The 56,744-nt window shown below is 63.1% G+C and carries 54 protein-coding genes (2 of these 54 running past the window's edge); 17 read left to right on the forward strand and 37 right to left on the reverse strand.

The genetic code is table 11. The annotated features are described in order from the left end of the window. Positions 1–491, reverse strand: the 5' end (the start) of a protein-coding gene (gene dapA / locus RSO41_RS05050; protein WP_315617976.1) for a 4-hydroxy-tetrahydrodipicolinate synthase. It extends 562 nt beyond the left edge of the window; 491 of the gene's 1,053 nt are visible here — the first part of the coding sequence; the start codon lies at positions 489–491; the stop codon falls past the left edge of the window. A 140-nt stretch (positions 492–631) separates the two neighbouring features. On the opposite strand from dapA, the gene RSO41_RS05055 reads away from it, so the two are divergent. From RSO41_RS05055 to RSO41_RS05085, 7 genes are all read left to right on the forward strand, one after another. Then, positions 632–1,315, forward strand: coding sequence for a hypothetical protein (locus RSO41_RS05055; protein ID WP_315617977.1), 684 nt, complete (start codon positions 632–634; stop codon positions 1,313–1,315). A 264-nt stretch (positions 1,316–1,579) separates the two neighbouring features. Next, positions 1,580–2,461: an NAD(P)-dependent oxidoreductase gene (locus RSO41_RS05060; protein ID WP_315617978.1), complete on the forward strand. Its 882-nt coding sequence runs from the start codon at positions 1,580–1,582 to the stop codon at positions 2,459–2,461. Positions 2,462–2,753: 292 nt separating this feature from the next. Beyond that, the gene (locus RSO41_RS05065; protein ID WP_315617979.1) at positions 2,754–3,599 is read left to right on the forward strand and encodes a MoxR family ATPase; all 846 of its coding nucleotides are present in this window, start codon (positions 2,754–2,756) and stop codon (positions 3,597–3,599) included. A 6-nt stretch (positions 3,600–3,605) separates the two neighbouring features. Beyond that, positions 3,606–4,796 carry a vWA domain-containing protein gene (locus RSO41_RS05070; RefSeq protein WP_315617980.1) on the forward strand — a complete coding sequence of 397 codons (1,191 nt, stop codon included), beginning with the start codon at positions 3,606–3,608 and terminating at the stop codon, positions 4,794–4,796. A gap of 178 nt (positions 4,797–4,974) precedes the next feature. Beyond that, positions 4,975–5,616 (forward strand): hypothetical protein, encoded by a 642-nt coding sequence (locus RSO41_RS05075; RefSeq protein ID WP_315617981.1) that lies wholly within the window; start codon positions 4,975–4,977, stop codon positions 5,614–5,616. Then, positions 5,613–6,356 (forward strand): DUF3307 domain-containing protein, encoded by a 744-nt coding sequence (locus RSO41_RS05080; protein ID WP_315617982.1) that lies wholly within the window; start codon positions 5,613–5,615, stop codon positions 6,354–6,356. Before RSO41_RS05075 ends, RSO41_RS05080 begins: the two co-directional genes overlap by 4 nt. Before the next feature lie 3 nt (positions 6,357–6,359). After that, entirely contained in the window at positions 6,360–7,298 is a 939-nt protein-coding gene (locus RSO41_RS05085) for an N-acetylmuramoyl-L-alanine amidase (RefSeq protein WP_315617983.1), read from the forward strand. On the opposite strand, the gene RSO41_RS05090 is transcribed toward RSO41_RS05085, so the two are convergent. Next, a complete protein-coding gene (locus RSO41_RS05090; RefSeq protein WP_315617984.1) occupies positions 7,288–7,863 on the reverse strand; it encodes a helix-turn-helix domain-containing protein in 576 nt (191 codons plus the stop codon). The genes RSO41_RS05085 and RSO41_RS05090 overlap by 11 nt on opposite strands. Positions 7,864–7,996: 133 nt before the next feature. Here RSO41_RS05090 and RSO41_RS05095 point away from each other — a divergent pair, with 133 nt between their 5' ends. The 4 genes from RSO41_RS05095 (at position 7,997) to RSO41_RS05110 (ending at position 12,673) form a co-directional block, all read left to right on the forward strand. Then, positions 7,997–9,187 carry a benzoate/H(+) symporter BenE family transporter gene (locus RSO41_RS05095; RefSeq protein ID WP_275288620.1) on the forward strand — a complete coding sequence of 397 codons (1,191 nt, stop codon included), beginning with the start codon at positions 7,997–7,999 and terminating at the stop codon, positions 9,185–9,187. 133 nt (positions 9,188–9,320) lie between these two features. Further along, positions 9,321–9,917: a GNAT family N-acetyltransferase gene (locus tag RSO41_RS05100; protein ID WP_315617985.1), complete on the forward strand. Its 597-nt coding sequence runs from the start codon at positions 9,321–9,323 to the stop codon at positions 9,915–9,917. Beyond that, positions 9,914–10,801, forward strand: a complete 888-nt coding sequence (locus tag RSO41_RS05105) for a carbon-nitrogen hydrolase family protein (RefSeq protein WP_315617986.1) — start codon at positions 9,914–9,916, stop codon at positions 10,799–10,801. Before RSO41_RS05100 ends, RSO41_RS05105 begins: the two co-directional genes overlap by 4 nt. Positions 10,802–10,951: 150 nt before the next feature. Beyond that, the gene (locus RSO41_RS05110) at positions 10,952–12,673 is read left to right on the forward strand and encodes a proline--tRNA ligase (protein WP_315617987.1); all 1,722 of its coding nucleotides are present in this window, start codon (positions 10,952–10,954) and stop codon (positions 12,671–12,673) included. A gap of 97 nt (positions 12,674–12,770) precedes the next feature. On the opposite strand, the gene RSO41_RS05115 is transcribed toward RSO41_RS05110, so the two are convergent. From RSO41_RS05115 to rfaH, 16 genes are all read right to left on the reverse strand, one after another. Then, a complete protein-coding gene (locus RSO41_RS05115; protein WP_315617988.1) occupies positions 12,771–13,106 on the reverse strand; it encodes a zinc ribbon domain-containing protein YjdM in 336 nt (111 codons plus the stop codon). A 349-nt stretch (positions 13,107–13,455) separates the two neighbouring features. Further along, positions 13,456–13,947 (reverse strand): GNAT family N-acetyltransferase, encoded by a 492-nt coding sequence (locus RSO41_RS05120; protein ID WP_315617989.1) that lies wholly within the window; start codon positions 13,945–13,947, stop codon positions 13,456–13,458. A gap of 46 nt (positions 13,948–13,993) precedes the next feature. After that, entirely contained in the window at positions 13,994–14,560 is a 567-nt protein-coding gene (locus RSO41_RS05125) for a DUF1993 domain-containing protein (protein ID WP_315617990.1), read from the reverse strand. A gap of 92 nt (positions 14,561–14,652) precedes the next feature. Continuing rightward, a complete protein-coding gene (locus RSO41_RS05130; RefSeq protein WP_315617991.1) occupies positions 14,653–15,033 on the reverse strand; it encodes a VOC family protein in 381 nt (126 codons plus the stop codon). 211 nt (positions 15,034–15,244) lie between these two features. Then, entirely contained in the window at positions 15,245–15,388 is a 144-nt protein-coding gene (locus RSO41_RS05135; protein ID WP_315617992.1) for a hypothetical protein, read from the reverse strand. A gap of 106 nt (positions 15,389–15,494) precedes the next feature. Beyond that, positions 15,495–15,836 (reverse strand): VOC family protein, encoded by a 342-nt coding sequence (locus tag RSO41_RS05140; RefSeq protein WP_315617993.1) that lies wholly within the window; start codon positions 15,834–15,836, stop codon positions 15,495–15,497. 92 nt (positions 15,837–15,928) lie between these two features. Beyond that, positions 15,929–16,360, reverse strand: a complete 432-nt coding sequence (locus RSO41_RS05145) for a GNAT family N-acetyltransferase (RefSeq protein ID WP_315617994.1) — start codon at positions 16,358–16,360, stop codon at positions 15,929–15,931. A gap of 86 nt (positions 16,361–16,446) precedes the next feature. Then, on the reverse strand, positions 16,447–16,953 hold the full coding sequence (locus RSO41_RS05150) for an N-acetyltransferase (protein WP_315617995.1): 507 nt from the start codon (positions 16,951–16,953) through the stop codon (positions 16,447–16,449). Positions 16,954–17,037: 84 nt separating this feature from the next. Further along, positions 17,038–17,958: an IS3 family transposase gene (locus RSO41_RS05155; protein WP_315618064.1), complete on the reverse strand. Its 921-nt coding sequence runs from the start codon at positions 17,956–17,958 to the stop codon at positions 17,038–17,040. Then, positions 17,847–18,218 (reverse strand): transposase, encoded by a 372-nt coding sequence (locus tag RSO41_RS05160; protein WP_315617996.1) that lies wholly within the window; start codon positions 18,216–18,218, stop codon positions 17,847–17,849. The genes RSO41_RS05155 and RSO41_RS05160 overlap by 112 nt, the downstream gene beginning before the upstream one ends. A 77-nt stretch (positions 18,219–18,295) precedes the next feature. Next, on the reverse strand, positions 18,296–19,276 hold the full coding sequence (locus RSO41_RS05165; protein WP_315617997.1) for an HNH endonuclease: 981 nt from the start codon (positions 19,274–19,276) through the stop codon (positions 18,296–18,298). A gap of 38 nt (positions 19,277–19,314) precedes the next feature. Next, the gene (locus RSO41_RS05170; protein WP_315617998.1) at positions 19,315–20,193 is read right to left on the reverse strand and encodes a hypothetical protein; all 879 of its coding nucleotides are present in this window, start codon (positions 20,191–20,193) and stop codon (positions 19,315–19,317) included. A gap of 330 nt (positions 20,194–20,523) precedes the next feature. Continuing rightward, on the reverse strand, positions 20,524–21,672 hold the full coding sequence (locus RSO41_RS05175) for an IS91 family transposase (RefSeq protein ID WP_315617999.1): 1,149 nt from the start codon (positions 21,670–21,672) through the stop codon (positions 20,524–20,526). Further along, complete coding sequence (locus RSO41_RS05180) at positions 21,665–22,522, reverse strand: site-specific integrase (protein ID WP_315618000.1); 858 nt, start codon at positions 22,520–22,522, stop codon at positions 21,665–21,667. The genes RSO41_RS05175 and RSO41_RS05180 overlap by 8 nt, the downstream gene beginning before the upstream one ends. Positions 22,523–23,144: 622 nt before the next feature. Further along, positions 23,145–23,651 carry a peptidylprolyl isomerase gene (locus tag RSO41_RS05185; protein ID WP_315618001.1) on the reverse strand — a complete coding sequence of 169 codons (507 nt, stop codon included), beginning with the start codon at positions 23,649–23,651 and terminating at the stop codon, positions 23,145–23,147. Positions 23,652–23,708: 57 nt separating this feature from the next. Further along, entirely contained in the window at positions 23,709–24,254 is a 546-nt protein-coding gene (rfaH, locus tag RSO41_RS05190; protein WP_315618065.1) for a transcription/translation regulatory transformer protein RfaH, read from the reverse strand. Positions 24,255–24,416: 162 nt separating this feature from the next. Between rfaH and RSO41_RS05195 the strand changes: the two genes are divergently transcribed. Then, positions 24,417–25,778, forward strand: coding sequence for an AmpG family muropeptide MFS transporter (locus tag RSO41_RS05195; protein ID WP_315618002.1), 1,362 nt, complete (start codon positions 24,417–24,419; stop codon positions 25,776–25,778). A gap of 2 nt (positions 25,779–25,780) precedes the next feature. On the opposite strand, the gene RSO41_RS05200 is transcribed toward RSO41_RS05195, so the two are convergent. After that, positions 25,781–27,628 (reverse strand): SEC-C domain-containing protein, encoded by a 1,848-nt coding sequence (locus RSO41_RS05200; protein ID WP_315618003.1) that lies wholly within the window; start codon positions 27,626–27,628, stop codon positions 25,781–25,783. Between the two features lie 111 nt (positions 27,629–27,739). After that, entirely contained in the window at positions 27,740–28,984 is a 1,245-nt protein-coding gene (locus RSO41_RS05205; protein ID WP_315618004.1) for an AarF/ABC1/UbiB kinase family protein, read from the reverse strand. A 151-nt stretch (positions 28,985–29,135) separates the two neighbouring features. On the opposite strand from RSO41_RS05205, the gene RSO41_RS05210 reads away from it, so the two are divergent. The 3 genes from RSO41_RS05210 to RSO41_RS05220 all read left to right on the forward strand — a co-directional run bounded on the left by RSO41_RS05210 (position 29,136) and on the right by RSO41_RS05220 (position 32,640). Beyond that, on the forward strand, positions 29,136–31,070 hold the full coding sequence (locus RSO41_RS05210) for a DNA topoisomerase III (protein ID WP_315618005.1): 1,935 nt from the start codon (positions 29,136–29,138) through the stop codon (positions 31,068–31,070). Continuing rightward, positions 31,067–31,978: a 2-dehydropantoate 2-reductase gene (locus RSO41_RS05215; protein ID WP_315618006.1), complete on the forward strand. Its 912-nt coding sequence runs from the start codon at positions 31,067–31,069 to the stop codon at positions 31,976–31,978. The genes RSO41_RS05210 and RSO41_RS05215 overlap by 4 nt, the downstream gene beginning before the upstream one ends. 83 nt (positions 31,979–32,061) lie before the next feature. Further along, positions 32,062–32,640 carry a hypothetical protein gene (locus RSO41_RS05220; protein WP_315618007.1) on the forward strand — a complete coding sequence of 193 codons (579 nt, stop codon included), beginning with the start codon at positions 32,062–32,064 and terminating at the stop codon, positions 32,638–32,640. 191 nt (positions 32,641–32,831) lie between these two features. Here the strand turns inward: RSO41_RS05220 and ppc are convergent, their stop codons facing one another. The 5 genes from ppc to cysM are packed head-to-tail and all read right to left on the reverse strand — an operon-like array spanning position 32,832 to position 40,967. After that, positions 32,832–35,480: a phosphoenolpyruvate carboxylase gene (gene ppc, locus RSO41_RS05225; RefSeq protein WP_315618008.1), complete on the reverse strand. Its 2,649-nt coding sequence runs from the start codon at positions 35,478–35,480 to the stop codon at positions 32,832–32,834. Beyond that, entirely contained in the window at positions 35,477–36,337 is an 861-nt protein-coding gene (gene mazG, locus RSO41_RS05230; RefSeq protein ID WP_315618009.1) for a nucleoside triphosphate pyrophosphohydrolase, read from the reverse strand. The genes ppc and mazG overlap by 4 nt, the downstream gene beginning before the upstream one ends. Further along, the gene (gene relA, locus RSO41_RS05235) at positions 36,334–38,625 is read right to left on the reverse strand and encodes a GTP diphosphokinase (RefSeq protein WP_315618010.1); all 2,292 of its coding nucleotides are present in this window, start codon (positions 38,623–38,625) and stop codon (positions 36,334–36,336) included. Before relA ends, mazG begins: the two co-directional genes overlap by 4 nt. Continuing rightward, positions 38,618–40,069 carry a TRAM domain-containing protein gene (locus RSO41_RS05240; RefSeq protein WP_315618011.1) on the reverse strand — a complete coding sequence of 484 codons (1,452 nt, stop codon included), beginning with the start codon at positions 40,067–40,069 and terminating at the stop codon, positions 38,618–38,620. Before RSO41_RS05240 ends, relA begins: the two co-directional genes overlap by 8 nt. Before the next feature lies 1 nt (position 40,070). Next, positions 40,071–40,967 (reverse strand): cysteine synthase CysM, encoded by an 897-nt coding sequence (gene cysM, locus RSO41_RS05245; RefSeq protein ID WP_315618012.1) that lies wholly within the window; start codon positions 40,965–40,967, stop codon positions 40,071–40,073. A 118-nt stretch (positions 40,968–41,085) separates the two neighbouring features. Here cysM and RSO41_RS05250 point away from each other — a divergent pair, with 118 nt between their 5' ends. Next, positions 41,086–43,815, forward strand: coding sequence for an ATP-binding protein (locus tag RSO41_RS05250; RefSeq protein WP_315618013.1), 2,730 nt, complete (start codon positions 41,086–41,088; stop codon positions 43,813–43,815). On the opposite strand, the gene acpS is transcribed toward RSO41_RS05250, so the two are convergent. The 11 genes from acpS to rpoE form a co-directional block, all read right to left on the reverse strand. Then, a complete protein-coding gene (gene acpS, locus RSO41_RS05255; protein WP_315618014.1) occupies positions 43,755–44,132 on the reverse strand; it encodes a holo-ACP synthase in 378 nt (125 codons plus the stop codon). The genes RSO41_RS05250 and acpS overlap by 61 nt on opposite strands. Next, complete coding sequence (pdxJ, locus tag RSO41_RS05260) at positions 44,129–44,929, reverse strand: pyridoxine 5'-phosphate synthase (RefSeq protein WP_315618015.1); 801 nt, start codon at positions 44,927–44,929, stop codon at positions 44,129–44,131. The genes acpS and pdxJ overlap by 4 nt, the downstream gene beginning before the upstream one ends. A 233-nt stretch (positions 44,930–45,162) precedes the next feature. Next, complete coding sequence (gene recO, locus RSO41_RS05265) at positions 45,163–45,858, reverse strand: DNA repair protein RecO (RefSeq protein WP_315618016.1); 696 nt, start codon at positions 45,856–45,858, stop codon at positions 45,163–45,165. A 194-nt stretch (positions 45,859–46,052) separates the two neighbouring features. Next, a complete protein-coding gene (era, locus tag RSO41_RS05270) occupies positions 46,053–46,952 on the reverse strand; it encodes a GTPase Era (RefSeq protein ID WP_275289126.1) in 900 nt (299 codons plus the stop codon). Continuing rightward, complete coding sequence (gene rnc / locus RSO41_RS05275) at positions 46,949–47,638, reverse strand: ribonuclease III (RefSeq protein WP_315618017.1); 690 nt, start codon at positions 47,636–47,638, stop codon at positions 46,949–46,951. The genes era and rnc overlap by 4 nt, the downstream gene beginning before the upstream one ends. A gap of 43 nt (positions 47,639–47,681) precedes the next feature. Continuing rightward, complete coding sequence (gene lepB, locus RSO41_RS05280; protein WP_315618018.1) at positions 47,682–48,488, reverse strand: signal peptidase I; 807 nt, start codon at positions 48,486–48,488, stop codon at positions 47,682–47,684. A 15-nt stretch (positions 48,489–48,503) separates the two neighbouring features. Further along, positions 48,504–50,321 (reverse strand): translation elongation factor 4, encoded by a 1,818-nt coding sequence (gene lepA / locus RSO41_RS05285; RefSeq protein ID WP_315618019.1) that lies wholly within the window; start codon positions 50,319–50,321, stop codon positions 48,504–48,506. Positions 50,322–50,500: 179 nt separating this feature from the next. Next, on the reverse strand, positions 50,501–51,922 hold the full coding sequence (locus RSO41_RS05290; protein WP_315618020.1) for a DegQ family serine endoprotease: 1,422 nt from the start codon (positions 51,920–51,922) through the stop codon (positions 50,501–50,503). A 161-nt stretch (positions 51,923–52,083) separates the two neighbouring features. Next, positions 52,084–53,109 carry a MucB/RseB C-terminal domain-containing protein gene (locus RSO41_RS05295; protein WP_315618021.1) on the reverse strand — a complete coding sequence of 342 codons (1,026 nt, stop codon included), beginning with the start codon at positions 53,107–53,109 and terminating at the stop codon, positions 52,084–52,086. Further along, positions 53,109–53,861, reverse strand: coding sequence for a sigma-E factor negative regulatory protein (locus tag RSO41_RS05300; RefSeq protein ID WP_315618022.1), 753 nt, complete (start codon positions 53,859–53,861; stop codon positions 53,109–53,111). Before RSO41_RS05300 ends, RSO41_RS05295 begins: the two co-directional genes overlap by 1 nt. A 192-nt stretch (positions 53,862–54,053) precedes the next feature. Further along, the gene (gene rpoE / locus RSO41_RS05305; protein ID WP_315618023.1) at positions 54,054–54,662 is read right to left on the reverse strand and encodes an RNA polymerase sigma factor RpoE; all 609 of its coding nucleotides are present in this window, start codon (positions 54,660–54,662) and stop codon (positions 54,054–54,056) included. 327 nt (positions 54,663–54,989) lie between these two features. On the opposite strand from rpoE, the gene RSO41_RS05310 reads away from it, so the two are divergent. Continuing rightward, entirely contained in the window at positions 54,990–56,069 is a 1,080-nt protein-coding gene (locus tag RSO41_RS05310; RefSeq protein WP_315618024.1) for a 3-deoxy-7-phosphoheptulonate synthase, read from the forward strand. A 68-nt stretch (positions 56,070–56,137) separates the two neighbouring features. On the opposite strand, the gene dinG is transcribed toward RSO41_RS05310, so the two are convergent. Continuing rightward, a protein-coding gene (gene dinG / locus RSO41_RS05315; protein WP_315618025.1) for an ATP-dependent DNA helicase DinG crosses the window boundary here: on the reverse strand, positions 56,138–56,744 show its 3' end. It continues 1,535 nt past the right edge of the window; only the last 607 of its 2,142 coding nucleotides appear in the window; its start codon lies beyond the right edge, outside the window; it ends in the stop codon at positions 56,138–56,140.

Raw genomic sequence — 56,744 nt, forward strand, 5'->3', positions numbered from 1 at the left:
TTCATGCCGACGATATTCGCCACCCTGGCAAGCTCCAGGATGGTCGAGACCTCGAGATTCACCGCCGTACGGCCCTTGATGTTGTACAGCAGGACGGGAACCGACACGGCGGTAGCCACCGCCTCGAAATGCTGAATCAAGCCCGGCTGCGACGGCTTGCTGTAGTAGGGACAAGTGACCAGAAGTCCGTCGACCCCGGTCGCCTCCGCCATCTGCGCCTGCTGGATCGTGGACAGCGTATCGTTGCCTCCGACGCCGGCGATGACAGTGATGGCACTGCCCACTCGATCTCGCACGCGACACAGCAAGGACACTGCTTCGTCACCATGAACGGTCGGTGCTTCGCCGGTAGTACCAAGTATCACGAGTCCATCGATGCCGGCTGCCAGTTGCTTGTCCACCAACAGATCGAGCGCCGTCCAGTCGATCTGACCATCCCGCGTAAACGGCGTCACCAGCGCCGTGTATGTTCCCGAAAACCGCCACATCATGTTCGCCTCCGCTACGTCGTCAGTTGGATGCCGCCAGGGCGGCCATGCAGGTGTCCGATACGTTTCCGACGAAACGGAGACAGTGGTCAAATTTTGCGTCAAATATAGCCATTTTTATATTTTACTGTTATGTATATAACATGATTTCCATCACTGACGCCCTGAACCAGATCGTGCGTGCCAATCCATTGTTGGAATTCGGCTTCCGACACGGTCTGTTCAACTTGACGAAACTGGCCGCCTACTTGCGGCCCATGGTTGCCGCACGGGCAAAGAAAGATGTCCAGCCGACCGCCATCACCATGGCACTATCACGGCTGGGTCGAGATCGGGCACGACCGGCACCGGAACCTGCGCAATTCATCGTGGAGAATGTAACGATCCATTCCGGTCTCTCCGCGCGGAGCTATCCACGTAGCCATAGGCTTCACCAGCAATTGAACGAGTTCTATCGTCGCATCCACGACAACAACGACTTCTGCAACCTGACGCAGGGCATGCACGAACTAACCGTGATCTACGACTCGCGCCATGGCAGTGACCTGGACCATACCGTGCGCACGCAGCCGATCTACCAGAGCGAAGGGATAGCATCGATCAGTGTGCAGTTTGATGAGAACTACATCGACGTACCCGGACTTCTGTATCTGCTCCTACAGCGCGTGGCACTGCAGAACATCAATCTGATCGAAATCTCCTCCACCTATACGGAGGCGATGATCTTCGTCGCGGAAAACGACGCGAGGCTCGTCTTCGACACCTTGTTTGAAAGTTTCCTCACGCGCTCAGGTTCACCAGCCCCGGCGCATGAGCCGCGTTGCTAAAGTGAAGGCATGTCAACCGAACCATGCCCCCATGCATTGGCTCAACGGCTGGTCGATCCAGAGTCACCTCCCCCCGCCCATGGGAATCCCCTTCCTTTCAGTCAATCGCCAACGCCGAAAGATGTTCCAGCACTTATGGTCACACGACTCGTTAGCCCGCCATGCACCAGGCGGGTGCCATGCAGATCTTGTTGTCATTTATGCCAACATATGCGGCAAGCATCAGTTGACCGCGATATCTCATCAACACGGCGGAGAATCTCCATGCCCCTCCCTCGCCTCGGTTTCATCGGTATCGGCCTGATGGGCGATCCCATGTCACGGCGCCTGAGCGACGCCGGCTTCGATGTCACCCTCTGGAACCGCTCGCCCGAGAAGGCGGCCGCCGTGGCCGCCGAAAGCGGCGCACGGCTTGCCGATGATGTCGCCTCCCTGGTCGACCAGGTCGATGTGATCATGCTCTGCCTGGCCAACACCGAGGTCGTGCAGGCACTGGTGTTCGGCCCCGGCGGCCTGGCCGAGCATGGCCACCACGGCCAACTCGTGATCGACCTGTCCAGCAGCGACCCCGACGCCACCCGGCACATGGCCGATGCGCTCGCCGACCGTCGGGGGATGCGCTGGGTGGACGCCCCGGTCTCCGGCGGCGTAGTCGGCGCCGAGGCCGGCGAGCTCGCCATCATGTGCGGCGGCGAACGCGAAGACATCGACGCCGCCCGCCCTCTGCTCGAGCCGCTCGCCGCACGCATCACGCACATGGGACCGGTGGGCAGCGGCCAGGTGACCAAAGTCTGCAACCAGATGATCGTCGGCTGCCAGGCGGCGGTGATCGCCGAGGCGGTTGCCCTGGCCGAGACCAGCGGCGTCGATGCCTCGCGCCTTACCGAAGCGCTGGCCGGCGGTTTCGCCGACTCCACGCCGCTGCGCATCCTCGCCCCGCGCATGGCCGCCAGCGACTTCGCGTCCCCCGCCTGGCACCTGCGCACCCTGCTCAAGGATCTGGACATGGCCGTGGCCCAGGGCGGCCGGACCCTCAGCGCCACGCCCATGAGCGGCCTGGCCGCCCAGTTGATGCGAGCCCACGCCGCACAGGGCCATGGCGAGGACGACCCGGCTACGCTGGTCGAGACCTATCGCCGGCCCTAGGGTCTGTACGAAAAGTGGCTGCACTCGGTGATACGGTGTTGAATTCGGTCTCGCGCGCGAGTCCGATCAAAATGCTCATTTACTCCTTGTAAACTGCGCTTTCTCGACCGATTTCGCCTTGTGACCCACACGGATGTGGGAAATGCGCGGGCCCGTCAGGAACGGGCCTAGCCCTCACCTTCGCTCGCCGACTTTTCGTACAAGACCTGATATCGGCACGCGGCGATTGTCGGTGCCAGCCGCCTTACGTACACTCGTTTGAATTTCGACACCCCTTCATTCGAGGCGATTCATGGCGTTCGACAGTAGCTCAACCTATGTGGCCACCGAGGCCTTGAAACAGGCGGTCAACGCCGCCGTGACCCTGCAGCGGCCCCTGCTGATCAAGGGCGAACCCGGCACCGGCAAGACGCTGCTGGCCGAAGAGCTGGCGGCGTCGCTGGATACGCGACTGATCACCTGGCACATCAAGTCGACCACCAAGGCCGCCCAGGGGCTCTACGAATACGATGCCGTCAGCCGGCTGAGGGATTCGCAACTGGGCATCGAAGGCGTGGAGGACGTGGCCAACTACCTGCATCCCGGCAAGCTGTGGGAAGCCTTCACCAGCGACGAGCGTGTCGTCCTGCTGATCGACGAAATCGACAAGGCCGATATCGAGTTCCCCAACGACCTGCTCCAGGAACTCGACCGCATGGAATTCCACGTCTATGAGACCGGCGAGACCATTCGCGCCCGTCATCGCCCGGTGGTGGTGATCACCTCCAACAACGAGAAGGAGCTGCCCGATGCCTTCCTGCGTCGCTGCTTCTTCCATTACATCGACTTTCCCGACAAGCAGACGATGCAGTCCATCGTCGATGTGCACTTCCCCGAGATCGCCCCTCGGCTCGTCGGCCAGGCCCTCGAGGTCTTCTTCGAGCTGCGCGAGGCGCCGGGCCTCAAGAAGCGGCCCTCCACCTCCGAACTGGTCGACTGGCTGAAGCTGCTGATGGCCGACGAACTGGCTCAGGAGGCGCTCTATCAGCGCGACCCCGCACGCGCCCTTCCCCCGCTGGCCGGCGCCCTGGTCAAGAACGAGCAGGATACCCAGCTACTGGAACGGCTGGCCTTCATGATGCGCCGGCAAGGACGCTGATCCGCCATGTTCATCGGCCTGTTCGAGACCCTGCGGCGCTTCGAGGTGCCGGTATCGCTGCGCGAGCTGCTCGACCTGCATGCGGCGGTCGAGCAAGGCGTGGTCTTCGCCGACCTTCAGGACTTCTATCATCTCGCCCGCACCGTGCTGATCAAGGATGAGCGCCATTTCGATCGCTTCGATCGGGCGTTTTCCGCCTGGTACGAAGGCATTGAGGACCTGGCATCGGGCATCGAGGCACTGATTCCCGATGACTGGCTGCGCCGCGAGTTCGAAAAGCAGCTCTCCGACGAGGAGAAAGCGAAGATCGCGTCCCTGGGTGGCCTGGAAGCGCTGATCGACACCTTCAAGAAACGCCTGGAGGAGCAGCAAGAGCGACACGCGGGCGGCAACAAGTGGATCGGCACCGGTGGCACCAGCCCCTTCGGCGCCTATGGCTACAACCCCGAGGGCATTCGTATCGGCCAGGATGGCTCGCGTCATCGCCGAGCAACGAAGGTCTGGGACGAGCGGCACTTTCGCGACTACGACAACGACCGCGAGCTGGGCACGCGCAACATCAAGATGGCCTTGCGCCGACTGCGGCGCTTCGCCCGCCAGGGCGCGGCGGAGGAATTCGACGTCGACGCCACCATCCGCGATACCGCCCGGGACGCCGGCCTGCTCAACGTCCGGATGCGCCCCGAGCGCCGCAACGCCGTGAAGGTCCTGCTGCTGCTCGACGTCGGCGGCTCCATGGACGACCACATTCGTACCTGCGAGACCCTCTTCTCCGCCGCGCGCGCCGAGTTCAAGCACCTCGAGCACTTCTATTTCCACAACTGCCCCTACGAGGGCCTGTGGCGCAGCAATTCCACGTACCAGGCCCGGCGCCATGACGAGCGCATCCCGACCATGGACGTACTGCACACCTATGGCGCCGACTATCAGGTAGTGGTCGTCGGTGACGCCGCCATGTCGCCCTACGAGATCACCCATCCGGGCGGCAGTGTCGAGCATTTCAACGACGAGGCCGGCGCGGTATGGCTCTCACGGCTGACCCACGCCTTTCCCAGGCTCGTCTGGCTCAACCCCATGCCTCGGCGCTTCTGGGAGTTCACCCACTCCACCCAGTTGATCCGCGAAGCCATCGACGACCGCATGTACCCCATGACGCTGGGAGGGCTGGAAGACGCCATGACGGAGCTGGCCCGGTAAGCAATAGCCCCTATAGGCTATAAATAAAAAATATAGCCCTTAATGGTTATAAAATGGAAAAATAGCGTTTTCCGGCTATACTGTAGGCATGACATCACCCCGGCAAGCTTGCATGCCGGGTCAATCGCGGCACGATGATCGACTTGATCGCCAGGTCCACAGGTTTCGGAATCCCATCATGCCCCAACGCATCGCCGTCCTCACGGGCGATATCATCGACTCACGCCGCATCGCCGACAGTCGGCGCCTGCATGGCGTGCTCGACGATACCCTCGAGCACCTGGCCTCGCATCATGGCGGCCGCTACGAACGCTTTCGCGGCGACGGCTTCCAGCTTGCCATGCCGGCCGCCGAAGCGGCCCTGGACGCCGCCGTGGCACTGCGCGCGGCCCTGGTCATGCACGGCAAGACCCAACGCTGGGACGCCCGCGTGGCCGTCGCGGTCGGCGCCGATGCCTGGCAGCCCGATACGCCGCTGGCCGCCGCCGACGGACCGGTCTTCGTGGCCTCGGGCCAGGGCCTCGACGCCCTCGACGACGAAGCCCATCTCGCCCTGGCACTGGTCGACGCACCCGAAGATGCCGGCCTCGCCCTGCTGATCCGCTACGTCGATGAACTGATCGATGGCTGGTCCCGGCACGCCGCCGAGATCGCCCACCTGCGACTCTGGCACGATGAGTCCCAGCAGGCGCTGGCCGAGCGCCTGGGCATCCGCCAGCCCAGCGTCCACAAGCGTCTGCGCACCGCGCGCTGGGCGCTGCTGGCCGATACCCTGGCTTTCTTCCGTTCACGCCTGGCCAAGGAGGGCCCGTCATCATGACTGCCGCGACCGTCGCTACCCTGCTCGGCCTGGTGCTGGTGCATCTGGCCGGCGACTTTCTGCTCCAGCCTCGCCGCTGGGTGGAATCGCGCCAGGATCGCAAGGCACGCTCGGCGGCGCTCTACCTGCATGCCGGCCTGCATGGCGTACTGGTTCTGCTGGTCCTGCTGCTGGCCGGGGCCAGCATCGCCTTCACCCTGGCCGGCGCCCTGCTGGTCGCGGTTAGCCACTGGCTGATCGATCTGGGCAAGTCGCACCTGGACCCCGGCAAGCTGCACTGGTTCCTGCTCGACCAGGCCCTCCACCTGCTGGTGCTGCTCGGCCTGTGGCTGGTCTGGGTCGATGGCGCGGCCCCGCTGACGATGGCGCTGGCGTGGCTCACCCGACCCGAGACCCTGGGCCTGGCGGTGTCCTACCTGCTGGTCACCCGCCCCATGTCGCTGGCCATCGCGCTGGCCCTGCGCCCCTGGAGCCAAGACGTCATCGACCCCGGCACCCTGGTGGCCGCCGGTGCCCGCATCGGCATGCTCGAACGCCTGCTGGTACTGACCCTGGTGTTGCAGGACGAACTCGCCGCCGTGGGCTTTCTGCTCACCGCCAAATCGGTACTGCGTTATGGCGACCTGCGCGAGCGCAAGGACCGCAAGCTCACCGAATACGTGCTACTGGGCACCCTGCTGAGCATCGCCACGACCCTGATCCTCGGGTTGCTGGTGCGCTCGCTGCTGTGGGGCGGCTGACCCATGAGCCTGCGACGCCTTTCCGGCCTCCTGCGGTGGTCCCTGTTGGTGTCGAGCATTCTGCTGTCGACCGCTCTGCTGACGGCCTGCAGCGGGTCCGGCACGCCGGATCCCGGCTACCGGCTCGATCACGACTACCCGGCCCGCGCCCATGACAGCCGGGTGCAGCAGCTCATCCTGCACTATACCGACGAGAACGCGCCCAACTCCCTGGCCATCCTGACCGGCCCCAGGGTCAGCAGCCACTACCTGCTGCCGGTGCCATCACCACGCGGCGAGCGTCGCGTCTATCAGCTGGTCGACGAGTCGCGCCGGGCCTGGCATGCCGGTGCCAGTCGCTGGCGCGGGCAGAGCGGCCTCAACGCCACCTCCATCGGCATCGAGATCGTCAATGACGGCCCCGAACTCGATGCCGCCACTCTGTCCCGCCGGCTGGCAGACAAGGACGCCGAGCCGCCACGCTGGGCGCCCTATCCCGACGCCCAGGTCGAGACACTGATCGCCCTGCTCCGCGACATCGTCGAGCGACACGACATCGCGCCCGAGAATATCCTCGGCCATGCCGACATCGCCCCCGAACGCAAGATCGACCCCGGCCCGGCCTTTCCCTGGCAGCGGCTGCACGAGGCAGGCATCGGCGCCTGGCCCGATGCCGACAAGGTGGCGCATTATCGCCGCCGTTTCGCCGAGCGACCGCCCGACCTGGCAACCCTGCAGGCGGCGCTGGCCGAATGGGGCTATGCGCTCGCCCCGAGCGGAAGACTCGACGAGCGCACCCGCGACGTGTTGCGCGCCTTCCAGATGCACTTTCGTCCGGCCGACTACCGGGGGCTGCCGGACGTCGAGAGCGCCGCGCGACTCTGGGCGCTGCTGGCGACCTATCGCCCCGAGGCCCTCGAACGACTGGACACGCCGACACGGATGAACGACGTCAATCCGTGAGAGGGTCGCTGTCGCGCGGATAGTGAATCACGTTGTGAAAGCGGGTCGGTGTCGCGGCAGCATTGCGATAGGCGTGGGGGCGGTCGGCCGCGAAGCGCAGCCCCTCGCCCGGCGCCAGCCGCTGCCAGTCGTCGTCCAGGCGCATATCGAGCTCGCCTTCGATCACCACCAGGTGTTCCACCACCCCCGGCGCATGGGGGGCCGACTCGCTGACCGCCCCCGGCGCCAAGGTGATCACGAACAGCTCGAAACTGAGTAACGGATCGAAGGGGAACAGCGGCTCCACCTGCATGCCGGCGGCGTCTTCCCCCCAGGCCGCCTCGGCGCCATGACGCACTCTTTCCGAGGCCGCTGCGCCACCGACCAGCAGACTGGAAAAGGACACCCGAAACCCGCTGGCGAGCTTCCACAGCGTGGCCACCGTGGGGCTGGATTCGCCGCGCTCGATCTGTCCCAGCATGGCCTTGCTGACGCCGGTCTCCCGCGCGGTACGATCCAGGCTCCAGCCCTGCTGCTGACGCAGCAACCGCAGCGTCGCCGCAATATGTCGGCCAATATCGTCCATTCGATTCCACCCCTCATACGTCTCGGCCCGCCACTCGTCGCTCGGATTGTACGCGATAACGCACGATGCTATCTTGCCGAACTCGTCCAGGACGTGCGCTATAACGCACATCCATCCATGAGAGCCTCGAACCATGCCCAGCCCTCACTCGACAAGCCGGCTTGCACCGCTCGGCGACATCACGCTTTCCACCCTGACGGCGGGGTTCATCGCCGTGCTGATCGGCTATACCAGCTCGGCGGTGATCATCTTCCAGGCCGCCGAGGCGGCCGGGGCCAGCCAGGCGCAGATCGGCTCCTGGATGTGGGCGCTGGGCATCGGCTCGGGGCTGACCACCATCGTCTTCTCGTGGCGCTACCGCATGCCGCTGCTCACCGCCTGGTCGACGCCCGGCGCGGCCCTGCTGGCCACCAGCCTGCCCGGCGTGGCCATGAGCGACGCCATCGGCGCCTTCCTGTTCTCGGCACTGTTGATCACCCTGTGCGGCGTGACCGGCCTGTTCGAACGCCTGATGCATCGCCTGCCCCGCGCCCTGGCCTCGGCACTGCTGGCCGGCGTGCTGCTGCGCTTCGGGCTCGACCTGTTCATGGCCATGGAGCACGACCTGATTCTGCCTCTGGCAATGTGTCTCGCCTATCTCGCGGGCAAGCGCTTCTGGCCGCGCTACGCCATCCCGATGGTGCTGGCCGTCGGCATCGCCATGGCACTGTTCGAGGGTTCGCTGCATCTGGGCGAGGTCACGCCCGCCCTGGCCAGCCCGGACTTCATCATGCCGAGCTTTTCGCTCTCCGCGATAATCGGCGTGGGCGTGCCGCTGTTCGTGGTCACCATGGCCTCCCAGAACCTGCCCGGCATCGCCGCCATCCGCGCCGCCGGCTATGCCCCGCCGATCTCGCCGTTGATCGGCGGTACCGGTGTCACCACCCTGGCACTGGCCCCGTTCGGCGGCTTCGCGCTCAACCTGGCGGCGATCAGCGCGGCGGTCTGCCAGGGGCCCGAGGCCCATGCCGATCCCGCGCGCCGTTATACTGCCGGGATCGCCGCCGGCGGCTTCTATCTGTTGCTCGGCCTGTTCGGCGCCACCGTCACCTCGCTGTTCGCCGCCTTCCCGGCCGAACTGGTGATGGCCGTGGCCGGACTCGCCCTGCTGCCGACCCTCGGCGGGGGCCTGGCCGACGCCCTGGGGGATCCCGAGCATCGCGATGCCGCCCTGGTCACCTTCCTCATCACCGCCTCGGGCATCGCGCTGGCCGGCATCGGCGCCGCCTTCTGGGGCCTGGTGGGCGGCCTCGTCACCCTCTGGGTACTGCGCCGCCGAGCCTGACGAATGTCGCCGGCTCGGCAGGAGACGTCGTCGCGGCGATGGGCAGCCCGGCGCCGGCCTGATAGGGTCATGACAGCAAAGCAGCGCTGACGCGCCGTCCGAGCGATACCCGACATCGTCGACGAGAAATGCCATGCCAACACCACGACTGACGACATGCCAAGGGACGGACATTGTCCCTTACCTGGAAGATCTCGCGAGCCTGCGCATCCGCGTCTTCCGCGACTACCCCTACCTGTATGATGGCGACCCGGCCTACGAAGCCGACTATCTCAAGCGCTACGCTGACAACCCGCGCAGCCTCTTCGTGCTGGCCCTGGACGGCGAACGCCTGGTCGGCGCCTCCACCGCCCAGCCCCTGGCCGATGAGTTGGAGGAGTTCCGCGCGCCCTTCGAGCGGGCCGGCTACCGGGTCGAGGACGTCTTCTACTATGGCGAGTCGGTCCTGCTGCCCGACTATCGCGGCACCGGGCTCGGCCATGCCTTCATGGATGCCCGGGAACGACACGCCGCCGCGGCCGGCTTCGCTCTCGTCGCCTTCTGCGCCGTGGAGCGACCGGATGACCACCCGCGTCGTCCGGCCGATTATCGCCCCCTGCACGACTTCTGGCAGGGTCGGGGCTACCGACGGATGCCCGAACTCGCCACGACCTTCGCCTGGAAGGACCTCGACGACACCGAGGAGACCGACAAGCCCATGGTGTTCTGGCTCAGAGAGACCCCGGCATGAGCGATGCCATCCTCCGCGTGGCCACGGCTCAGTACCCCATCGAGGCCTTCGATGATATCGCGGCCTTCCGCGCCAAGGCCGCCCGCTGGGTGCATGACGCCGCGAGCCGGGGCGCCGAGCTGCTGGTGTTTCCGGAATACGGCGGCATGGAGCTGACCTCCTTGCTGCCCGACGCCGAGCGCGACGACCTCCAGGCCCAGTTGCACGGCCTGCAGCCCTGGCGCGAGGCCTTCCACGACACCTGGCGGCAACTCGCCCTCGCCCATGGCGTGACCCTGCTTGCCCCCTCCCTGCCCTGGCAACGCGAGGACGGCTGTTTCGTCAATCGCGCCTGGCTGTTCACTCCCGACGGCGGCGCCGACTGTCAGGACAAGCAGTTGATGACGCGGTTCGAAGCCAATGAATGGGGTATCTCGCCGGGCGAAGGCCTGCGCGTATTCGACACCCCGGCGGGACGTCTCGGTGTCCTGATCTGCTACGACAGCGAGTTCCCGCTGCTCGCGCGGGCGCAGATCGAGGCCGGGGCCGACCTGCTGCTGGTGCCCAGCTGCACCGACACCCAGGCCGGCTACCAGCGCGTCAGGCTCAGCGCCCAGGCCCGGGCCATCGAACAGCAGGTGGCAGTGATCCACTCGCCCACCGTGGGCGAGGCATTGTGGTCACCGGCGGTGGATATCAACATCGGCCATGCCGCCGTCTACACGCCTTGCGACCGCGGCTTCCCACCGGACGGCATCCTGGTGAAGAGCACCGACGCCACCCCGGGCTGGCAATTCGCCACGCTCGACCTCGGCGCCATCGCCGCCCTTCGCGAGCGCGGCCAGGTCGACAACCACGCCGACTGGACGCGTCAGCTCGAGCGACTCGAGTCAGGCGTACACTAATCATTATCTAAAAAGTCGACGAGCGCCGGTTGAGCTAAGTCCGAGCTTTTGCCGCTTAACCCGCCACACCGTACAATGCCATGATATCCCGCCTTGCGCGGCTTCATTCATGCTCACGACAAGCCCCAGACTCGAGGTGACCCAGGACCCATGCGCGCCAGTCAACTTCTGATAGCCACCCTGAAGGAAACCCCCGCCGACGCCGACATCGTCAGCCATCAGCTGATGCTGCGCGCCGGCATGATCCGCCGCCTCAACTCGGGACTCTATACCTGGCTGCCTCTGGGGCTGCGCACGCTCCGCAAGGTCGAGAACATCGTCCGCGAAGAGATGGATCGCGCCGGCGCCCAGGAAGTCCTGATGCCCGCGATCCAGCCGGCGGAGCTCTGGCAGGAATCCGGCCGCTGGGACCAGTACGGCGACCTGCTGCTGCGTATCCGCGACCGCCACGACCGCGACTTCTGCTACGGCCCGACCCACGAGGAAGTCATCACCGACCTGGTGCGCAACGAGTTGCGGTCCTACAAGCAGGTGCCGTCCAACTTCTACCAGATCCAGACCAAGTTCCGCGATGAGACCCGCCCGCGCTTCGGGGTGATGCGTGCCCGTGAGTTCATCATGAAGGACGCCTACTCCTTCGATGTCGACCAGGCCGGCCTGCAGCGTTCCTATGACGCCATGTACGACGCCTATGTGCGCATCTTCACGCGCCTCGGGCTGGACTTCCGTGCCGTGGAGGCCGACAACGGCGATATCGGCGGCAGCGGCTCCCACGAATTCCAGGTGCTGGCGGACTCCGGCGAGGATGCGGTCATCTTCTCCACCTCCTCCGACTACGCCGCCAACATCGAGAAGGCCGAGGCACTGCCCGCTCCCCTGGGCGAGACACCCGAGCGTGCGGCCCCCCAGGAAGAACTGCGACTGGTCGACACCCCGAATGCGCGCACCATCGCCACCCTGGTCGAGCAGCACGGCCTGCCCATCGAAAAGACCATCAAGACGCTGATGGTGCACGGCACCGAGGGTGGATTGGTCGCCCTGCTGGTACGCGGCGATCACGAGCTCAACGAGGTCAAGGCCGAGAACCTGCCCGAGGTTGCCGCTCCCCTGACCATGGCCAGCGAGGAAGAGATTCGCGCGGTGGTAGGCGCCGGCCCCGGCTCGCTCGGTCCGGTGAACCTGGAGATGCCGCTGATCATCGACCGCAGCGTGGCGCTGATGAGCGACTTCGGCGCCGGCGCCAACGTCGACGGCAAGCACTACTTCGGCATCAACTGGGAGCGCGACGTCGCCCTGCCCAAGGTCGCCGACCTGCGCAACGTGGTCGAGGGCGACCCCTCGCCGGACGGCCAGGGCACGCTTTCCATCGCCCGCGGCATCGAGGTCGGCCACGTCTTCCAGCTCGGCACCAAGTACTCCACGGCGATGAACGCCACCGTGCTCGACGACAACGGCCAGGCCGTGCCTCTGCTGATGGGCTGCTACGGCATCGGCGTGACCCGGGTCGTCGCCGCCGCCATCGAGCAGAACCACGACGACGCCGGCATCATCTGGCCCGACGCCATCGCGCCCTTCAACGTCGCCCTGGTGCCGATGAACGCCCACAAGTCGCAGCGCGTACGCGACGAGAGCGAACGCCTCTACCAGGCCCTCTCCGACGCCGGCCTCGACGTCCTGATCGACGACCGCGACCTGCGCCCCGGCGTGCGCTTCGCCGACCAGGAACTGATGGGCATCCCCCACCGCATCGTCATCGGCGACCGTGCCCTCGACAAGGGCGAACTCGAGTACAAGGGCCGCCGCGACAGCGACGTCACCATGATCCCCATCGACGACGTCATCAACTTCCTGCGCGAGAAGATCGGCGGCTGATCCAGCACATCGCACGCAACCCTGCGATGCACCATAAAAAAGCCCCGCCAAGCCTCGAGCAACACTCGAGCCTGGCGGGGTTTTTATTGACCGCTATTCAGGCCTTCTTGACGAAACTGGCGGTCACCATCATGTCACCCGCCCCATCGACCTTGCAGTCCAACTGGTGATCCTTGCTGTCCTTGATACGCCGGATAAAGGCCCGGGTGCCAATCTTCATGACCTGCGAGCTGCTCTTGACCTTGAGGTCCTTGACCAGCGTGACCTTGTCACCTTCGGACAGGAGCGTCCCATTGGCATCCTTGACCGCCACGACGTCTTCGACCTCCACCTCGGCAGGGTTCCACTCGTGTGCACACTCGGGGCACACGAGATGACGCTGATCCTGGTACACGAACTCGGACTGGCACTGAGGGCAAGGTGGTAACGACATGGCGACATCTCTGGTGTAATCGGCCGCACAGGATACTGTGCCTTCATGGCATTGGCGAGGCCGACATGCCTCACACGCACCGTCACCCAATGCCCTTACGACATATCGTCGACCGCTTTCCGGACAGACAGGCCTGCCGCCGGCTGAAAACGTTGCCATGCTAGAGCTCAGAGACTACCGAGGTCTCGGGACCGGGTGACACTCGAGAAGAGCAGCTTCCTGGCGTAGCACCGTGTCATCCTGCGTGACACGGGACTCTGCAATGCGAACGCAAAGCCGCCGAAGGGCCTGGAACAGTTCCCAGACCATGGGATCGGCGACGTGAGTATGCGAGCCGTGGGAATGAAAGCTACGACGGTCCCTCTGGAGCACCTTGTTGTGCTTCAGGCTCGACCAAAACGGAAGACATGAGGCAGTACTTTTCACGAAGCTCGAACCCGGCTGCGTGATACAGTTGCTGCGCCTTCTCGTTGTCACGGGCGACCTCCAGATGTAAAGCCCGGACATTCATCCCTCTCATCGCTGATTCAAGCAGCCCCAAAGCCTCTCGCCCGTAGCCTTTTTTACGATACGCTGGCGCGATATACATCTCGTCGATAGATGCTTCCCGCCCTTCAAATTCAATTGAAAATCCGAAACAGACTGCAATGTATCCGACCATCACGGCTCCATGGTGGATCAAAAAGATTCGGCCAACTTGACTTGGCCCGAGCAATTGCCGAATCGCAGATACGCGCTGCTCGTCGGATAAACGTATGTCTTCGTACTGATGATATGCACGCACATGCGCCAAGACTTCAGCCAAGTGCCTGTCCAGCGCCGGCTCAACACTTATACTCATATCGGTTCCTCACTGCACAAGGCTGACAGTTACGACTGGTTTTCTGTTAACCCTTAGGCAAGGTTTCAGGACGAATATACGGGAACATGTGCGCTACATAGTCAGCCTTCCCAAGCGCTACCTTTTCGCTGCGCAATATTGAATAGGCGGTCATGATGTGGAAATAAAACTGGGCCAATGACCAGTCGCGGGCATACTGCTCGGCGGTCAGGTCCAGAATCATACCGTTCGGAAGCTTATGCTCAATAGGCGTATCCGCCTCTTCATCCAGGGCATCGGGAGCAAGATCGTCCAGTAACGCGAGCGTTTCATCAATCCGGGCCTCAGCATCTGCAAGCGAACCAGGCCTCTCGTCAGCATTTCGTCCTTCTTCGAGAAGCTCATCAACCGTCTTTGGGAACGGCTTTCCCTGAAGCCGAAATATCCCCTCTTGAGCCTGCACGCAAGCAAACCGAACCTGAGTCGAAAGAGGAAACATGTCTGGCGCGAGGCGTGCGGATAACAGCGCTTCCGCATCGGCTTCCGGCATTTGTTCCTGTGCCTTCTTCAGCCAGCTCGAGAGCGCCCCAAGCATTTGCGTATAGGTTGGAACAAGCAATTTCGTCAGCGACATGGATTTATTTCCTTATCAATTGATGGCTGAATGGTGCAGCACTACCAAAAATGTAATGAGATGATGACTTGGAAAGCCGGTACACGACCTGGTCACGAGTTCACTAATGGATCAATCTCTTCACCGAACATGATGCGATGACCCTCTGGAGTCGCCACACCAAACTCACGCAAGCCCCAAGGCTTATCAGATATTGGCTGAAAAACCTCTACGCCACGTGCCTGATAGTCACGGTACAGTTCGTCAATGCCCTCACAGTTCACATAGGCAAAGTACGAATGCTCATGCGTATCACGAGCCATCAGTTCATCCGGGCAATGGCCTACCATGACATGAAAGTCACCGAGGCTCAGAAACGACCAGCCATCCACCCGGAAGCGGACGGAAAACCCAAGCTTGTCGATAAAGTAGCTCTCGGCCTTTTCATGATCCTTGACCGCCAGAACATGTTGAGTTGCTTTCACCTTAAACACCGATGACTCCTTTCAAGACTGAGGGCATTCATCAAACCCAGCCAATACGGCGGTCCGCAAGATACGTCCGGTAGGCGTCCGATCGGCCAGAAACATGCTTGAGCGGCTTTTCACGAATCAACTGAGTGCTTGAAGATCATGAGCCTCCCTCCCGATAATATTACGGCCCCAAGCAGTACAGGACTGCTTATTTACCACGACCTAGCTTGGCTTACCCCCCTTTACCCAAGAGCCCATCTTCCTCCATCTTCTTTTCCAGCTTAGCAATTCTAGAAAATGAAACGATGCCAAAAACAAAGCCTAAAACTCCCATCGACATTCCCATAACGCCAAAAACAAGTCCCATACCATCCATGCTACCTCTCCCCTTTGAATATTCATTACATGTTATTAAAGAAACATAAACATTACCTACCGTATCGAATTCAGAGGTGCGAAACCCTGTCACGCCGAGTTTAGAGTCATTCCTGGACTTCGCTAATCTCCACTTTGATACCGTCCGGATCAACCAGAACTGCACTGAATCGGCCAGACCTCATAGCAGGTTCTACCACTACCGAGTCAGATGAAACCTGGATATCGACAATCTCGCGCACATTTTTCACGCAGAACCCCAGCCTTACAGACGATGTTACAGGGTTGGATGTCGATTCTGGATATAGCTCGAAAACCAAATTGGTCTCCACCGCTGCGTAATGAACGGGTCCTTCGCCATGCTGATCTTCAGAAAACTCCAGACCGAGACGTTCGTACCAAAGACGCGACCTTTCCAGGTCTGAAACTCTTATCACAATCAAGTTCATCTTAGGCATCGCATATTACCCAAAGACATAACGCCGAAACGGCACCGATGGATTTACTGTGGTGAAGCCGAGAAATGCCATTCGCATGGAGCTCATTTATAGAGAACCTCCCTCTCCATGTAGTGCATATCGTCTTCAGTTTTCAGAATTTTAAACCCCATACGCTCGTATAATGATACCGCCGGATTCATACAGAAAACACGAAGCCTAAGGAGCTCAACCTCCGCGTGACGGGCAATTTCAACTGAATATTCGATCGCCTTTTCACCCAACCCATTACACTGCCAGCGACGATCAATCTGGAGGTCACGAATATAGTAAGACAGGTGATCATGACTGAGGCGAAGTATGCCAACAGGGACGGAATTAACGAGAATTTCGTAGTTATCAAACTCTCCCCAGTTCCTGTTGAATAACCTCTGATCCCAGGCGATCCCAAGCTCCCTATAGTAAGGCTCCATATTCTTACGGGTCAGTTGGCTGGCAAAGCCCTTATCCATGGCTTGGCGAAACTCAGCTTTCATGTACGTATCCCTAACGCCGCTAACACGTGAAACATTGTAGTGAAGGCGAAGCCTCAACGAAAAAGTCGTCGGCTTTCTTGGCCTTATTAACCCTTAGCTGAGAATGCCTCATGGTACGATACATTCCCTTTCGGGACCTCGCCGGAAAACGACAACGCCTGAAAATACTCAGCAGGTACACCGGGATAAAAAAGCCCATCTACAGCCTTGAAACCGAAACGACTATAATAGCCAGGATCACCAAGTACTACACAGCCAGATGCACCCATTGCTTCAAGAGAAGAAAGAGAGCTTTTAACTAGCTTAGACCCCACGCCGCACCCTTGAAACTCCGGAAGAACAGATACCGGGCCAAGGCCAAACCAGCCGGTTGTGCCACTTGATAGAGTGACAGGCGAAATCGCAACATAACCAATAATCTTTCCGTCAACTTTAGCAACCCGAGAGATCGTTAGCGCTCCCGCGCGACGAAGAGCATCAACAATAAACTGTTCTGTATGATCTGTATGGAGAGCATTCAAGAACGCCTGCGCTATCACTTCATGTATCCGAGCTGCATCATTGATGCTTTCGTTGCTAATTTGGATATCCAATCCCGACCTCTATGAAGGTTAACGCCCGCGACAACGGCCGAGCCCGCAGGGCTGGTGTTCCCCCAAAAAAATGGACACGCGCCATCAGCTAATCCCTTCGAATTCTATCGGGCTCCGGTAACCAAGGCCACTGTGAAGACGATGGCTATTATAGAAGCCATCAATATAGTGCCTGATTTGGCTTCGTAGCTGGCACATCGCAGTGAAGCTAGTTGCGTGTAGCAACTCTCCCTTCAGGGTCTTAAAAAAGGATTCCACTTCCGCATTGTCAGTACATTGCCCAGGCCGATTCATGCTGTGTCGCACTTGATGTTGATTCAGAAGCCGCTGCATTTTGTTTGCCCTATACTCGATCCCACGATCCGTGTGGAGCAGTAAGCCTGGTGACGGATGACGCCGCTTGAAGGCCTCTCTGAGCGTCGCTTTAGAGAAGTCAGCAGTTAGGCTCTTACCGAGTCGCCAATGGATGACTCGGCGAGAATAGAGGTCCAGCACAACGGCCAAGAACACGTATTTTGTGCCTAATTTGATGTAGGTAACATCACTGCTCCACTGCTGGTTGACACCTGTTGGCGCTGGTGCAGCCAGCCGGTAATTGGGCAATGCCTTCAATTCATGACGTCTGCGTGCCAAACGCCGGTAGACTCGAGTGACACGTGCCTTCATGCCCCACTCCTGCATGATCCTCGCCACGCGGTTTTCGCCCACCTGAACGCCCTCACGGCGTAGCGCCTGATACACCCTAGGACTCCCATACCGCCCTCTGCTCTCGTCATAGACCTTCCGGGTCCTGAAGACCAGATCTGCCCGTTCGACAGCCCTAGGGCTTGGCTTACGATTGACCCAGGCGTAATAGCCTGACCGGGAAACGCTCAAGTACTTGCACAGGAGCTTTACGTTGTATTCTTGTCTGTGCTTCCAGACAAACCGGAACGCTTCCGTCGTCCCTCGGCCTGAAAGCGTTGAAACTTTTTTAGGATGTCGTTCTCCTCCTGAAGCTCCGATACGCGGCGTTTCAGGCGAGCAACTTCATCCTGCTCCTGGACCTTCTGCTTGGCCTCAGCTGGTGCCTTCCTGACTCGTTTCATGGCGAATTTTCCTTCGCGATATTCCTTTCGCCAGCGTGACAGCATGAAGGGGTGGATATCCAGTGCTTCAGCCACCCCCTGGACGCTCCGGTGGGCCTGATGGCTCCACTCCACCGCTTTGACTTTGAACTCGGTGCTATAGCGCTGTGTTTTCTTCCCCGTGATCATCTCGGGCATCGGTTCTCTCCTGCTGGGGAGTTATCGATGCGTGTCCACTAGAGTGGGGGAAGTCCAGGTCCGACTGACGCCATTGGTTATGCACCTTCTTTGACAATTTTACGGAGTTCTTCAGGGTGCATGGCCGGTTTTCTTTTATGGAGCATCGCGTGGCAATTGGGACAAACAGGTCTGAGGTCAGCGATTGGGTCTACCTCGTACTCTTTGCCAATTTGCGAAATGTCGACCAAATGATGTACATGAATGAAACCAGCGCCTAATTCCTTGCCATAGAGGGACTGGAATTCAAAATCACAGACGCAACATTTTGCTCCATAATATTCAATACATTCCGCACGTGCTTGATTGCTTCGCTCATAAGCATTGACCCTAACTTGCTTGGTTGCACCCTCTTTAAAGGAACTCTTCGTAATTTCATCAGGAAAGTCCTGGTCCGCATATTCACCAGAAAGGATGTAGACTCCCCCTGTTCCTTCAAACGTTTTCTTACTTATAGTTTTGTCGATGCTTTCGGCGAAGTCAGTTAGCTTTCGAGATAGCTCTTTATGACTCTCTGTGCCTGCTTCAACTTTGGAAAACCATTGACCAAGGACTCTTTGAGTTTCAGTTCCCGTTCCTTTTCCTTTGTAATTATCAAGATTGGTGTTCTTGTATCCAATAAATTTGCTCGGCGCAAATAGATCCAACTCAGGGAAATAATACCAGTGGAAAAAACGATTAAAATTTTCGTTTGCTACTGTTTTAGCTGCCTTCCCAACACCAGAAAAGGCTTGGGCGTTGACTTGAGCTTCATTAATCGATTCAACAGGCTCTAGCACCCCTTGTTCGTTTGCACCCTTCGCTCGATGACTTAGCGAGCATTCAGGGTTTCTTGCCAAATGCTCAAAATGGGCAGAGGCATGTCCCCCGTCACGGTGAGGTCTAACTGGAGCTCCACATTCAATACAAGTGAAATCAGCATCTGAATTCTCAGACTCTAGTGAATACTTCTTTATCTCTAGCGCTCGTTCGACATCTATCACCTGAGATTTGTATATACACTCTGTTATTGTTGGCATTAATTAAAACCTTGATCTGTAGTGCATAACGCCGCCGTTCAACGGCGCAGTTTTTTCTGCGTCCGTTGGAACGCCTTGTTATATTTGTCCGGGCTAATTTTCTTAAGCCCCTGATAAAAGTCGGACAACTCTTCAAGGCCTTCAGACCTCAAACGACTTATTGAATCTTTATTGGTCACTATCTCTACCATCTTGTTATATCGCTCTCGCATCCAGGAATATTTTACCCTGAGATCTGCCTTAGTATGATGACTTGAAGCCATTAGCCCCTTACGTATGACGTCTCCTAAATTATCTATGTACTGAGGGAAATCGTACTGAGGATCATCCAGCTCTGATTGTGCCTTAAAGAAATAGTCAATGTAATACATCCCGTCAGAGTCTTGTTCTAAAAGTGATCTGACAAAATTAGCCTCTTGACTCGATGAGTGATCCGGAGATTTGGCTTTTGCACTAGCTTCGATGACACTACTATCTAGAATAACGCGAGGATACATTGCAGCTTTGGATTCCAGTGTGTAAGCTTCGACCAGCGCCGGCCCAAATAGGTAATGGTCGTTGTGTATAAACTTTCCAATCGATACGGCCCCTCTCACCAATATCTTTCTGGATATGAGACGCATGATTAGCCACTTGATCTCAAGAAGCGTGAAAAATACCTCGCTGGGCTCTTCAGCCTTGAACGAAACCACGATGGAATCGGAAAATATAGAGACCTTCTTCGATTCCGGCGAATCAGACCCAAGCAGGTCCTCTTTCGCGTCAAGATCCCAGACGTCCCTGATAGCTGTATACGCAGATACCAATCGGTCAATGCTTTGCTCATTATCTGAGCCATCTTTATCGATAGTGTCGTCGAGAATAGTCTTGAATCCAAGGATATCTATAAAGGCTACAACTCTTGTCTCATACTTCATCGGCACCTCGAAATATAACTGTTCAGCATTTCTTCGCTGTGCGGAGCATGGCGTATAAATGCCTGTTGGACTAAGCCGCCCATCAGGCTGCTACACAGCTTCTATAGGTATTGTATTGGCCAGTGTTCGGCCTGTGACGGCAGATCGCGCGCAGACGGATCTGTTGTGACGCATTCGAGCAGTGATATTGGCCATGATTCCAGTACCTTCCGGGCCCAGTTTGCCCCAACGTAGCGCGCTTGCCGGTCAAAATCCATCATCGGGACGAGCACCGCCGCGACCCGCAAGCGGGCCGGATCGCCGAGTCCGTTGTGTGGGTAGGACGTTAGTTCATGCTCGATAGCGTTGCTCCCTGTGGCTGGGGTGTCGGCTACGTTTGGGTCGCAGGGGTATGAAGGTCTCGATCACTCTCAGTGTCGGTTGCCCGCAGTGTCGGCAAGTGTAGGTTGGCTCCGCGTCGTTAGCGGCAGTATCGGCCTCCGGTGTCGTCTCGACCGCCAGCGCCCGGCGGATCTCTGCCAGACGTCGTCGTCGACAGCGATTGGCCAAAAAGCCATAGTGACGAACTCGCATCAGTCCCTTGGGCAGAACGTGGAGCAGGAAGCGGCGCACGAATTCCTCGCCTGCGAGGACGAGCTGTTTACGCCGGTCACGGTCGCGGTAGTCCTTGTAGCATAGGGTCACCTGATGGTCGTCCACGGCGAGGATACGGGCATTGCTGATGGCGATCTGGCGCGTGTAACGCGCCAGGTAGCGCACCACCGTGTCGGTGTGTTCGAGACAGTCCTTGCTGTAGACCACCCACTCGGTGGCCATCAGCGTGTTGAGCTGGTCATCGACGTCACCCGGCCGGGTAACCCGGTGGAGTTCGCCTGAAGTGGCGGCCTCGCGCAGAGCGCTCACCAGGTTCCCGCGAAAGTGGCGCGACAGGGCCCGGACCGGAAACAGGTAGTGGCTGCGCGCCTCGCGCCAGATGCCGTCGTCGCCCAGCGCACCGCCGGGAACCAGACAGTGCAGGTGCACATGCTGGCTCAAGTTCTGGCCCCAGGTGTGAAGCACAGCGCTCATGCCCATCTCACCGCCGAGACGCTTGGGGTCACGACCAAAGGTGCGCAGCGTCTGCCAGGCGCTCTGGAACAGCCGTCGGTAGATCACCTCGGGGTGAAGCTGGACCCAGCCGTTGAGGCTGTGCGGCAGAGTGAACACGACGTGGTAGTAGCGCACCGGCAGGATGTTCGCCTGCTGACGCTCAGCCCACTGCGCCATGGCACGACCCTGGCATTGCGGACAGTGACGATCGCGACAGCCAAAGTAATGCGGCTGGGTGTGGTCACAGCCCGTACACTGCAAGATCGTCCCTCCCATCGCCTCGGTGCGGCAGGCGAGTAGGTGGTGGCACACGCGTTGGCGCTGGCGATCCAGGCCGGCCGGGTCGAGAAAGCGGGTCAGGGCCTGTTGGAGGGTGGCGGTCTCAGTCATGGCCCACCTCCAGGCCGGCCACCAGATCGATGGGTCCTTGACTCGCCACCTGATGACCCGGCAGCCAATGCAGGTAGCGCATCGTCGACTGGATGCTGCGGTGGCCCAACAGCCGCTGGAGCTGATGGACGGGCAGTCCCTGTTCCAGGACATGCGTGGCGTAGGCATGGCGCAGGCTGTGGATGCCACCGACCCGTTCGACCCCGGCCTGCCGCTTGGCCTGGGTAAAGGCCTTCTGCGGTGCGCTCGGGTGCAACGCACGATCCGGGAACAGGGCACTCGGGAATAGCCATGTCTCCGGCCGGTAGGCACGCCAGTAATTACGCAAGCGATCGAGCAGGGTCGCCGATAGCAGAACCATGCGATCCTTTGCGCCCTTGCCCTGCGCCACACGCAGCTGACCGCGCTGGCCATCGATGTCGCTGACCCGCAGGTGGCAGACCTCGCTCACGCGCAGTCCGCAGCCATAACACAGTTCGAGCATGAGGCGATGCTTGGGGTTGTGGCAACCGGCTAGGATCCGCCGGACTTCGTCGCGGGTCAGCAGCTCCGGAATCCGTTGCGGTGTCTTCGGCACTACGGGGGACACATCAACCGACGGCCAGTGCAACACTTGCAGGTACAGGAAACGCACACCGTGCAGATAGACGCGGCAACTGGCGGCTGACAAACCGCGTTCCTGGACCAGATGGTTGAAGAAGCGTTGCAGGTCGTCGGTGCTCAAGGTGTCTGGCGGACGGTGGAAATAGCGCGCCAGATCCGTAATCACCATCAGGTAAGTATTGTGGGTGCGTTGTGCAAAACCATGCTGACGCATGGCCTCGATCATCGCCTGTCGCAAGGCAGTCATCGTCGTCACTCCTGTTCATTGACCCACGTGGGTCAATGAACAGTGTGGTTCGATGAAGCGAAGGACAGGATTCGACGACAGCTACCGCGAAGCGGTTTAGTTCAACAGGTATTAACTAGCACGCTCGTTTATTCACTTGAACGAGCGTGCGCGTTCAACAACCTTATTTTTCGCCCTATTGCGAATCTAACATATTGATTTATAGAGCATTTATATTCACCCCTGCAATCTATGCAGAATTCGCGTGCTTGCGCGTTTTGCTGGTGCCAATAATACTGTACATATTCAAAAAATTGAATATGGCGTCGCGGTATGGGTAGGTGCAATGGCCTGTTGAGGGCATATTTCAGGCGGAGCATTCTTGGGCGGGCTGGGTAAGGCGAAGGGGTATCAGGCACGCTACCGCCACCTACCCTGCACGGTGCGATGGCACTTTGCCCTTCTTCCCGCGGTAGTCGCTGCGTATTATGTTGTCGTTGTGCTGGCAATCTTGGTTGCCTTTCGTTCTTGGATTCAGACTAAATGCCCCTTTGCGAGAGTGCAAAATAAACAAGGCGGGATGCTGTTGGCATCCCGCCTTGTGATTTTATAAGGGCTCGTTTTTCTGCGGACGGCGGCGGCTTCAGACCATTTTCTTGTCTTCCACTTCGTCCGGGGTGGTGCCGGGCGGGAGTGGGTGCCCCTTGGCCAGTTCGGCGCGGGTGGCGTCGCGGATATCGAGCACTTCAACCCGGTAGGTGAGCGATTGCCCTGCCAGCGGGTGGTTGGTGTCGATCAGCACGCTGTCGTCACGCGTCTCCAGCACGGTGACGATCTCGGGGCCGTCGTCGCCGGGAGTCTGGAAGCGCATGCCGGGTTCCAGGTCGCTCACCGGGAAGGCGTCACGGCCGACTTCCCGCACCAGGGTTTCGTCGCGCTCGCCGTAGGCCTGAGCCGGCGACAGGGTGATGCTAGGTTGGTCGCCTACTGCCCGTTCCGCCAGGGCGTCCTCGAGGCCGGCCAGGATGTTGCCGTGGCCATGCAGGTATTCCAGTGGCTTGTATCGAGCACGGGAGTCGTCGAGCACTCGGCCTTCGGCGTCGCTGAGGACATAATGCAGGGTCACGACCCGTTGTGGCGCGATGGTCATCGCAGTCTCCTGGAAGTCGGAAGTCATCGGGAATCAGGTGGCATGGCAGCGCCGGGGCTATTCGCAGCGCCGCAGTTGACTGACGGGCATCTCCAGGCGCTGCCGCTGGTGCAGCATGTTGAGCAGCACGATGGCGCGCTCCTCGCCCTTGTGGGTGTCGAAGACCGCCTGGAGGTCCTTGAAGGGCCCTTCGGTGATCTCCACCGGTTCACCCGCGCGGAAGTAGACGTTGGCGGGTTCGCCCGGCTCATGGCGGCCATGTTCACGTAGCGACTCGACCAGTTCGTCGTCCACGGGCACCGGGCTGCTCTCGATGCCGAAGGTCACGATCTTCAATACACCGCGGGTGGAGCGGATCGGCCGCCAGTTGCTGTCCAGCCGGTCGAGGCGGATGAACAGGTAGTACGGGAACAACGGTTCGACGGCCCAGGCGAGCTTGCCGCGGCGCTTCTTCTGGACCTGCAGCACCGGATGGAAGATCTCGTAGCCCTGGTTGCCGAGGTGTTCGACGGCGCGGAAGGACTCGCCGCCCTTGCACTGGATGACGTACCAGCGAGGCACGGCATCGTCGCTCTCCGTCGGGCACATGCTGTCGTCGTTCATGTCGCTCCTGGGGTTCTGGCTGGTATCACCTCCGGTGCTCTGCAACAATCGGGCACGCACCGCGGACGGGTCTTCTCTGACCACGTTCGTGGCCGCCATTCTAACATCGTTGGCCTCCCCCGCGAGGGGCGGGCCAGGCCTGCCGCAAGGAGAGCACGCGCCATGCCGACACCAACCGCGCACCGTAGCTGGAGGGATGCCCTGGCGGTCTATCTCAAGGCCCCGGTGCTGACCATGCTGTTTCTCGGCTTCTCGGCGGGCCTGCCCTTCCTGCTGGTGTTCTCCACCCTCACCGCCTGGCTGCGCAGCGATGGCGTCGAGGTCGCGGCCATCGGTTTCTTCGCCTGGATCGGCATCCTCTATTCGATCAAGTTCTTCTGGGCGCCGGTGGTCGATCGCTTGGCACTGCCTGGGCTGACCCGGTGGTTCGGCCAGCGCCGGGGCTGGATGCTGCTGGCCCAGGCGATGATCGCCCTCGGCCTGGCGAGCCTGGCGCATCTCGATCCCGTCGGGCACCTGCCCATGGTGGCGGTGTTCTCGCTGCTGGTGGCCTTCGGTTCGGCGACCCAGGATATCGCCATCGACGCCTTTCGCATCGAGTCGGCGCCCGACGACATGCAGGCGGCCATGGCATCGACCTATATCGTCGGCTATCGCGGCGGATTGATCGCCGCCGGGGCGGGGGCGCTCTATGTGGCGTCGCTGGTGTCCTGGAAGGCTGCCTATCTGTGCATGGCGGCGCTGGTGCTGGTCGGTGTCGTGACGGTCCTGCTGCGCCCGGAGCCGGAGCGGCTGTCGCTCTCCACGCAACTGATCCACGAGCCCCGGGTGCGTGCCTTCCTGCGCGTCAGCCGCGGGCGTCCCGACTGGCTGCGGCGCCTGGGGGCCTGGGTCATCGGGGCCATCGTCTGCCCGTTCACCGACTTCTTCACCCGATACCGGCGCCAGGCGCTCTGGCTGCTGCTGTTCGTGGCGGTCTTTCGCATCAGCGACCTGGCCATGGCGTCCATGGCCCACCCGCTGTATATCGACCTGGGCTTCTCGCTGGCCACCATCGCCAACGTGACCAATGTCTTCGGCATCGCCATGAGCATTCTCGGCGGCGTCCTCGGCGGCCTGCTGGTGGCGCGCTACGGCATCGGTCCACTGCTGGTGTTCGGCGCGACGGCCACGGCGCTGACCAACCTGTTGTTCGTGGTCCTGGCCTCGACCGGCGACAACCTGGCGATGCTGGTCACCACCATCATCGGCGACAATCTTTCCAACGGGCTGGCCAGCGCGGTCTTCATCGCCTTTCTGTCGAGCCTGACCTCGCGCGCCTACACGGCGACCCAGTACGCGCTCTTCTCGTCGTTGATGACCCTGCCGGGCAAGTTCCTCAGCGGCTTCGGCGGGCTGGTGGTGGATGTCCAGGGCTACGCGGGCTTCTTCCTGCTGGCCTCGGCCCTGGGTCTACCGGCGATTCTCCTGGCGCTATGGATCAGCCGCGGTACGCTGCTGCGCCCGGCCGGCAACGAGACCTGACCTCATTTGCCTCGCGAGGTGTTCCGCTCGGGGGTCTGGGCACACAGCCACTCCAGCGCTCCCGGGGTGACCCGCCATTGATCCCGCATCAGGGTGCGGTACTGCCAGGCTTCGGCACGCGAGCCGGGGGCCGCCTCGCCATTGGCGGACGGGGCCGGCCGCGGCGATTCGGTGCACAGCAGATTCAGCACGAAGGGGTTGTGCCGGTGGGCCAGGGCCAGCGCCTGGCCTGCCTCGTCGCGACGAGCGAGCCGATAGAGCGCCAGGACGCGCCCCATCAGCATGCCCAGCAGCGAACTGGTATCGTCCTGATCCTCTTCAACCGCGCGTTCGCTCAATGCCAGGGCCTCGTCGTCACGTCCTTCCCGCAGTAGCTGATCGAGCACCAGCTCGCGTAGCCCCAGGCTGTCCTGATTGTCCAGCGTCAAGAGCGTCTCGGCGAGTTCTCGCGAGTGCTGGCGAGCGCCGCGCTCCATGCCTACCACCAGCGCCAGTCCGGCGCGCAGCAGGGCGGCGTTGTCGGCGGCTTCCCAGATCAGGGATGCTTCACCGGCCTCGGCGACCTGCGCCAGCCAGCGTTCCAGGCGCCACGCCAGGGGCTCGAACAGGCTCGGTGCCATCCACGGCAGGCTTCCGAAGCGGCTGGTCAGCGCCAGCGCCAGGGATTGCACGACGGCCGGCGAATCCAGCCACTCGGGATGGGCGCACAGAGCCGGCAGCCAATCGCCCGCCTGGGGCCAAGGGTCCGAGTCGAAGCCCATCAGCGTCTCGCCCTCGACCTGGGACTGAAAGACGGCCTGGAAGGCGGCGAACTGGGTGTCCTCGCGGGCACTGCTGTGATAGGTCAGGGTGTCGCCTTCGTGACGGATATCCAGTTGCGGCGGCTCCGGCAATGCCTCGAGCAAGGCCTGCAGCGACACCAGCGGTTCGGCCAGGTCCGCCTCGGCATTGAGCAGCTGCTCGGCCAGGGTGGCGCCGGGATTTTCCGCCAGGTCGGCGAGGAACTGTAGCTGCTCGGGTTCGAGGTCTCCCTGGCGGGCCAGGCGGCGGTACCAGAAGCGGGAGCGCTCGGCGGCCTCCTCCTCGTGGCCTTCGTGCAGCAGCAACATGGCCTCGATATAGGCCAGGGTCGGCGAATCGGGCAGGGTCTGCTGGGCACGCACGAAGGCCGCCCGGGCGCTGTCCAGATCGTCGTTGTCGAGGTGCAGCAGGCACAGCCGCTCCAGGGCGACGCCACGCAGAAACAAGGGGCCGCGATCGAGCACCGCGTCGAGCAGGGCTTCGCGCTTGCGGTGGAAACCGCGTTCCTGGTAGAGATCGACGAGGATCTCGAAGGCCGGCTCGGCCTGCTCGGGCAACCGCGACCAGTCGGCATTCTCGAACAGGGACTCGAGGATCTGCTGGGCGCGGCCTCGCTGGCCGGACTCGGCGGCGATCAGGCCGGCCTCGAGCAATGACTGGGCCGGCGCACGACCACTGGCCAGGGCGGCCTTGAGGGTATCGCCCTTCCACTCACGCAGGGAGAGCATCCACATCAGGTGAGTGGGTACGTGGCCGGGCAGCGAGACGGCACCACAACAATGCTTGGTCTTGCGGCCCGAATCGCACCAGCAGGGTTCATTGCGCCCCGGGCGGGCCAAGGGTTCACAGGCGAAGTCCAGCCGCTCCAGAGGCGTCTGCGACCATAGCTCCGGCGCCAGCGCCTGGGCCAGCGCCAGGTCGCCATCGACCAGCTCGGGTCCCTCTTGACGCGCCCAGGCCATCAGCGTCGGATAGCGTTCATCCTCGCGAATCGCCGAGAGTGCTCCGGACGCGAACCCCAGCAACTGTTCCACCCATACCGCCAGCATCGACGTCTCCACCGCTATCGGAAAACCGCATAGTCTATCAGTAGAGTGCCGGGCTGGCAGCCGCTCAGAGGGTGTTTACAAACTACTGCGCTCGCCCATGCGGCGTTGAAATCAGCCTGAAGCCCATGCCAGCAAGGGCCGTACCCGTTCCGCCATGTCGAGGCGGGCGCCGAGACGCACCAGGTTCCAGTAATGGCCGTTCAGGGTTCGCGACAACAGCAGCGTATCCGCCGGTGGCTGGAGCCGATCCATGGCCGCCCATACCCTGGGACTCAGATCCCGCAGCCGTCGGTGCACCCGCACATCGCTGAAATCCTGCGGGCCGGGTTGGAACAACGGCGCCACTGCCTCGGCGGATTCGCGGTAGAGCGCCAGGGGCGCTCCCTGACCCTGCCGGCCGCCGAGTGCCATCACGGCGTCGTCCATGGCCATGGGGTCGCCGGCAAGTGTCGCCTCGAGCAGGCGCATCATGGCCTTCAGCCGCGACGCCGGCACCTCGATCACCGCACCCAGGTCGTAGATCACCAGCCGCCCCTCGGCATCGGCAGCGAAATTGCCGGCGTGGGGGTCGGCATGCAGTTCCCCGTGAGTGAAGAGTTCCTCGGTGAGCCAATCGGCCAGCGTCGTGCCGAGGCGCTGTCGCGTGGCGTCATCGGCGCCTTCCAGCTCGCGCAGTGGCGTACCGGCCACATGGCGCATGGCCAGCACGCCGGGCCCGCACAACGCCGGCAAGGGCTCGGGAATCACCAGGTCGTCGCGTTGTGCGTAACGGGCCCGATAGCGGGCCAGTGCCTCGGCCTCGGCGCGATAGTCCAGCTCTCCCCGCAGGCTGGCCGCCAGTTCCTCGAACAATGCGTCCAGGCGCGCCTGCGGCATGCGCAGCCAACGGCCCAGGCGCATCAGACGCCGTACCTGACGCAGATCGTCCTCGAGCACCTCGGCAAGCCCCGGGTACTGTACCTTGAGGACCACCGTCTCGCCCGTAGGTGTCCATGCCCGGTGCACCTGCCCCATGGAGGCGCTGGCGAAGGGCCGGGGCTCGATGGAGGTGAAGTACGTCGAGGTGTCGCCGTAGCAGGCGTCCAGGGTGCGCCGGATGTCCTCCCAGGGCATGGGCTCGGCCTGGCGCTGCAGGCGGGCCAGTTCGTCGGCCAGGTCCGCGGGCAGCAGATCGTCCCACTGGGCCATGATCTGGGCCAGCTTCATGGCCGGTCCCTTGAGTTCCGACAGTCCCTCGAACAGCGACTCGCCGAGCGCCCGCCAGTCGGTCTGCCCCCCGAGCCGATGCTTGAGCACCGCGCCGCCGGTACGCGACCCCAGCCCCAACAGACGCCGACGGCGACCCCGTTCTCGCATATGATCCCCCTTTCGGCGCTTCCTCCGATACCTAGTATTAACCCGGCAAGCTTTTAGCCAGGTTAATAACAAGCCCACCGGCCCGCCCTCTGGCGGATATCGAGAAATACTGTAAGAATCCCCATGTTCTCTCATTGACGCACGAGATGCCATGCGCCTGATCATCGCCGAGAAGCCCAGCCTGGCCCGCGCCATCGCCAGCGCCCTGCCCACCTCGCCGCGCCGGGAGGAAGGCGCCCTGGTGGCCGGGGATACCGTCGTCACCTGGTGCCTCGGCCACCTGCTGGAGCAGGCGCCACCGGATGCCTACGACCCGGCCCTCAAGACCTGGCGGCTCGATAGCCTGCCGATCCTGCCGGATCACTGGAAGCTCATGCCTCGTCCCAAGGCGCGCGGCCAGTTGGCGGTGATCCGCCGCCTGTTGAAGAGCGCCGACCAGGTGGTGCATGCCGGCGACCCGGACCGCGAAGGACAGCTGCTGGTCCAGGAGGTGATCGAGCACCTCGGCTGGAAGCGCGACGTGGCACGCCTGCTGGTCAGCGACCTCAATCCGCCGGCGGTCAAGCGGGCCCTGGAACGTCTCGAGGACAACCGCCGCTATGCGCCGCTCTATCGTGCCGCCCAGGCGCGCGCCAGGGCGGACTGGCTGTATGGCATCAACCTGACCCGAGCCTGGACGCTGATCGGGCGCCAGGCCGGCCACGACGGCGTACTGTCGGTGGGCCGGGTGCAGACGCCGGTGCTCGGCCTGGTGGTCCGGCGCGATGCCGAGATCCGTGATTTCGAACCGCGCCCCTTCTTCGTGCTCTGGGCCGACCTGGCGGTATCCCGAGGGCAGCTGCGCGCCTGGTGGGTACCGGGCGAGGCCCACCGGCTGGACGATCAGGGGCGCCTGCTCGACCGTGCCCCCGCCGCCGAACTGGCCGACCGCCTGCCCGGTGCCGAAGGCCGCCTGGACAGCCTGGCCAGTCGCGACAAGCGCCAGGCGGCGCCGCTGCCCTATTCGCTGTCGGCCCTGCAGGTCGATGCCGCGCGCCGCCACGGCCTCTCGGCCAAGGCGGTGCTGGACGTCTGCCAACGCCTCTACGAACGCCATCAACTGATCACCTACCCGCGATCGGACTGCCGCTACCTGCCCGAGGAACACTTCGCCCATGCGCAACGCACCCTGAACGGTGCATGCCGCAGCGACGAGACCCTGAACCGCTGGCTGGCCGGCGCCGATTTTTCCCGACGCTCCAAGGCCTGGAACGACAAGAAGGTCGGCGCCCACCATGCCCTGGCCCCCACCGGCAAACCCGCCGACCTCGACCGGCTGTCGCGCCAGGAAGCCGATGTCTTCCGACTGATCGCCCGCAACGTGCTGGCCCAGTTCTATCCGGCCCTGCAGACCCGAGAGGTCAAGGCCGAGTTCCTGATCGCCGGCGAACGCTTCCGCGCCAGGGGGCAAGAGATTCTCGAGCCCGGCTGGAAGCCCCTGTTTACCACGCGTGACGAAGCACCGCCCCTGCCGCCGCTCACCGAGGGCGAAGCCTGTCGCGTCGAACAGGCCGGCGTGGAAGATAAGGAAACCCGGCCCCCCGAACACTTCACCGACGCCAGCCTGATCAAGGCGATGATGAACATTGCCCGCTACGTGGACGACCCGGCGATCCGACGTACCCTGCGTGACTCCGATGGCCTCGGCACCGAGGCGACCCGTGCCGGCATCATCGAGACACTGCTGGAACGCGGCTACCTGGTGCGCGAAGGCAAGAGCCTCAAGGCCACCCGGCTCGGCAGCGCCCTGATCGCCTCGCTGCCGGACGCCGCGGGACGCCCGGAACGCACCGCCCAATGGGAGCAGCGTCTGGCGAACATCGCCGAACGGGACGATGCGCCGGCCCCCTTCCTGGAGGGACTGATCGACGACCTGCGCGGCCTGCTGGGCCATGCCGACGCCGAGCGGATGCGACACGCCCTGGGCGAAGCCAGGGGACCGGAGGCCAAGGCACGCAAGCCCGCCCGAGGTCGCGGCACGAAGCGTGGCGGCCAGCGTCGACAAGGCAAGGGCACGCGGCGCTCGGCGGGAGGCAAGCGGCAATGACGCGGCACCTTATCGTCGGACCGGGCGCCATGGGCCGCCTGCTGGCCCTTCACCTGGCCGAGCAACAGCCGGTGACACTGCTCGGCCGCCGTTCCCTGCCCCACTGCCAGACATTGACGACGCCCGAGGGCGAGTGTCGTCATCGCTCGCTCGAGTGCCTGACGCCAGACTCACTGGAGAGGCTCGATACGTCTCGCCTGGCCGCCGTGCACCTGGTGACCAAGGCCTACGCCACCGATGCGGCCCTGGCAACGCTTGCCCCGCGCCTGCCGAGCGACACCCCGCTGGTCCTGTGGCAGAACGGCTTCGATAGTCAACCGCGCCTGACCCGGCACCGGCAGGGCCCTACCCTCTGCGCCACCACGACCGAAGGGGCCTATTCCAGCGGCGATGACGGCGTCGTGCATGCCGGACACGGCCAGACCTGGATCGGCCACCTCGATGGCCGGTATCCCGAGCTGGCTGCCGACCTCGCCGCCACCCTGTCGGCCATCGGTATCCCCACCCTGGCGGTCGACGATATTCGCGTTCGCCTGTGGCACAAGCTGGCCGTCAATGCAGCCATCAATCCTCTGGTGGCACACTTTCGCCTGCGCAACGGCCAGTTGCGCGAGCCGCGTTTTCGTCCCATGGTCGACGCCATCATCGAGGAGGTGACACGCGTCATGACCGCCGAGGCCATCCCGCCGCCGCCACACGGGTTTTCGGCGATGATCTGGGAGGTCATCGCCGCCACCGCCGAGAACCGGGCCTCGATGCTCCAGGACGTCCTGGCCGGCCGACCCACCGAACACGACGCCATCCTGCTGCCCCTGCTGCAGACGGCCCGCGAGAATGGACTGGACATGCCGCACCTTGCCGCGCTCCATCAGCAGTTCACCACGCGACAACATCCTGGCAAGGCCTGACGCCAGGTGCTACGTTTCTACTGATAAACAGAAGGGTTCGACAAGAACGCGGTCGCAATGCGGCCATATCAGGATCAGGGGACATGACGTTTCGCGCCGACAGAGGGATAGCGACAACGCTGGTAGTGATCATCACCGGCGCCTGTGCCTCATTGTCGTTCGCGTCCGACACGCCGTCCCCTTCCTACACGGGCCAGTCCACCGAACTCACACGGCTCGACAATGGCCTGCTGATTCAGGGTGGCGACGTTTACAGCCCCGACCGATACACCTCGGGCTTTCGCCTCACCGCCGGCTTCACTCCCCCCGGCCTGCCCGCACTGGACCTCGGCGCCGAGCTCAGCTATCGCGAAAGCGACGATGTCCCCCTCTCCGGCGATCGCCAGATGCTCATCGACACCGCCAGCCTGGGCGGCAGCCTGATCGCCGGCATACGCTTCGGCGATGTCGGCCTCTACGCTAAATCCGGCCTGGCCGGCTGGGAAGGCGAAGCGGTCACCGGCAACGCCGCCGCCCCCGACGGCGGCACCACACGCGTTGAAGGCTTCGGCGCCCGCTGGCGGTTCGCCCGCCTGATCAGCCAACTCGAATACGAACGCTTCGACGACCCTACGCTATCGCACCTCAATCTCCTCACCGCCTCGGTGCATATCCCCTTCTAACCCGAAGCATACGAGCGGCGAGAAGCGAGATTCGAACCCCACCCCCGAAGCAAACGAGCGACGAGATACGAACCCCGACAACCACCCCAGGGTTCGCAGCTTCAAGCCTGCTACGCCCTGCTCGACTCTCGAGGCTCGGAACCCGCAGCTCGAAGCCGCTTACAGCTTATAGCTCCCCGGCGAAGCCGGGGCTAGCCCGTGTTGCGCAGCCCGGCGGCGATGCCGGCCATGGTCACCATCAGAGCGCGTGACAGGTCGGCGCTGATGGCGCCATCGGCGTCCCGGTTACGCTGCAGCAGCTCGGCCTGCAACCCATGCAGCGGGTCGATATAGGGGTTGCGCACTTCCACGGCCTGGCGGATCAAGGGGGTGTTTTCGAGCAGTTCCTGCTGATCGAGGATTTCCAGCACGGACTGATGCAGGCGACCGAAGCGTTCACGCAGCCGCTCGCCCAGGGCCTCCAGCGCCGGCTCGTCCACCAGGCGATGCTCGTAGTAGGCGGCGATGCTGACATCGGCCTTGGCCAGCAGCATCTCGAGCATTTCCAGGTAGGTGCCGAAGAAGGGCCAGCGATCGCGCATGTCGCGCAGCACCGCCAGGCCGCCGTCGTCTTCCAGGCGTTTCGCGAAGGCTTCGCCGCTGCCCAGCCAGGCCGGCAGCATCAGTCGGGTCTGGGTCCAGGCGAAGATCCAGGGGATCGCGCGTAGCGTCTCCACCCCGCCTTCTTGACGTCGCTTGGCCGGTCGCGAGCCGAGCGGCAAGCGGCCCAGCGCACTTTCGGGCGTCACCGAGCGGAAATAGGGCACGAAGTCGGGATCCTCGCGCACCACGCCCACATAGGCGCCATGCGCGACTTCCGCCAGACGGTCCATCTCTTCCCGCCAGGCCGGCTCCGGCGTGGGCGGCGGCAGCAACGAGGCTTCCAGAACCGCACAGGCGTAGATTTCCATGGAACGCAGGGCGATCTCGGGCTGACCGAACTTGAAGCGGATCATCTCGCCCTGCTCGGTCACCCGCAGGCTACCGTTCACCGACCCCGGCGGTTGCGACAGAATGGCGGCGTGGGCCGGGCCACCGCCACGCCCCACGGTGCCGCCGCGACCGTGGAACAGCGTCAAGTCGACACCGTGATCCCGGCATACGTCGACCAGGGTCTCCTGGGCACGGTACTGGGCCCAGGCGGCCGCCAGCTGACCGGCATCCTTGGCCGAGTCGGAATAGCCGATCATCACTTCCTGGCGGTCGCCCGCCAACTCGCGATAGCCGGGCAGGGCCAGCAGGCGGTCGATGACGTCCCCCGCCCGGTTGAGGTCGTCGAGGGTCTCGAACAGCGGCGCGATGGGCAGCTTGGCATCACCGCCGACCTCCTTCATCAACAGGGCCACGGCGAGTACGTCCGAGGGTTGCGCGGCCATCGAGATGATATAGGTGCCGAGCGCCTCGGCATGTTCGCCGGCCGAGACCCGGAAGGTATCGAGCACCTCGCGGCTCTCCGCGGAGCATTCCCAGCGCCGGGGAATCAAGGGGCGACGCGAGGCCAGTTCGGCGAGCAGGAATTCCTGGCGCTGTTCTTCATCCCATTCGCTGTAGTGGCCGAGCCCCAGCCCGTCGGTGAGCTCCTCCATGACCTGTTCATGGCGACTGGCTTCCTGGCGCAGATCGAGCTTGGTCAGGGTCACGCCGAATACCGCCACCCGGCGCAAGGTGTCGAGCAGCACGCCGTTGGCGATGGTGTCCAGCCCGACGTCGCACAGCGAGCGGTAGCAGGTCAGCAGCGGCGCATAAAGCTGGTCCCGGGTCTCGATGATCGGCCCGCCATCATGGCTCTTGCCGTCGAGCTGGGCCTTGGCCCAGTCGCGGGTGGCCTCGACGCGCGCCAGCAGGCGCTTGAGCAGCTCGCGATAGGGCTCGGCGACGTCACCGACCTCGGCCTTGAGGGCGCTGTTGGCCTTCCACATCGACAGCTCGGTCTTGAGCTGATCGAGGTCGCGCAGATAGAGATCGGCGGCCATCCAGCGCCCCAGCAACAGGACCTCGCGAGTGACCCTGGAGGTGACGTTGGGGTTGCCGTCTCGGTCGCCCCCCATCCAGGAGGCGAAGCGGATCGGCGCGGCATCCAGCGGCAGGCGTTCGCCGGCCGTATCGAGCAGCAGGTTGTCCAGATCGCGATGGAAGTCCGGCACCGCCTGCCACAGGGAGTTCTCGATCACCGCGAAGCCCCACTTGGCCTCGTCGACCGGCGTGGGGCGCTCGTGGCGAATCTCGTCGGTGTGCCAGGCCTGGCCGATCAGCTCTTCGAGACGCCCCTTGGCCCGGGCACCGCGCTCGGGGTAGTCCGAGGAGGACTCGATGGCGGTCAGGCAGTCGTCGATGGCATCGTACTTCTGGATCAGAGTGCGCCGAATGACCTCAGTGGGGTGCGCGGTTAGCACCAGCTCGACGCGCATGTTGGCCAGGCTTTCCACCAGCTTGCGCGGCGAGTGTCCTTCACCGCGTGCACGCTCGAGCAGCTCGCCCAGCACCGGCTGGCTACCCGGCTTGTAGTCCTCGACCCGACGAAAACGCGCGCGATAGTGCTGCTCGGCAATATTGGCCAGGTTGAGGAACTGGTTGAAGGCCCGCGTCACCGGCAGCAACTCCGTGTCGGGCAGCTCTCGCAGATACTCGATCAGTTCCCGACGTCCATCGGCCTCGCCCTGGCGGCCCCGCTTGGCGAGCCCCCGGATCGTCTCGATGCGGTCGACGAACCCCTGCCCCAGGTCATCGGCAATGGTACGCCCCAGGCTGTCCCCCAGGATTCGGACATTGTCGCGCAGCGATTCGTGCAGGTCGTGACTCATGATCGAGACTCTCCTTTCGACGATGGCATTTGTGTGGTTTCTTGTTGCTTGGCGACGTCCCAGTGGCGCTCCATCCGGGTCAATCCGGCGTCGGCGAGCGGTACGCCCTCCTCGGCCAGCGCCGACTCGACATGGCGGAAACGCCGCTCGAACTTGGCATTGGTGGCGCGCAGACAGCGCTCCGGGTCGGCATCGAGGGTCCGAGCCAGATTGACAGTGGCAAACAGCAGATCCCCGACCTCCTCTCTGACGTGTTCGTGATCCCCGGCCTCCAGGGCGTCGGCGACCTCGTCGAGCTCCTCGCGCAGCTTGTCGATCACGCCGCGCGAGTCGGGCCAGTCGAAGCCGACCCGAGCCGCACGCTTGGACAGCTTGGCGGCCCGGGACAACGCCGGCAGGTTCAGCGGCACGTCGTCGAGCACCGAGCGCGCCTCGCGGGCATCGCGCTCCTCGGCCTTCAGCGCCTCCCAGCGGGACTTGACCTGACGGGTCTCCACCTCGGCGGCACTGACGCCCTGGCGGCGCGACGCCAGGGTACCGTCCGGAAAGACGTGGGGATGACGCTGGAGCATCTTGGCGGTCAACACGTGGACGACATCGTGGAAGTCGAACCGCTCCTGCTCGGCGCCGAACTGGCTATAGTAGATCACCTGGAACAGGAGGTCACCGAGCTCCCCGGGCAGCTCGTCGAAGGCACGACGTTCGATGGCATCGGCGACCTCATAGGCTTCCTCCAGGGTATGCGGCACGATGCTGTCCCAGTCCTGCTTGACGTCCCAGGGACACCCCTGGTCAGGATCGCGCAGGACCGCCATGAGGGTCAGCAGGTCGTCGATGTCGTGGCGTTGCCGACTCATGAGCGCTTGCCTCCGCGTTTGCTGCCACCCTTGACCTTCTTGTCCTTGCCCCCCGAACGCAGGCGGCGCACCTCGATGACATTGGGCAGTTGCTGAATACGCGAGAACAGCCGTCCCAGGGTTTCCAGGCCGTCGACCTCGACGGTGATGGCCATGCGGGCGATGCCGTCGTCGGTATCGGTCAGGGTGTTGACCGACAGCACATTGACCCGGTCATTGCTGAGCACGGCGGTGACATCACGCAAGAGTCCCGAGCGATCCCAGGCCTGGACCTCGATGTCCACCGGGTACTGGGTGCGCGCCCGTTCACCCCACTCCACTTCGATGACCCGCTGCGGCTCATCGAGGTTCAACTGCAGGATATTCGGGCAGTCCTGGCGATGCACGGTGACCCCTCGCCCCTGGGTAATGAAGCCGACGATGGCTTCTCCGGGAACCGGATGGCAGCAGTTGGCCATGCTGGTCTTGAGGTTGCCGACGCCGAGCACGGTGATATCGCCGCCGTCGCCCTTGTCCGCTGAGCGGCGCGGCTTGGCCAGCAGCTTGTCGAGCTGCTCCTGGCCATCGCTCTCGCCGAACAGCTGCTGTGCCTGGTGCAGGACCTGGCCGATGCGCAGGTCGCCGGCCCCCAGGGCGGCGTACATGTCATCGGGACCGTTATAGTTGACCTTGTTGGCCAGCCGAGTGAGATCCATGTCCTCCACGTCGAGGCGCTTCATCTCACGGTCGAAAAGTACCCGCCCTTCCTCGAGGTTGCGATCCCTCGCCTGATGCTTGAACCAGGACTGGATCTTGGCGCGGGCCCGCGAGGTGCAGACATAGCCGAGACTGGGGTTGAGCCAGTCGCGACTGGGCCCTCCCTTGCTGGCGGTGAGGATCTCGACCTGCTGACCGGTGTTCAGCCGGTAGGTCAAGGGCACGATGCGTCCGTTGACCTTGGCCCCGCGGCAGCGATGGCCGACTTCGGTATGCACGCGGTAAGCGAAGTCGATGGGCGTCGCGACCCGCGGTAGATCGATGACATGGCCGTCCGGGGTGAAGACATAGATACGATCCGGCGCCACATCGCTGGAAAGCCCTTCGCGCAGGTCGCCGAAGTCGCCGACGTCTTCCTGCCATTCCAGCACCTGACGCAACCAGGCGATCTTCTCCTCGTAACTGGCGCTGCGCGCGCTGGTATCGTGGCCCTTGTAGCGCCAGTGGGCGCACACCCCGAGCTCGGCCTCCTCGTGCATGGCGAAGGTACGGATCTGGATCTCCAGCACCTTGCCTTCCGGGCCGAAGACCGCGGTGTGCAGCGACTGATAGCCATTCTTCTTGGGGTTGGCGATATAGTCGTCGAACTCGTTGGGCACGTGGTGCCAACGCGAATGCACGATGCCGAGCACCGCATAGCAGTCACTGACATCGGGCACCAGAATACGCACCGCACGGATATCGTGGACCTGGGAGAAGTCGATCCGCTTGCGCTGCATCTTCCGCCAGATCGAGTAGATGTGCTTGGCACGGCCATCCACCTGATGGTGAATGCCCTGAGCATCCATCAACGATTTCAGCGTCTCGACCACATCGTGGATGTAGCGATCGCGATCCAGGCGCTTCTCGGCCAGCTGGCGGGCGATGGCCTTGTAGTCGTCTTCGTGCAGGTAACGGAACGACAGGTCCTCGAGCTCCCACTTGAGGTGGCCAATACCCAGCCGGTGTGCCAGCGGCGCATAGATATCGAAGACCTCGCGGGCCACCTGAAGGCGTTTTTCTCGCGGCGCGTCACGGACCTGGCGCAGCGCGCAGGTACGCTCGCTGATCTTGATCAGCGCCACCCGCACATCGTCGATCATGTTGACCAGCATCTTGCGCAGGTTGTCCTGCTGGTCATGCTGGCTGAGGCCCTGGGTCGGCATCTGGGTGGGGCTGATGGCGGCCATCTGCAGCACGCCATCGATCAAGCTGGCCACTTCACCGCCGAAGCGCTTTTCGACCTCCTCCAGGCCAATCAACCGCTCACGCACCGCGCGGTACAGCACCGCCGCTTCCAGTGCCGGCTGGTCGAGGCGCAACTCGCCCAGGATGTCGGCCATCTCGAGCCCCATGCGAAAGCTCGAACCGTCCTTGAGCCAGGCCTTGTGGGGACGCTCGGATTCAAGCTCCAGTCGCTGGGCGATATCGCAGGCCGCGCGCATCTCGTCGGGCGCACGCAACTTGACGTCTTCCTCCAGGCGTTCGACCCAACGTCCGATATCGACCCGCCCATCGGGGCCTAACGGCTGGTCTTCCCGCACTTTAACCATCGGTTGACGCTCCTTGCCACCGCCGCGCCGAGTCCGGGTGCTCGAGCAGCAGCATGGATTCGAGATGTGAGGTATGAGCGAACATGTCGGCCACCGCGCTGCGCCGGATGACATAGCCGGCGGACACGAGACAGGCGGTATCCCTGGCCAGGGTCGCCGGGTCGCAGGAAATGTAGAGCACCCGAGGCACCGGATGTTCCGCCAGTTGACGGCTCAATGCGTCGGCACCGCTGCGGGGCGGGTCCAGAACCAATACCTCGGGCCTGGCGGTCTCCAGCAGTTGCCGGCAGGCCTCGTCATCGTTGAGGTCGGCCTGTTGCGCCGTCACCGACAGCGCATTGCGCATGGCGTTGCCCGACAGGCGCTCGACCATCGCCGCGTTGCCCTCCACCGCCGTGACCTCGGCCCCCCGGGTCGCCAGCGGCAGACTGAAGTTACCGATACCGGCAAACAGATCCAGCACCCGCGTTCCCGGTGTCGATGTCGGCAACCATGGCGACAGCCACGCCAGGGCGGTATCGACCATGCGCTGGTTGACGGCCTCGTTGGCCTGAAGGAAATCGCTCGGTTCGAGTCCCAGCGTGAGCGTATGCTGCCCCGACGTCAGGCGGCAATGCAACGACGGTGTGGCCGTCAGCCACGCGAAGCGCGGCGATTCACGACCCGACCAGACGCCCAGATTCAGGCGATGCGACTCGGCGAATGCCCGCCAGCGGCGTTGGTCGGCGGCGTGCTCGCGCAACTGACGCACCACCAGGGTCACGGCGTCATCGCTGGCCAGCAGTTCGAGATGACCGACATGGCGCGGCGCCTCGAGGCTCTCGACCTGCTCGCGCAGTGGCCCCAGCAATGACGACAACGACGGCAGCAGCACCGGGCATTCCTCCAGGTCCACCAGCCGATGACTGTGCCGAGCTCGAAACCCCAGGCGCACGCTGCCGTGGCTATCGAGACGCACGCCGAGCCTGGCGCGTCGACGATAGCCTTCTCCGGCATCGGCCAACAGGGAGATCGCGTCGGGCACGTCGATGCCCTGGCGTGCCAGCAATTCGCGCAGCACGTCGCGTTTGTGGTCACGCTGGGCTTCGAGTGAAAGGTGCTGCAGATCGCACCCCCCGCAGCTGCCATAGTATCGACAAGGAGGTTCGACACGCGACGCCGAGGCCTCGACGACCTCGCGGACATGGGCTTCGTCGAAGCGTTTGCGACGGCGATGCACACCGACCGTGACCCGCTCGCCGGGCAGCGCCCCCTCGACGAAGACGGTCTTGCCGTCGGCATCACGCGTCACGCCACGACCATCATGAGCCAGCCCCTGGATCCTGAGTTCTCGCGCATCTTGCGAGCCGGCGGCATGGTCGACATTCGTGGCCTGTCGACGCTCACGCAGGCCGGAGACACCTGAGCGCGACCGCGCGGGCCGACGCTTGCCGAGTCCCGTCACCTCAGATCTCCGGAGCGAACAGGCCGGTGGACAGATAGCGATCCCCGCGATCGCAGACGATGAAGACGATCACGGCATTCTCTACCGACTCGGCGACCCGCAGCGCGCCGGCCAGCGCACCTCCCGAGGAAACCCCGGCCAATATGCCTTCCTCCCGGGCCAGGCGCCGCATGTGCGCTTCCGCCTCGTACTGACCGATATCCAGCACACTATCGACCCGCGAGGCATCGAAGATGCTCGGCAGGTAGGCCTCCGGCCAGCGGCGGATACCAGCGATGCTGGCGCCATCCTCGGGTTGCAGGCCGACGATCTGCACGTCGGGGTTGTATTCCTTGAGTCGCTGCGACACGCCCATGATGGTGCCGGTGGTACCCATCGAGCTGACGAAATGGGTGATGGTGCCGCCGGTCTGTTCCCACAGCTCCGGCGCGGTGGTCCGATAGTGGGCCAGCGGGTTGTCGGGATTGGCGAACTGGTCGAGCGGCTTGCCCTCGCCCCGGGCGATCATCGCCTCGGCCAGGTCGCGGGCTTCTTCCATTCCCCCTTCCTTGCTGACCTCGATGAGCCTGGCGCCATAGGCGGCCATGGCTTGCTTGCGCTCGCTCGAGGCGCTTTCGGGCATGATCAGCACCATCCGGTAGCCCTTGATGGCGGCGGCCATCGCCAGCGCGATGCCGGTGTTGCCCGACGTGGCCTCGACCAGGGTGTCCCCGGGCGCGATACTGCCACGCATCTCGGCCTGTTCGAGCATCGACAGCGCCGGTCGATCCTTCACGGAGCCGGCGGGGTTATTGCCCTCGAGCTTCGCCAGCAGCGTGTTGTTGCGTCCAGCGGTAATACGCTTGAGACGAACCAGCGGCGTATGACCGATGGTGTCCTCCAGGGTGGGGAATTGCATGCAGCCTTCCTTATGGAAAAGTCTGTAACACATTATATCCTTGGCCGCCCGCACTGGACAGGCATCCGCCTCGCCTGTGGCATACTGGGCCACGACACTCCCTTCGCGAGGCGCGCCGATGTCCTTCAAGACACGCCTGATGCTCTGCATTCTCGTCCTGCCGCTGACCCTGCTCGCGCTGCTCGTCATCGCAGTGGCCGAGCTGGAGGACCGGCACCACCATCGGCAACTCGCCAAGCACCTGACCCAGACCGCCCGGATGCTGACCCCCGAGCTTGACGAAGCCCTGGCCGAAGGCCGTCGTGCTCGATTGGCGCCCATCGCCTCCCGACTGCTCGAACTCGACGAGGTCCGGGCCCTGACCATCCGGGATACCGAGGGTAATGTACCACTGGAGCTGGGGCGACTGCGTGACATGCCCGCCGACCGTCTCGCCGGCGATGACGCCCTGATCAAGGACGGCTCCCGGTGGCGGCTGCGTCTGCCGTTGACGGCATCCAACGCACGCCTGCTCCTCGATATCGACGCTTCCTCGCTGCCATTGGCCTATTATCGACAGCTGGCCAGCGGCGGGCTGTTGCTGTTGCTCACCGGGCTGCTGCTGTTCCTGGTGGCCTACTCGACGGCCCGCCGTCTCGGTCAGCCTCTCGAGGACGCCAGCGAGAACCTGTCGCGGCTGGCCGCCGGCATGACACCCGACCCCCTGCCCCTGCCCGGCGAAACCGAGCTCAACCAGCTCGCGCAACGACTCAACACGCTCCGGGACCACCTGGCCTGTGCCCATGACGATCTGCAGACCCAGGTCGAGCAGGCCACCCAGGAGCTGCAGGAGTCCATGGAAACCATCGAAGTCCAGAACATCGAACTCGACCTGGCCCACCGACGCGCCCTGGAGGCCAATCGCGCCAAGTCGGAATTTCTGGCCAACATGAGCCATGAAATCCGCACGCCCCTCAACGGTATCATCGGCTTCTGCCGTCTGCTGCACCGATCGGACTTGAACACACGACAGCGTGAGTGGCTCGACCACGTCCGACGCGCCTGCGACAACCTCCTGATGCTGGTCAACGATGTCCTCGACTTTTCCAAGATCGAGGCCGGTCGGCTGGAACTGGAATACCGGCCACTGGACATGGTCACCCTGGTCGATGAAGTACTGGGGCTGCAAGCACCCCAGGCCCAGCAGAAGGACCTGCAACTGCTCGGCCTGGTGTATGACGACGTTCCCGAGGAGCTGATCGGCGACCCACTGCGCATCCGGCAGGTCCTGACCAACCTGGTTCACAATGCGGTCAAGTTCACCGACCGGGGCGAGGTCATCGTGCGCGTCTCGGTGGAGGACGTCTCCCGGGATCAAACCACCTTGAATGTCGCCGTTACCGACACGGGCATCGGCCTGTCACCCGCATGCCAGCGGCAACTCTTCGACGCCTTCCGCCAGGGCGAGGCCAGTCATCAGCGCCACTTCGGCGGCACGGGCCTGGGGCTTGCCATCTGCCGGCAGCTCGTCGAACAGATGGGGGGCAAGATCGACATCGACAGCGCCCCCGACCGGGGCTCGACCTTCTCCTTCACACTGCCCCTGAGCGGCGGCAGCACAAGCGAGCGTCCTCGCGAGCTGGATCTGGCAGGCGCCGGCGTGATTCTCGTGGAGCCCCACATCACGACCCGACGCGCCTTGCGTCATCTCGTGTCGCGCTGGGGCGGTCGTCCCCTCGAGATCGACGACGCCGAGACGGGCAACGCCGAGCTGGCCCTGATCGGCCTGGGTACCGAAGAGCTGCATGACGCTTCCTTGACCGGCTGGCGAGACCAACTGGCACGGCTCGACTGCCCCGCCCTGTTGATGGTCAACGCCAGTCCCCCCGACCTCCCCGACGATCCTCCCTTGCCCCACGGCGGCGAGATCCTGAGCAAGCCGCTGTCGCGCCGCACCCTGGCCGACGCGATTCGCCGGACCCGTCAATCGACGATACCCCGTGTTCAGGCAGTGGGGACGAAGACCGCCATGGTCGACAACGACGCATCGCGCCCCTGGCACATCCTCTGCGTGGACGATACCGAGTCCAACCGACTGCTGATCAAGGAGTTGGTCCGCAGCGCCGGACTCGAAGTCAGCCTGGCCGCCAGCGGCGAAGAAGCCCTCGCCCTGGCCCGGCAGGCCACCTTCGACATGGTCCTGATGGATATTCGCATGCAGGGCATGGACGGCGTGGAAACCACCCGCGAGCTGCGGCGCCTCGGTGGTCGCTGGCGTCACCTCCCGGTGATCGCCGTCACCGCCCATGTCCGGGACAACCAACGCCGAGACCTGTTGGATAGCGGCCTGGATGGCATGCTGGAAAAGCCGATCGACACCTCCCGACTCTCCGAGCTGATACGTCATCACCTCGGGGCAGATATCGAGTCCGAGAGTCCCGAGCCAACCGCTTCATCTCCCACCATCCGCGCGGAAGATGCCGAACTGGCTGAAGTCGACCTGGCGCTCGGCACTCGTCTCGCAGGGGGGCGCGAGGCGCTGGCCCGACAACTGCTCGATCAGTTGATCGCCTCGCTGGAGACGACCGAAGCCGAGATTCGCGATGCCGCCGAACGAGGCGATGGCGAGGCTATGCTCGATACCATCCATGCCCTCAACGGAGCCTGCCGCTATTGTGGCGTGCCGCGCCTGGCCCTGCTGGTGGAAACGCTCGAAACCCGGCTGCGGTCACGCGGCATCGACGCCGTGGAGCCACTACTGCCGGATCTCTACGCCGCCATGGAAGGCCTGCGCGCCCTGAGCAGCCATCATGCCTCCAGCACCACGAAGGCCATGGCAAACTCGGTCTCGTCGGACAGCGAGACATGAAGCCCCGTGACGCCCGAGGCCGTGGCCAGTTCCTCGGCCCGGCCCGACAGTCGCAGGGCGGGACGCCCCAACCCATCGTTCACGACCTGGATCTCGGTCCAGCGCATGCCGTGACGCAGCCCGGTGCCCAATGCCTTGACGAAGGCTTCCTTGGCGGCAAAGCGCTTGGCCAGGTAGGTCGCCGCCCCGCCCCGGGCGTGAAAATCGGCATACTCATCCTCGCCCAGCAGCCGGGTGACGAAACGCTCGCCATGGCGCTCTGTGGCACGTTCGAAGCGTGCCACCCGAGCGATATCGGTACCGATCCCGATGATCATTCGCCGCAACAACCCTCGTCGCCATGCTCGTGGTCATGCTCGTCGAGCTCGGCCAGCAGGCCCGCTTCCTGACCGGCAATCGCCAGCCGCTTCATCTCCGCGACTGCCTCCTTGAGGCCAACGAAGAGCGCCCTGGCCACCAGGGCATGGCCGATATTGAGTTCGTGAATGCCGGGAATCGCCGCAATCGCCTCGACGTTGTGATAGTTCAGGCCATGACCGGCATTGACGACCAGGCCAAGCTCGGCGGCCATCTCGGCGGCCGCCACCAGGCGGGCATGTTCCTGGCGGGCCGCCTCGCCGCTCGCCTCGGCATAGGCGCCGGTGTGCAGCTCGATGGTCGGCGCCCCCGCTTTCGCGGCCGCCTCGACCTGCGCCGGTGCTGGATCGATGAACAGCGAGACGTCGCAGCCGCTCGCCGCCAGCCGGCGACAGGCATCGCTCACGGCCTCCAGGCCACCCGCCACATCGAGACCACCTTCGGTGGTCAACTCCTCACGCTTCTCGGGCACCAAGCAGACATGGGCCGGACGGATCTCCTCGGCAAACGTCACCATCGCCTCGGTCACCGCCATCTCCAGGTTCATGCGCGTATTGAGCACCTCGGCCAGAAGACGAACGTCACGCTCCTGGATATGGCGACGATCCTCCCGCAGGTGGACGGTGATGCCATCGGCACCGGCCTCCTCGGCCAGCAAGGCCGCCTGGACCGGATCGGGGTAACGCGTGCCACGCGCCTGGCGCAGCGTGGCGACATGGTCGATGTTGACACCGAGCAGAATGCGGGGGGGATGCATAGAATCTCCTAAAGTTCGTTTCGAGCTGCGGGAGGCGAGCAGCGAGCGGTACAGCTTGAAGCTCGAAACCCAAAGCATACGAGCGGCGAGATGCGAGATACGAACCCCGAAAACCCAGCTCGAAGCTCGAAGCTCGAAGCTCGAAGCTCGAAGCTCGAAGCTCGAAGCTCGAAGCCAAGCGTAACTGCTCGCCTACCGGGGTCAAGATGTTACTTCCAGCTTCAAGCTTCCGGCTACTCCGCCCGCCTCCGTTCGGCGAGCTGACGCATCAACTCCCGCGATCGCAGAGAGCGACTGCCCAGCAGGGGCGCCAGCGCCGCGCGCATCACCGCCTTGGCCGGGCCGGCAAGGCCGGGGGCGCTCCAGTCCCCCGTGGCGAGCAGCTTGAGGGTACGTCCATCGATACCCCGCTCGCCGGAGACAAAGCCCCGTGAGACGGTATCGAAGACATAGCGCGTCTGCGGGTCCAGCGCCTGGCCATCGGGGCCACCGAATCGGGGCTCGGCATCCAGCGCCTCGAGCAGGGACAGCTCCAGGCGTCGCAGCGCCGCGGCCCGCCCCTCCGGATGCGGAAGCGCATCGAGGGCGGCAGTATAAAAGGCAAAGACGTCATCGACCGGCAACTCGACCGGCAACAACCGGGTCAGCAGCTCATTGGCGTATAGCCCGCAAAGCAGCCCCTCGCCGGCCAGCATGGCCGCCGACCCCTGGCTTTCCATCAGGCTCAGACGCTTGAGATCCCCGCTACCGCTCCAGGTGACATGCAAGGGCGCGAATGGCTGGAGCACGGCACGCAGACGACTTCCCGGACGCTGCACACCGCGTGCCACGGCTCGCACGCGTCCATGGTGGAACGTCAGCAATTCGACCAGGGCACTGGTCTCGCGATAGGGACGCTTGTGCAGCAGGTAGGCCGGTTCAGGAGTCATGGGACGCCGTTCAGGAGAAGTATCGCTCGGGCGAGCCCCGAAGCAGACGAGCGGCGAGATACGAGCTGCGAACCCCGATCCCGCCAGGGTTCGCAGCTTCAAGCCTGCTACCCTCTGCTCGACTCTCGAGGCTCGGAACCCGCAGCTCGAAGCTCGAAGCTCGAAGCTCGAAGCTCGAAGCTCGAAGCTCGGCGTCAGTCTAAATCATAGCCGAGGCTCTTCAATGCCCTGTCGTCGTCGGACCAGCCCCGCTTGACCTTGACCCAGAGATTGAGCATGACCTTGGTGCCGACCACCCGTTCCAGTTCGAGCCGGGCATCGCGTCCGATCTTCTTGATCCGCTCACCACGATCACCGATCAGGATCTTCTTCTGACCCTGCCGCTCCACCATGATCAGGGCGCTGATGTGCGTGACCTTGTCTTCTTCCTTGAATTCCTCGATCTCGACGGTCATCTGGTAGGGAAGCTCATCGCCCAACTGACGCATGATCTTCTCGCGCACCAGTTCCGCGGCCAGAAACCGCAGGCTGCGATCGGTCACTTGGTCGTCGGGGAAGTAGTGCACGCTCTCGGGGAGGTATTTGGCGACCTCGGCCTCGAGCTCGGCCACATTGGTGCCATGCTTGGCGGCGACCGGCACGATGGCGGCAAATTCGCGACGCCCGCTCACGTCCTCGAGCCAGGGCAACAGGCTCGACTTGTCGTTGATTCGGTCGACCTTGTTCACCGCCAGAATCACCGGCGCCTTGACCGTGGCCAGCCGCTCCAGAACCACCTGGTCTTCGGCGGTCCAGCGAGTGCGATCGATGATGAAGATCACGCAGTCCACATCACGCAGGGCCTGGGTGGCAGCCTGGTTCATGAACCGGTTGATCGCCTTGTTGCGATCCTTTTCGAGCAAGTGGATGCCCGGCGTATCGACATAGATGAACTGGGCATCCCCCTCGGTCTTGATACCCATCACCTGATGGCGCGTCGTCTGCGGACGTCGCGAGGTGATCGAAATCTTCTGTCCGAGAATATGATTCATCAATGTCGACTTGCCGACATTCGGCCGTCCGACGATTGCCACGAAACCACAGGTCTGGGTCATGCGCGCGGCCCCCTCTTCTCGAGCTTCGACAGGGCCTGTTCGGCGGCCTGCTGCTCGGCGTGTCGTCGACTGGAGCCGATGCCCAGGGTGTGCTCTTCGAGCATCTCCACATGGCATTCGACGGTAAAGGTCTGGGCATGGGCCTCGCCTTCCACGGAGATCACTTCGTACCGGGGCAGCGAAACCTGCCGGGACTGCAGAAACTCCTGCAGGCGGGTCTTGGGATCCTTCTGGGTGTCCTGGAGATTGATGGTCTCCAGCCGTTCGGCGAACCAGGACAGCACCCGCGTTCGCGCCGTATCCATGCCGGCGTCCAGGTAGATGGCACCGATCACCGCTTCCACGGCATCGGCCAGTATCGAATCGCGACGATGGCCGCCGCTCTTCATTTCACCCGATCCCAGGCGAAGGCATTCGCCGAACGCCATTTCCCGAGCCAGCTCGGCCAGGGTCTGGCCCTTGACCAGCCGTGCGCGCAGACGCGATAACTGACCTTCCCGCGCCTGGGGAAAACGCTGGAAAAGGTCCTCGGCGATGACGAAGTTGACGATGGAATCGCCGAGGAACTCCAGGCGTTCGTTGTTGCGACCGCCATAACTGCGATGGGTCATGGCCAGTTCTAGCAGCTCGGGCTGGGCAAAACGGTGCCCGATGCGGCGGCTGAAAATATCGAGGGAATTGCTCACGAAGCTCCTGCTATATCATGACAGCGATGCCGGTCCCGGCATCTCAGTGGATACCACGCACATCGGTAAAGCTCGGCAGACCGCCATCCCAGTGCATCCACACAGCGAAGGCCTTGCCCACGACGTTCTCCTCCGGGACGAATCCCCAGTAACGACTGTCATTGGAGTGGTCGCGGTTGTCTCCCATGGCGAAGTAGTGGTCCTCCGGTACCACGAGCTCACGTACCTGCGGGCCCGGGTCACGAGGGTTATTGTAGATATCGTGGGTCACCTCGCCCAGTTGCTCTTCCATCAACAGCTCGCCGGGCTCCCCCTCGGGACCTGCTTCCAGCAGGTGCTTGGGCACCGGTTCACCATTGACGTAAAGCTGCTTGTCCTCATAGCGAATATGATCGCCCGGCAGGCCGACCACACGCTTGATGAAGTTCACCGACGGGTCCTCGGGAAAGCGGAAGACCATGACATCGCCGCGCTCGGGCTCTCCCAGCTCGACGACCTTGGTGTTGATGACGGGCAGCCTCAAGCCATAGGCGAACTTGTTGACGAGAATGAAGTCCCCCACTTCCAGCGTCGGCCTCATCGACCCCGAGGGAATCTGGAACGGCTCGACCAGAAAGCTGCGCAACAGCAGCACCACCAGCAACACGGGGAAGAAGGAGCGAGCATAATCCACCGGCCAGGGATCCTTGAGCGCCTTCTCTCGTGCCGCCGGATCGATCCCCTCGGTCGTGCCGGCCTCGGCACTGGCAGTCAGGCGCGCCCGGCGCGCCGGGCGCCACCAGACCAGGTCGAGCAACCAGACCAGTCCAGTGACCGCCACCGCCACCACCAGCAGAAGTGCAAAATCCATTGTCGTCGTCCTTCCCTAGTCGTTCACCTTGAGCACGGCAAGGAAGGCTTCCTGGGGGATTTCCACCCGGCCGACCTGCTTCATGCGTTTCTTGCCCGCCTTCTGCTTCTCGAGCAGCTTTTTCTTGCGGGTCGTGTCACCGCCGTAGCACTTGGCGGTCACGTTCTTGCGCAGCGCCTTGACGGTGGAACGCGCCACGACCTGGCCACCGATCGCCGCCTGGATGGCGACATCGAACATCTGTCGGGGGATCAGTTCCTTCATCTTCTCGACAAGAGCCCGCCCCCGCGGATGCGCATGGTCGCGATGAATGATCACCGCCAGGGCATCGACACGGTCGCCATTGATCAGCACATCGAGACGCGCCAGGCTGGCCGCCTCGAAGCGCTCGAAGTTGTACTCGAGCGAGGCATAGCCCTTGGAGATGGACTTCAGGCGATCGAAGAAGTCCATCACCACCTCGGACATGGGCAGTTCGTAGGTCAACTGGATCTGGCTGCCCAGGAACAGCATATCCAGCTGGGTACCGCGGCGCTGTTCGCACTCGGCAATGACATTACCGACGAAGTCCTGTGGCACCAGGATACTGGCCCGCACGACGGGCTCGCGCATTTCCTCCACATCGGCCATGTCGGGCAGCTTGGAGGGGTTGGACACATAACGCGTCTCGCCATTCTTCATGACGAGTTCATAGACCACGGTCGGCGCCGTGGTCAGCAGATCCAGGTCGTACTCACGCTCGAGTCGTTCCTGAATGATTTCCATGTGCAGGGTGCCAAGGAAACCGACCCGGAACCCGAAGCCCATGGCATCGGAGTTTTCCGGCTCGTAATCCAGCGAGGCATCGTTGAGGGCCAGCTTCTCCAGGGCGTCGCGGAAGTCCTCGTAGTCATCGGAGCTGACCGGGAACATGCCGGCATAGACCTGGGGCTTGACCTTCTGGAAGCCCGGCAACCGTTTCACGTCAGGCGTCTTGGCGTGGATGATGGTATCGCCCACCGGCGCGCCATGAATATCCTTGATGCCGGCAACCACGAAGCCCACCTCGCCGGCACGCAGCACACCGGTCTGGCGACGCTGGGGAGTGAAGATGCCGACCTCGGTAGCCTGCCAGTCGCGGCCGGTCGAGGTGATGCGGATCTTGTCGCTCTTCTTCAGGGTCCCGTCGAAGATGCGTACCAACGACACCACACCGAGGTAGTTGTCGAACCAGGAGTCGATGATCAACGCTTGCAGGGGCTTCTCGGGATCGCCCTTGGGCGGCGGAATGTCACGCACCAGGCGTTCCAGCAAGGCGTCGATGCCCAGGCCACTCTTGGCGGACACCTGACAGGCATCGGTGGCGTCCAGGCCGATGATCTCTTCGATCTCTTCGCCGACCTTGACCGGATCGGCCTGGGGCAGGTCCATCTTGTTGAGCACCGGCAGGACTTCGAGCCCCTGCTCGATGGCCGTGTAACAGTTGGCCACCGACTGGGCCTCGACGCCCTGGGCGGCGTCCACGACCAGAAGAGCCCCTTCGCAGGCATACAGCGAGCGAGACACCTCGTAGGAGAAATCGACGTGCCCGGGCGTATCGATGAAGTTGAGCTGATAGACATTGCCATCCTGGGCGTGGTAATCGAGCGTCACCGACTGAGCCTTGATGGTGATGCCACGCTCACGCTCGAGGTCCATCGAATCGAGGACCTGCTCCTTGAGCTCGCGTTCGGTGAGTCCACCGCAGGTCTGGATCAGGCGATCGGCCAGGGTCGACTTGCCGTGGTCGATGTGCGCAATGATCGAGAAGTTCCGTATCCCGTTGATTACTTTACGGTTATCGATATCTGCCATTCAAGGTAATCCGTTTCATGAACGCGTGCGGATGCAGCCTGTGTCAATCGTATCGGGCCGACGCGTCGTGTGAGATGGCGGCATTGTAGCGGGATGCGCCGGCTAGATACAGCGACCCGACGGTCGAAGCCGTCGGGTCGCGGGTCACATCGGGCCATGACGGGCCGAAAATGTCCCTGTCACTCCTGCGACAGGCGCAACGCCACATAGTAGGAATGGCCGTTGCGGTACAGACGCACCGGCAGGGAGCGATCCTCGGGCAGTTCATCGATCAACTCGCCAAGCTGCTCGGGGCTTTCCACCACATGCTCGCCAATGCTGACCAGGATATCCCCGGCACGGATTCCCGCATCGGCGGCGACGCCGCGGGGGTCGACCTCCACCACGCGCACGCCATTCTCGATGGCTTCATCGTGCTGGCCATCCGTCAGCGGCTGGACCGCGAGCCCCAGGCGCGCCGGCGTGCTGTCATCACTCGATCCGCTGCCCGACTGGGCATCCGGCCAGTCACCGACGGTCACGGTGACGGTCTGGCGCTCACCGTTGCGCAACACCGCAAGGTCGACATCCTCGCCCGGCGATACGCTCCCGACAAGACGCGGCAAGGTACTGGACTGGTCAACAGTCTGACCGTTCACCTCGAGGATGACATCGCCGGCCTTCAGGCCATCCCGCGCGGCCGGCCCCTCGGGGTCGAGATCGGCGACCAGCGCCCCTTCGGGTTTATCCATGCCGAAGGAGTCGGCCAGCTCTCGGGACACCGGCTGGATCATCACGCCCAACCAGCCTCGGCTCACCGAACCATCGTCGCGCAATTGATCCGCCACATCCATCGCCACGTCGATCGGAATGGCGAAGGAGAGCCCCATGTAGCCACCGCTGCGGGTGAAGATCTGCGAGTTGATGCCGATCACCTCGCCATCCAGATTGAACAAGGGTCCACCGGAATTGCCGGGATTGATCGCCACATCCGTCTGGATGAAGGGCACATAGACATCACGCGGCAGGGTGCGGTTGATGGCACTGATGATGCCGGAGGTCACCGAGTGGTCCAGGCCGAAAGGCGAGCCGATGGCGGCAACCCACTGCCCCACTTTCAGGTCCTCGGAGTTACCGAGAGTCAGCGTCGGCAGGTTGTCGGCATCGACCTTGAGCACGGCGACATCGGTCTTGCTATCGGCACCGACCAGCTCGGCTTCCAGTTCGCGACTATCGTTGAGACGGACGAGGATTTCATCGGCGCCCTTGACCACATGGGCATTGGTCATGATGTAGCCGTCTTCGCTGATGATGAAGCCCGAGCCGAGCGAGCGGCGCTCTTCGCTGCGACCATGGGCGCCGGGCGGCATCGGCATCTGATCGCCGAAACGTTCGCCGAAGAAATGCTTGAAGATATCCGGCAGTTCCTGCCCTCCGAACTGGCCGAACGGCATGCTGCGGGTTTCCACTTCACGTGAAGTGGAAATATTGACCACCGCCGGAGCCGCATCCTCCACCAGGGTGGTGAAGTCCGGCAATTTCTGCGCCATGGCGGACTGGCTGGCAAGAATCGCCAGTCCAAGGAGCATCCACAGGGCTAGGTGTCGCGTCATGCGTGTCATGAAAGACTCCTGTGACAGAATCGAATGGGATGAAGAGTTCGCATTTCCCTAAACCACAATGAGGCGAAAAGGTTCACCGAACCGAAGGGGTGCCCGGTGAGCACCGGGGCAAGACGGCCTGCCCACCCCCAGGAATGGTGGCGGCAAGCTTGCACGAGGATTCATGGCGGGGATGCGCTGTCCATGGAAGACACGGCGGTACTCTGCCCACCGTGCCACTCGATGGACTCGGCCACTCGCTGCAGAACCGATGGCGGCAGTTCGCCCATGACGACCACCTGCCGTGGACGACCACCCAGTTCGATATGCCGGACGGCCGCATGGGACACCCCCAGGCGGTGCACACCGGGCTTGAGAAGCTCCTGGCCGGACACGGGTTCGACGAACAGGCTGAGGGTGGCAAGCCCATCGCCGTAGACCCGTTGCTCGACACCGGCGCGCGAGCCTCCGGATGCCTCGATGACCTGCGGCTCGAAGCCACCGGGCAGCCAGCCGGGTCGCCAGGCATGCTCAGACCGACCCTCATGCCGTGACAGTCGCTCGATCTCGCCTTGATACAGCCGAGGGTCGCGCAATTCGGTAATCTGAAAGGTTTCGATGGTACGACCACGCTCGTCGAGCAGCACTTGCTTCAGCGGCAAGGCCGTCGCCGAATCCAGCCACAGGCGACGCCCGTAGCGCTGATCGTCCAGAGGCTCGATCTCGAGACGGACCGCCCCTCGACCGGCAATGCGTGACTTGCCGGCCTGGCGCAGCCGATAGCGATCCTCGAGACGCCGGGCCAGGGCATCAGAACGTCCCGACTCCCCTTCTCCGCCGAGGCGGCCGATTCCACCACGTCGCTCATGGACCGCTGGCGGGCCATCCAGAAAGCGGGCCACTTCGTGTTCGACGCCATTCTTGACGTCATGGGACAACGCCAGCGTCCGGACACCATCGGCACCGATGCGTACCGCGCGCGCCTGGAAAACGTAACAATGACTGGCCCAGCGGCTACGAGCGAACCAGGCATCGGCGGACGTGGGGGCTTCCTGTTCGGCGAGGGCCGTGCAATCCAGAGGGTCACTGGCGGGCGCCGAGGCTGCCTGCTCCCGTGCCATGGCCGGCAAGGCAATGCAGCCGGCCAGCAGGACACCGGCAGCGCGGCCTGGCCATGCCCGGCCCGACCATTTCCGCCATTGAACCATCAGCGCTGCCCCAGCGGCTCGCTTCCGGTGGAGCGCAGCAACGGCATCCAGACATCGCCACCGCTGGCGGCGGCACCTTCTGTATGTCGATCCAGATAGGACTGCAGCAAACGGGCCTGCTGTTGATCCATGCGCATCGACTGACGCTGGCTCGGTGACATCATCATGGGATAGGCTTCGGCGCCTACCGTCATCAGGCCACGGTGATTGCCCGAAGAGGACTGGAACATCGGCAGGTCGGCCAGCGAGGGCCCCTGACTCGCTCGCATCGCCCCGCTGTTGCCGGTGGCAGATGCGGCCGAGGTAGCGGCGACGGTCGACGCCGTGGCACCGCCGGAAACAGAGACACCGCCGGAAGCCGGGCCATCCGTCGAGGAAGCCAGCGGCGCCGCATCGTTGCCATCCAGCGGCGAGGCGCCGTTATAGAACTGCACCCCGGTGATGACCATCAGCGATACCGCCGCCGCGACACCCGCGCTGCGGGCCAGTGGCAAGGAACGCCAGCCCTGGGCCGGCGACTCGGCGGCCGGCAGCGGCTCATCCTGCAAGCGCGCCATCACGCCCACCGAGAGATCGACGCTCGTATCGATGTCATTCTCTCGACGCAGCATGCTTCGCATCAGGTGGTAGCGGCGCCAGGTGTCCGCCGCATCGGGTTCGTCGTCCAGCGATTTCAGTACACGTCGCAACTCGAGCTCATCGCCCTCGTTGTCCATCAGTGCAGAAAGCGATTCCCGTGCGTTCTGACTCATTTCTTCACACCCTCACACTCATCAAGGCTGGCCCGCCTTGCATCCATTGGAAGCCCGGTAGTCCGGCACCATGACTTTCATGCCGGTCGCGCCGGGGAGCCACTGCCCCACCGCTAAGCAGGCCGGTCACCGCATATGACGTCACAAAGGCGCGACAGTTCAGCCAATCGACAAAAACCATGCAAATTCGCCTCATTCGTTCATCGTTTCCTGGTTGCGCGACGTGGTGACCAACGGTTGTATATGCTGGTCCACGGCCTCCCGGGCGCGGAAGATCCGTGACCGTACCGTGCCCACCGGACACTCCATGATATTGGCGATATCCTCGTAGGAGAGGCCATCGAGTTCGCGCAGCGTGATCGCCGTGCGCAGATCCTCCGGCAGCCCCTCGATGGCCTCGAAGACGGCCGCCTGGAGCTGGTCGCGAGCGATCGATGCTTCCGGCGTTTCGATATCGGCCAGCCGGCCACTATGATCGACGATTTCGGCATCCACGATGTCCATGTCGCTGCCGGGCGGACGCCGGCCCTTGGACACCAGGTGATTCTTGGCGGTATTGATGGCGATCCGATACATCCAGGTATAGAACGCGCTCTCGGCTCGAAACTTGCCCAGCGCTCGATAGGCCTTGATGAAAGCCTCCTGCGCCACGTCCTGGACTTCGGCATGATCGTGCACGTAGCGACCGATCAAACCGATGATCTTGTGCTGATATTTCTTGACCAGCAGGTCGAAGGCCCGGGTATCCCCCTTCTGGGCACGCTCGACGAGTTGCTGATCGGTCTCCCGAGTCGTCCCCATTCAAGGCCTCCCCGGGATGGGAGAATGGCAGAATGCCGGATGGCGGCGTCGCAATGAAACGGGTATCGCTTGCATAAATGTCAACCTGAAGCCCTGGCCGCTAGGTACCATGTCATGGTGTGCCCGTGAAAGAAGTGCTCAAGTGTTCCTGTTTCTCGAGCATCCATCAAGCCGGCGGCCTCGGACCGCCCTGCCGGCGCTCTGACAATCATCACGCGACACGGTTCCCAGATGATTGAATTTGCACGACTCGCGGGCGATAGTAGGCGCCATTCAACATGCAAGGCATGATTCCCCCATCAGCGCTGACACGACACAGGTAGTAACATGTCCGAACAACAGGTCAACAACCTCAACGTCCTCGGTGAGGACGTGCTCATCACCCCCGTGGAACTCAAGCGGGACGTCCCCCTGAGCGAGCAGGCGGAACGCACGGTGATCGAAGGGCGAGAGACCATTCAGAATATTCTGGAAGGCCGCGACCCACGGCTGTTGATGGTCGTCGGCCCCTGCTCGATCCACGATGTCGATGCCGCCATGGACTATGCTCGCCGCCTGCGCAAGCTAGCCGATGAAGTGCAGGATAGCCTGTATATCGTGATGCGTGTCTACTTCGAGAAGCCCCGCACCACAGTGGGCTGGAAGGGCCTGATCAACGACCCACACCTCAATGGCTCCTTCGAGATCGAGCAAGGCCTGCACACCGCTCGCAAGCTGCTGGTAGAGCTTGCCGAACTTGGCCTTCCGCTGGCGACCGAAGCTCTGGATCCGATCTCGCCCCAATACCTTCAGGACTGCATCAGCTGGTCAGCCATCGGCGCCCGGACCACCGAGTCCCAGACCCACCGCGAAATGGCCTCCGGCCTCTCCTGTCCGGTAGGCTTCAAGAACGGTACCGACGGCAGCCTCGACGTGGCCGTCAACGCCCTTCAGTCGGTCGCCCACCCCCATAATTTCCTCGGCATCGACCAGGCCGGCAAGGTGGCGATCATCCGCACCCGCGGTAACCGTCACGGGCATGTCGTGCTGCGGGGCGGCAACGGCAAGCCCAACTATGACAGCGTTAGCGTGGCGCTCGCCGAGCAGGAACTGCACAAGGCCGGCGTCACGCCCAACATCATGATCGATTGTTCCCACGCCAACTCCAACAAGGACCCCGGGCTGCAGCCGCTGGTGCTGGAGAACGTCACCAACCAGTTGCTCGAGGGCAACCGCTCCATCATCGGCCTGATGGTCGAGTCCAACATCGGCTGGGGCAACCAGAAGATTCCCGATGATATCGATCAACTCGCCTATGGGGTTTCCATCACCGATGCCTGCATCGACTGGGAAACCACCGAGAAGGCCTTCAAGGAAATGAACGACAAGCTGGCAGACACCCTGGCGTCGCGCCGCGACGGCGACTGAGACCTCTCGATTCGCTCGCCCCGGCATACGCCACACCGGCGTGGGCAGCGGGCGGGCGAATGGCTCTCTCAGTCATGCACCACGCCGTCGATTTCCCGGGTGAAGGGCGGCAGTGCATCGAGCAGGGCTCGACCATAACGGCGAGTAAGGACCCGCCTGTCGAGCAGGGTGATCCGACCGGTATCGGTCTCCTTGCGGATCAGGCGACCACAGGCCTGCACCAGTTTGATGGACGCATCCGGTACGCTGATGCGCATGAAAGGATTGCCGCCCTGGCTCTCGATCCATTCGGCCAACGTCGCACCCACCGGGTCATCGGGCACGGCGAAAGGTAGGCGTGTAATGACCACATGGGTCAGGTACTCGCCCGGCAGGTCGATTCCCTCGGCGAAACTCGCCAGCCCGAACAGGATACTGCCCTCGCCCTTGTCGACCCGCTCGCGATGCCGCTCCACCAACTCACGCTTGGGCAGTCGGTCCTGGGCCAGCACCCTGTCACGACGTCCCCGGCTGAGGGCTCGTTCAACGCCTCGCAACTGGGCCCTGGAAGAAAACAGCATCAGCACGGCTTCCTCCTCGTCGAGCGCCTCGACGAACGCGACGATGGCACGCTCGTGCCCTTCCCGATCGGCCGGATCCACCGCCTCCCGGGGCACGCTGAGTACCGCACGGGAA

Source organism: Halomonas sp. I1 (assembly GCF_032334135.1).
Taxonomy (GTDB): domain Bacteria; phylum Pseudomonadota; class Gammaproteobacteria; order Pseudomonadales; family Halomonadaceae; genus Halomonas.

What these genes read in the sequence shown, in the direction of transcription:
- RSO41_RS05055 (WP_315617977.1), top strand. Translation starts at nt 632, where the DNA reads ATGATTTCCATCACTGACGCCCTGAACCAGATCGTGCGTGCCAATCCA.
- RSO41_RS05060 (WP_315617978.1), top strand. Translation starts at nt 1,580, where the DNA reads ATGCCCCTCCCTCGCCTCGGTTTCATCGGTATCGGCCTGATGGGCGAT.
- RSO41_RS05065 (WP_315617979.1), top strand. Translation starts at nt 2,754, where the DNA reads ATGGCGTTCGACAGTAGCTCAACCTATGTGGCCACCGAGGCCTTGAAA.
- RSO41_RS05070 (WP_315617980.1), top strand. Translation starts at nt 3,606, where the DNA reads ATGTTCATCGGCCTGTTCGAGACCCTGCGGCGCTTCGAGGTGCCGGTA.
- RSO41_RS05075 (WP_315617981.1), top strand. Translation starts at nt 4,975, where the DNA reads ATGCCCCAACGCATCGCCGTCCTCACGGGCGATATCATCGACTCACGC.
- RSO41_RS05080 (WP_315617982.1), top strand. Translation starts at nt 5,613, where the DNA reads ATGACTGCCGCGACCGTCGCTACCCTGCTCGGCCTGGTGCTGGTGCAT.
- RSO41_RS05085 (WP_315617983.1), top strand. Translation starts at nt 6,360, where the DNA reads ATGAGCCTGCGACGCCTTTCCGGCCTCCTGCGGTGGTCCCTGTTGGTG.
- RSO41_RS05090 (WP_315617984.1), bottom strand. Translation starts at nt 7,863, where the DNA reads ATGGACGATATTGGCCGACATATTGCGGCGACGCTGCGGTTGCTGCGT.
- RSO41_RS05095 (WP_275288620.1), top strand. Translation starts at nt 7,997, where the DNA reads ATGCCCAGCCCTCACTCGACAAGCCGGCTTGCACCGCTCGGCGACATC.
- RSO41_RS05100 (WP_315617985.1), top strand. Translation starts at nt 9,321, where the DNA reads ATGCCAACACCACGACTGACGACATGCCAAGGGACGGACATTGTCCCT.
- RSO41_RS05105 (WP_315617986.1), top strand. Translation starts at nt 9,914, where the DNA reads ATGAGCGATGCCATCCTCCGCGTGGCCACGGCTCAGTACCCCATCGAG.
- RSO41_RS05110 (WP_315617987.1), top strand. Translation starts at nt 10,952, where the DNA reads ATGCGCGCCAGTCAACTTCTGATAGCCACCCTGAAGGAAACCCCCGCC.
- RSO41_RS05115 (WP_315617988.1), bottom strand. Translation starts at nt 13,106, where the DNA reads ATGTCGTTACCACCTTGCCCTCAGTGCCAGTCCGAGTTCGTGTACCAG.
- RSO41_RS05120 (WP_315617989.1), bottom strand. Translation starts at nt 13,947, where the DNA reads ATGAGTATAAGTGTTGAGCCGGCGCTGGACAGGCACTTGGCTGAAGTC.
- RSO41_RS05125 (WP_315617990.1), bottom strand. Translation starts at nt 14,560, where the DNA reads ATGTCGCTGACGAAATTGCTTGTTCCAACCTATACGCAAATGCTTGGG.
- RSO41_RS05135 (WP_315617992.1), bottom strand. Translation starts at nt 15,388, where the DNA reads ATGGATGGTATGGGACTTGTTTTTGGCGTTATGGGAATGTCGATGGGA.
- RSO41_RS05140 (WP_315617993.1), bottom strand. Translation starts at nt 15,836, where the DNA reads ATGAACTTGATTGTGATAAGAGTTTCAGACCTGGAAAGGTCGCGTCTT.
- RSO41_RS05145 (WP_315617994.1), bottom strand. Translation starts at nt 16,360, where the DNA reads ATGAAAGCTGAGTTTCGCCAAGCCATGGATAAGGGCTTTGCCAGCCAA.
- RSO41_RS05160 (WP_315617996.1), bottom strand. Translation starts at nt 18,218, where the DNA reads ATGCCCGAGATGATCACGGGGAAGAAAACACAGCGCTATAGCACCGAG.
- RSO41_RS05165 (WP_315617997.1), bottom strand. Translation starts at nt 19,276, where the DNA reads ATGCCAACAATAACAGAGTGTATATACAAATCTCAGGTGATAGATGTC.
- RSO41_RS05170 (WP_315617998.1), bottom strand. Translation starts at nt 20,193, where the DNA reads ATGAAGTATGAGACAAGAGTTGTAGCCTTTATAGATATCCTTGGATTC.
- RSO41_RS05175 (WP_315617999.1), bottom strand. Translation starts at nt 21,672, where the DNA reads ATGACTGAGACCGCCACCCTCCAACAGGCCCTGACCCGCTTTCTCGAC.
- RSO41_RS05180 (WP_315618000.1), bottom strand. Translation starts at nt 22,522, where the DNA reads ATGACTGCCTTGCGACAGGCGATGATCGAGGCCATGCGTCAGCATGGT.
- RSO41_RS05185 (WP_315618001.1), bottom strand. Translation starts at nt 23,651, where the DNA reads ATGACCATCGCGCCACAACGGGTCGTGACCCTGCATTATGTCCTCAGC.
- rfaH (WP_315618065.1), bottom strand. Translation starts at nt 24,254, where the DNA reads ATGAACGACGACAGCATGTGCCCGACGGAGAGCGACGATGCCGTGCCT.
- RSO41_RS05195 (WP_315618002.1), top strand. Translation starts at nt 24,417, where the DNA reads ATGCCGACACCAACCGCGCACCGTAGCTGGAGGGATGCCCTGGCGGTC.
- RSO41_RS05200 (WP_315618003.1), bottom strand. Translation starts at nt 27,628, where the DNA reads ATGCTGGCGGTATGGGTGGAACAGTTGCTGGGGTTCGCGTCCGGAGCA.
- RSO41_RS05205 (WP_315618004.1), bottom strand. Translation starts at nt 28,984, where the DNA reads ATGCGAGAACGGGGTCGCCGTCGGCGTCTGTTGGGGCTGGGGTCGCGT.
- RSO41_RS05210 (WP_315618005.1), top strand. Translation starts at nt 29,136, where the DNA reads ATGCGCCTGATCATCGCCGAGAAGCCCAGCCTGGCCCGCGCCATCGCC.
- RSO41_RS05215 (WP_315618006.1), top strand. Translation starts at nt 31,067, where the DNA reads ATGACGCGGCACCTTATCGTCGGACCGGGCGCCATGGGCCGCCTGCTG.
- RSO41_RS05220 (WP_315618007.1), top strand. Translation starts at nt 32,062, where the DNA reads ATGACGTTTCGCGCCGACAGAGGGATAGCGACAACGCTGGTAGTGATC.
- ppc (WP_315618008.1), bottom strand. Translation starts at nt 35,480, where the DNA reads ATGAGTCACGACCTGCACGAATCGCTGCGCGACAATGTCCGAATCCTG.
- mazG (WP_315618009.1), bottom strand. Translation starts at nt 36,337, where the DNA reads ATGAGTCGGCAACGCCACGACATCGACGACCTGCTGACCCTCATGGCG.
- relA (WP_315618010.1), bottom strand. Translation starts at nt 38,625, where the DNA reads ATGGTTAAAGTGCGGGAAGACCAGCCGTTAGGCCCCGATGGGCGGGTC.
- cysM (WP_315618012.1), bottom strand. Translation starts at nt 40,967, where the DNA reads ATGCAATTCCCCACCCTGGAGGACACCATCGGTCATACGCCGCTGGTT.
- RSO41_RS05250 (WP_315618013.1), top strand. Translation starts at nt 41,086, where the DNA reads ATGTCCTTCAAGACACGCCTGATGCTCTGCATTCTCGTCCTGCCGCTG.
- acpS (WP_315618014.1), bottom strand. Translation starts at nt 44,132, where the DNA reads ATGATCATCGGGATCGGTACCGATATCGCTCGGGTGGCACGCTTCGAA.
- pdxJ (WP_315618015.1), bottom strand. Translation starts at nt 44,929, where the DNA reads ATGCATCCCCCCCGCATTCTGCTCGGTGTCAACATCGACCATGTCGCC.
- recO (WP_315618016.1), bottom strand. Translation starts at nt 45,858, where the DNA reads ATGACTCCTGAACCGGCCTACCTGCTGCACAAGCGTCCCTATCGCGAG.
- era (WP_275289126.1), bottom strand. Translation starts at nt 46,952, where the DNA reads ATGACCCAGACCTGTGGTTTCGTGGCAATCGTCGGACGGCCGAATGTC.
- lepB (WP_315618018.1), bottom strand. Translation starts at nt 48,488, where the DNA reads ATGGATTTTGCACTTCTGCTGGTGGTGGCGGTGGCGGTCACTGGACTG.
- lepA (WP_315618019.1), bottom strand. Translation starts at nt 50,321, where the DNA reads ATGGCAGATATCGATAACCGTAAAGTAATCAACGGGATACGGAACTTC.
- RSO41_RS05290 (WP_315618020.1), bottom strand. Translation starts at nt 51,922, where the DNA reads ATGACACGCATGACGCGACACCTAGCCCTGTGGATGCTCCTTGGACTG.
- RSO41_RS05295 (WP_315618021.1), bottom strand. Translation starts at nt 53,109, where the DNA reads ATGGTTCAATGGCGGAAATGGTCGGGCCGGGCATGGCCAGGCCGCGCT.
- RSO41_RS05300 (WP_315618022.1), bottom strand. Translation starts at nt 53,861, where the DNA reads ATGAGTCAGAACGCACGGGAATCGCTTTCTGCACTGATGGACAACGAG.
- rpoE (WP_315618023.1), bottom strand. Translation starts at nt 54,662, where the DNA reads ATGGGGACGACTCGGGAGACCGATCAGCAACTCGTCGAGCGTGCCCAG.
- RSO41_RS05310 (WP_315618024.1), top strand. Translation starts at nt 54,990, where the DNA reads ATGTCCGAACAACAGGTCAACAACCTCAACGTCCTCGGTGAGGACGTG.